This window comes from Exercitatus varius (assembly GCF_029577735.1).
GTDB classification, from domain to species: Bacteria; Pseudomonadota; Gammaproteobacteria; order Enterobacterales; family Pasteurellaceae; genus Exercitatus; species Exercitatus varius.
On the sequence record NZ_JARQTO010000016.1, the window covers coordinates 1 to 57671 of the forward strand.

Here is a 57671-nt window from a genome sequence, read left to right on the forward strand (position 1 = left end):
TGGGTAAAAACTTTGCAAATTTTATGCGTAATCGCCGGTGCGATTACTTATGGCTCCGCCACCGTTGGAAAAGCCAACGTTCAAAAAGCGTTGCTTTTTGTGACCGCACTTTTGTCCGAAATTTCGGTGAAACAGAGCTAAAAAGATTCTTTTTTGATTAACGATAACAAGAATAAACAGGCGGAACAGATCACCACCGACGGGCCGGCGGCGGTATTGTAGAACGCGGACAGCATTAAGCCCATGGAAACCGCGATCATGCTGACGAAAACGGCGATAACCGCCATCATTTCCGGCGTGCGGGCGAAACGTCTTGCGGTGGCGGCGGGAATGATTAACAGCGAAGTAATGATTAATGCGCCGACGAATTTCATGCTGAGCGCAATGGTTAAGGCGGTGAGAATCATGAGAATAAAGCGCATACGGCGAATGTTAATGCCTTCCACTTGCGCCAGTTCGGGGCTGACCGTGGTGGAAATCAGCGGTTTCCACAGATAAATCAGCACGCTTAACACCAAAATGACGCCGATGGAAATCATCCGCAGATCTTCAAAGGTAACGGCGAGCAGATCGCCGAATAAATATCCCATTAAATCCACGCGCACGTTTTGCAGCAGACCGACGGTCACCACGCCGAGGGAAAGACAGCTGTGAGCAATAATGCCGAGAATGGTGTCCACAGAATATTGCGTATTGCTTTCCAGCCAAACCATGACGACGGCGAGTATGACCGTAAGAATTAAAATGCTGAGGTAGGGATCAATATTCAGAAAAATCCCCAACGCTACGCCAAGTAACGCGGAGTGGGCGAGGGTATCGCCGAAGTACGCCATTTTACGCCACACCACAAAAGCGCCGAGGGGCGCGGTGATGAAGGAAAGTAAAATTCCGGTTAACCAGGCGGGAAGTAAAATTTCTAACATAATGATTCTCGGTTATTTTTTGGCGGTCATATGTTGCGTACAAGGTTGATTGCTTAAACAACAAACGTCGCCGTGCATATTGTGGCGGTGATTGTGGCGATGCGTGTAAAACGCCACGTTTTGGGAAAACTGATCGCCGAAATGCTGGATGAACGTGGGATCGTTCGATACCGTTTCGGGCGTGCCCGCGCAGCAAATATGACGGTTGATACAGACAACCTCGTTAGTGTCCGCCATCACAATGTGCAGATCGTGAGAAACCATGAGCACTGCGCAATTTAAGGTTTCTCTGGTTTGGTGGATGAGCTGATAAAGTTCCGCCTGTCCGTTAATATCCACGCCTTGAGTCGGTTCGTCCAATACCAGCAGATTCGGTTTGTTCAGCATGGCGCGCGCCAACAACACCCGCTGCATTTCTCCGCCCGAAAGTTTTTGCATGGCGCTTTGCGCCAAATGCGATATGGATAATCGCTCCAGAGCGGTTTGAATATCCGAGGCGCGGATGTTTTTTTTCAGCGATAAAAATTTCCGCACGGTTATCGGCAGGCTGTGATCGAGGTGAATTTTCTGCGGTACGTAACCGATACGCAGATTTTTGTTGTATTTGACGGTGCCGGTTGTGGGCGGCAGTAGCTTCAGCAACACCTTTAATAAAGTGGATTTGCCCGCACCGTTCGGACCGACGATAGTAATCACCGTATTAGGAAAAATTTGTAAATTGATATTTTGTAAAGCGATCTTTTGTCCAAAAACGACACTGATGTTATCCAGTTCAACCAAAGGAACCCGAATGGTGTTGATTTTCATAGCCTGACCCAATTACAAATGAAAGCGTGTAAGAATAGCGCATTTCTTGAAAGATGAAAAGTTTTGCCGGTTTTGACGAATGCTAATTATTTGTCCGTTTAAATAGAAGGGGATTCATGTATAATGAATCTTTCCGTTTTTTCAGTGTCTCAAGACGCACAAATTCAGTTAGTTTTTTTAGGATAATCAACCCGGTGACTCAGCACGTCAAATTAGCCAGAGACAGACGCAGAAGAAAATCACGTATTAAAGCGTTGATTTTCTTCTGTGCAATTGTGTGTATTGTGGCGGGCGGCATTCTGAGTCTGAAAGATACGGTGGAACACAAGCCGGAACAAATGCCGGAAGAAACCGTCTATCAAACCTTACAAAATGAACCGGAAAATAATAAAGACGGCGAAACCGCAGCGGGTAAAGAAGATATCGACGCCACCTCTTATGACGACGAATTATCCGATAAAGACGATGAAGTGGACGAGATAAAAATCAATCCCAACGATTTTGATTTGAGCGAACCTTTACCGGCGGAAGCTCAAAGTGCTATCGACGGCTTACTGGATGCCGTCGATCAGGCGAAACGTATTACCGATCAATTCAACCACAGTGTGGTGCGCGGCGACACGTTGAAAGACGTGTTGGAATTATCCGGTTTGGAAGACGATACCAGTAAAAAATTAATCGCCAGTTATCCGGAATTAAAAAATCTGAAGCCGGGTCAGCAATTGTATTGGATTCTGGATAACGAAAATGATCTGGAATATATGAACTGGTTGGTTTCCGAGAAAGAAGAACGGGTGTATGAGCGTAAAGAAGACGGCAAATTCGTTCGTCAGATTATTGAAAAGAAAAGTATCTGGAAAAAAGAAGTGCTGCGCGGAAGCGTGTCGACTTCTTTCCGTGCAAGTTTACGAAGCCAGGGTTTGGACGGACGCCAAATCAATCAGTTGATTACCGCATTACAATGGCAGTTCAGCATGAATAAGCTGAAAAAAGGCGATGATTTTGCCATTTTGATTTCCCGCGAATATTTGGAAAATAAACTAACCGGACAAGGTAATGTGGAAGCGATTCACATTAAAAGCCAAGGGAAAAGCTATTATGCGATTCAGGCGGAAAACGGCCGTTATTACAGCCGGCAGGGCGAAACGTTGGGGAAAGGATTCTCCCGTTATCCGATTCAGCGTCAGGCTCGGGTGTCTTCGCCGTTTAACCCGAAACGCCGTCATCCGGTGACAAAACGCATTCGGCCGCATAAAGGCGTGGATTTCGCGTTGCCGACCGGTACGCCGGTAATTGCGCCGGCAGACGCCATCGTCGAAAAAGTGGCTTATCAGGCGGGCGGCGCCGGTCGCTATATCATCTTGCGTCATGGACGCGAATATCAAACTGTCTATATGCATTTAAGCCGACCGCTTGTGCGCGCAGGACAGTCCGTTAAACGGGGCGAACGGATCGCTTTATCCGGCAACACCGGGATTTCTACCGGCGCCCATTTACATTATGAGTTCCACATTAACGGACGTCCGGTGAACCCGTTGACCGTGAAATTACCGGGCGGCAACAGCGGCATGCAGGATTCGGAACGCCGGGTTTTCCTGGCGCGCGCCAAATCCGTGGAACGCCAGCTTAAATTCTAAGTGTGTAGCTTCGGGTTCAGAACAAAGTGCGGGCAAAAAAATGATCGTTTTTTTGCCCGCACTTTTTGCACTTCACATCATGATTCCAACATGCTAACATGAATATAAGAATTATTCGTATTTTGAATTCATGTTAAAGCGTCGCTATCTTTTTTGTCTCCTCGTTTTATTTTCTCTCTTATCTTTATTTATCGGCGTGAGCACGGTAAATCTTGAGGGATTATTGTGCTTAGATACCGAACAATGGTCGATTTTTCTGATTAGCCGTCTGCCGCGTTTGGTGAGTATTTTAATCGCAGGCTCGGCATTAAGCATTTGCGGGCTTGTTATGCAACAACTGAGCCGTAACCGGTTTGTTTCGCCGACGACGGCGGGCACGATGGATTCGGCGCGTTTGGGGATTTTAATCGCGATATTGCTGTTTCCTTCGGCGTCGATGCTGTTGAAAACCGCGATTGCCGTGGCGGTTTCTTTTTTAGGTACGTTGTTATTTATGACGATTTTGGCCCATCTGAAATTCAAAGACGCCATTTTTGTGCCGTTAGTGGGGATTATGTTCGGCAACATTATCAGCTCGATAGCGGCATTTATCGCCTATAAAGAGGATTTGCTGCAAAACCTGTCGGGTTGGCTGCAAGGGGATTTTTCGTTGGTGATGGCGGGGCGTTACGAGCTGTTGTATTTCAGTATTCCCGCTTTACTGGCGGCGTATTTATTTGCCAATCGGTTTTCTATCGTAGGAATGGGACAGGATTTTGCCACGAATCTGGGCCTGAATTACAAACAAGTGATGTATTTAGGCCTGGCGATTGTGGCGACGGTGTCTTCCGTCGTTATTATTTCCGTGGGCGTGATCCCGTTTTTAGGGCTGATTATTCCCAATATGGTGACGCTTTATCTGGGCGATAATCTGAAAAAAGTTTTGTCTCATACCGCGTTACTGGGCGCCGTATTCGTCCTGATATGCGATATTTTCGGACGTTTGATCATTTTCCCTTATGAAATTGCCATTAATACCGTGGTGGGCGTTATGGGCAGCGGGATTTTTTTGCTTCTTTTATTCAAGCGGTATCGGCATGGTTAATTTGATGAGATCAAAGTGCGGTCAAAAATTGATGAGTTTAGGCATTTTAACCTTAATTGCCGTCGGTCTGTATTTGTTTTACCACTTACCGAATCGCTGGGAATACGCGCTGTATCACCGCAGTTTAAGCTTGCTGGCGATTGTTATTACCGGCGTTGCAATCGCTTTAGCGACCATGATTTTCCAAACCGTGGTGAATAATCGGATACTGACGCCGAGCATTCTGGGATTGGACAGTTTGTTTTTGTTGATTCAGACCGTAATTATCTTTTTATTCGGTTCCGCTACCCTAATGTCGGTGAATCCGCTTGTGCTGTTTCTGGTGTCTACCGCGAGCATGGTATTGTTTGCCGTGGCGTTGTATCACTTTCTGTTCAACAAGGAACGGCAGAATATTTTCTTTTTGTTATTGGTGGGAATTATTTTCGGCACGCTGTTCCAAAGCCTGACGACATTTATGGAAGTGTTGATTGATCCGAACGAATTTCAAATTGCGCAGGATATCGGTTTCGCCAGTTTTAACCGCATTAATATTCATATTTTATGGCTGGCGGCGGCAGTGCTGCTGGCCGGCATTTTGATTACGCTGCGCTATTTACGTTATTTCGATGTTTTGTGCTTAGGGCGGGATGCCGCAATTAACCTTGGCGTGCCTTATCAACGTTTAACCAAGCGACTGCTGATTTTGGTCGCCGTATTGGTGTCGGTTTCTACCGCATTGGTCGGGCCGTTGACATTTCTAGGCTTATTAGTGATGAATCTCACCTTCGAATTTATGCCGACCCATAAACACAAAATACTGATTCCGGCGGCAATGCTGATTTCCGTTATTACGTTACTCGTCGGGCAGGTGCTGGTCTCGCAGGTGTTCACTTTTAATACGACCTTAAGCATTATTATTAATTTCGTCGGCGGCGTATATTTTATTTATTTACTGTTAAGAACGAGCAGAACATGACAATAGAGATTCGAGATATTTACAAGCGGTACGGCAATAAAGTGGTGGTGGATAACGTGTCCGTCACCATTCCGCAAGGCAAAATCACCTCGTTTATCGGCCCCAACGGAGCGGGGAAAAGCACCGTATTATCCGTTATGAGCCGCCTGATTTCTCCCGAATCCGGCGATGTGTTGTTGAACGGTCGATCCTTAATGGCGCAAAAGAGCGCTGATATTGCCAAACAATTATCTATTTTGAAGCAATCGAATCACATCAGTTTGCGTTTAACGGTGGAAGATTTGGTGGCGTTCGGCCGTTTTCCTTATTCCAAAGGAAATCTCACAAAAATCGACCGCACTTTTATTGATAACGCTATCGGTTACATGAATTTAGAAGAATTTCGTGATCAGTATATTGACAATTTAAGCGGCGGCCAGCGCCAACGCGCTTATATTGCCATGACGCTGGCGCAGGATACGGATTATATTTTGCTGGACGAACCCTTAAATAATCTGGATATGAAACATTCCGTGCAGATTATGCAAGTGTTGCGCAAGCTGGTATCGGAGCTGGGCAAAACCGTGGTGATTGTGATTCACGACATTAATTTCGCCTCCTGTTATTCGGATTTCATTATCGCCATGAAAAACGGAAAGCTCGTGGAGCAGGGCGCGGTCGAAGATATTATGCAAAGCGACGTATTACAGAAAATTTACGATATGTTCATTCCGATTCAGGAAATAGACGGATATAAAATCGCCACTTATTTTAGACATTCCAATTAACGAAGAAAGGATAGAAAAATGAAAAAAACATTATCAGTTTTAGCAGTCGGTTTGACCGCACTTTGGTCGGTCAATGTTCAGGCGGGTAACATAACGGTGGAAAATTATGCCGGGAAGCAAATCGTGCCGGATAATCCGCAGAAAGTTGTGGTGCTGGATTTGGGCGCGTTAGACAGTTTACGCGAACTGGGAGTGAAAGATCGGGTGGTCGGCGTGTCAAAAGGCAGCATGCCGGATTATCTGAGTGAATTTTCGGATGACAAATACGCCGATATGGGTTCCCTGGTCGAACCTTCTTTCGAAAATATTAATGAAGCGGAACCGGATTTAATTATCGCCTCGCCGCGCCAGCGTAAAGTGGTTGACCGATTGAAAGAAATCGCACCGGTGTTTTATATCGACAATAATTACACCGATTATTACGCGTCGTTCCAACAAAATATTCTGGCGTTAGGTAAAATTTTCAATCAGGAAAGCGCGGCAAAAGAAAAACTGGCGTTATTGGATAAACGTTTTTCGGCGTTGGAAACCTTAACCAAAAATAAAACGGCGTTAGTGACTTTAGTGAACGAAAGCAAAATCAGCGCTTTCGGCGATAAATCCCGTTATGCATTGGTTTATCAAAAATTCGGTTTTACGCCGATTGACACCAATTTGAGCGGCTCAACCCACGGCAACAGCGTCGGATTTGAGTATGTGGCGGAGAAAAATCCCGATTATTTACTCGTGGTGGATCGCACCGCCGCCATCACGGATAAAGTTAACAATGCCCAAACCGTGCTGAATAACGAAATTATTAACAAAACCAAAGCGGCCCGGAATCACCATATTGTGTATTTGAATGCCGCCAACTGGTATCTTGCTTTCGGCGGTTTGCAATCCATGAATACGATGATTGATGAAATTGCTCATGCCGTTAAGTAATGGAAACGAAAAAGTGCGGTCAAATTTGACCGCACTTTTTTTACTTTTCGGTATTATGTAGCGGTTGCACAAAAGTCAATTTTAGGAAAATTTATGTAGGGGCGGGGTTTATCCCCGCCCGTAAGCCCTGATATTTGAATGAGATTCGGGCGGGGATAAACCCCGCCCCTACGAAAACATTAAATGTTTGTGCAACTGCTACATAATACCGTTACTTTTCCCGAATTACGCTAAAATTTTATCCAGTTCGCGGCTGACCGCTTCAACCGGTTGAGTGCCGTCTAAACGGAAGTACCGAGTGTTGCCCGCTTTGGCTTCAGCCTGGTAATAATCCACCAACGGTTGGGTGGTGGTGTGATAGACGTTCAAGCGATCTAACACGGTTTCCGGTTTGTCATCCGCGCGAATGATTAAGTCTTCGCCGGTGACGTCATCTTTTCCTTCCACTTTCGGCGGATTGTAAACCACGTGATACGAACGACCGGAAGCCGGATGCACGCGGCGGCCGCTCATACGTTCGACGATCACGTCATCCGGCACATCGAATTCCAATACGTAGTCAATGCCGATACCGGCGGCTTTTAAAGCGTCGGCTTGCGGAATCGTGCGAGGGAAACCATCTAATAAGAAACCTTTTTCGCAGTCCGGTTGTGCGACGCGATCCTGCACCAGGGCAATGATTAAATCATCGGGAACCAACTGCCCCGCATCCATCAGCGTTTTGGCCTGTTTGCCCAATTCCGTGCCGGCTTTGATTGCCGCCCGCAGCATATCGCCCGTTGAAATTTGGGGAATAGCGAATTTGTTCATGATGAATTGCGCTTGCGTACCTTTGCCCGCTCCTGGCGCACCTAAAAGAATGATTTTCATATTAACCTCATTGTTTCAAATTAACCCGCTTACCTTACCTTTGTTGTAGCCTAAACTCAAGCTTTGAAGGGAAATATTTGGGTTTTATCGACGGTTTTTTGTGTCAGGTCTAAAAAAACGGTGCGTTTGGTTTGTTGTCAAGCGCTGTTTTTTCCGTTCCAGGGCGCCACCCAGTAAAGGCAAAGCATGCCGGGAATGGCAAGGAAAAAGCAAAGCCAGAAATAATCGTAATAACCCAGCGCATTAATCCATGCTCCCGCCTGCGTGTTTAAAGTGGCGCGCGGCAGCGCGGATAAACTGGTAAATAGCGCCAGTTGCGTGGCGGTATAAAGCGGGTTGGTTTCCCGCGCCATAAACGCCACGAAGGCGGAGGTGCCTAACCCGACACCGATATATTCCGCCGCAATCACTAAACTGAGTATAAAAATTTCGTAGGTTCCGATTTGTTCGAACGGTCCTTGTTTGGCCAACCAGGCGAAGCCTAAAATCGTGATAATCTGCACCATGCCGAATAACCATAATGCGCGGTTAATGCCGATTTTCAGCATAATAATGCCGCCTGCGATACTGGCGACGACCATCGGCCATAAAGAGGCGTTTTTAGCGACCAGCCCGATTTGGGTTTTGCTGTACCCCATGTCTAAATAAAAAGGTGAAATCAATGCGGTGGCCATGCTGTCGCCTAATTTGTACAGAAAAATGAAGGCGAGAATAGCGAGTGCCGAACAGACGCCTTTACGGCCAAAGAATTCTTTGAACGGTTCCACCACGTTGTCTTTTAAAGTGCGGTGAGAATCGAGCGAGATTTTGGGTTCTTTGCTAAGAAACAAGGTCATAAAAATGCCCGGCAGCATAAACAGCGCAGTGATGATAAAGACGGTTTGCCACGGAAAGTGATCGGACAAAATCAGCGATAAGGAAGCGGGCACCAGGCCTGAAATGCGATAAGCGTTCACATGAATGGAATTGCCTAAACCGAGTTCGTTATCGGACAGAATTTCGCGCCGGTAGGCATCAAGTACCACATCCTGATTCGCGGAAAAAAAAGAACACAGCGTCGCCAGGGCGGCAATCAGCATTAACCCCTGATTATTATGGGGCGAAATAAAACCGAAAAGCGCCAGAGAAATAATCAGTAAAATCTGGGAAATCAGAATCCAGCCGCGGCGGCGTCCCAGAAAGGGCGGGACGTAACGATCCAGCAACGGCGCCCACAGAAATTTCCAGCTAAAGGGCAGCGTAACGGCAGTAAAATAACCGAGCGTTTCCAAATCCACCTGCTCGGAGCGCAGCCAGACGGGCAGCAGCGAGCTGATAATATAAAACGGTAAACCCGAACTGAATCCCGTAAAAATACAGATAAGCATATTACGGCTGAAAATTTGCGAAGCCAAAGACGGTTTCGGTAAAGCTTGTTGTGACATGTTGATGATTGATGACGAATATTTGATACGCGAAAGCATAACAAATAATGAACGAGAAGTCTTTAAATGAAAAAGTGCGGGCGATTTTTCGAAAGTTTTTTTAGCGCACGGTATAACGGGCGTAATTAATACGCCCGGGTTATATCGCATGTGAGAGGCGGATTAACCTTCATAACCTTGCGGATTATTTTTCTGCCAGTTCCAGGTGTCGCGCATCATATCTTCCAGCGTATGTGTGGCGGTCCAACCCAAAACTTCGGCCGCTTTTTTCGGGCTCGAATAATAGGAATCGATATCTCCCGCACGACGGGCAACCACTTTATAAGGCACTTTGATGTCGTTTACTTTTTCAAACGCTTTCACCATATCCAACACGGAATAACCCACGCCGGTGCCTAAATTATAGGTGTGTAAACCCGGTTGACCTTGGTGTTTATCAAGCGCTTTTAAGTGACCGACCGCCAGATCCACCACGTGAATGTAGTCGCGCACGCCCGTGCCGTCCGGTGTGTCATAATCGTCGCCGAATACGGAAAGTTCCGGCAATTTACCGATGGCCACCTGGCTGATAAACGGCATTAAGTTATTCGGAATTCCGTTCGGATCTTCGCCGATTAAGCCGCTTTCATGGGCGCCGACCGGATTGAAGTAACGCAATACGATGGCACTGAATTGCGGGTTAACTTTAACCGTATCGGCAAGAATGCGTTCCACCATGTATTTAGAGGTTGCATAAGGGCTGGTGGTGGCCCCGACGGCGCTTTCTTCCGTAACGGGCACCACTTCCGGCACGCCGTAAACCGTTGCGGTAGAGCTGAATACGATGGTATTCACGCCGGCTTTCAGCATTTCTTCCGTTAAAATAATGGAACCGCCTACGTTATTTTCGTAGTAATAAAGCGGCTTTTGTACGCTTTCACCGACAGCTTTTAAACCGGCAAAATGAATGACCGATTCGATTTTGTTTTCGGTAAAGATTTTTTGCAGCATGGCGCGATCCAACACATCGCCTTCGTAAAATTTTACCTGTTTACCCGTAATTTGCGCCACACGGTCCAGAGATTTAGGGGACGCGTTGCAAAGATTGTCTAATACCACGACGTCCTTGCCCGCGTTAAGCAGTTCGACCACGGTATGCGAACCGATGTAACCTGCACCGCCCGTCACTAAAATTGCCATATGTTTTTCCTTTTCTATCGTGTAAAACCGGTGACAAGTATAAAACTTTTGAGCCAGAGGGAAAAGTATTATCCTAAAGTGCGGTCAAAAAACACGCGATTTTTTATTCGCAATCCTTAAAAGGATTGCTCTCCCAAGAGGTCGTTGGCAAAGTCAACGTTTAAAAAAACGATGCTTTTTTTGACCGCACTTTGGCCGGATTTAGCGCGAATCGTTTCCCGAGCTTCTAAACCGTTTTTCGGCGTAAACCTGTTACCGCAATAAAAAAGAACCTCATACTAAGTATGAGGTTCCGAATGATGAGTTGCGATTAGATTGACGCAACGCCCCAAATGGCAACGACAGTGTAAAGTGCCGCTAATCCGTAAAAGATTAAACCGCCCGCCGGGACATGTACTTTAATATCGTGCATGCCGTGGTGGATACGGTGTAAACCCGCCCACGCCGGGAAAATGGTTAGCACTAAAATCACTAACTTGCCGAACCAGTGATGGGCGAATGCGATAATGCCGTCCGGTGAAATAATGCCTAAAGGTAATAAAATCCCCAGGATTAAAATTAATACCGGAAAAGCCAGTCCGCTGACCATGCCGCCTGCACTGAACAATAACCATACAGGTGGCTCATTAGAACGTTTTGGATTTGTATTGATCATTCTTTTGCTCCTTATACGGTTAAATGAAAGCAAGAATTAAGCCGATAACGGAAACAACGGCAAACGCAATTTGCAGCGCTTTTTTGATGACTTCCGCTTTTAAGCCGGTGCTGTTAGACATCACTTCACCCGTCATAGTAAACAGCGTGAAAGCGTGTAATAACATCGCAGCCAATGAGATGATATTTAAAATCATCACAATCGGATTTTGCATGAAACCGACAAAATCGGTGGCAAAAGTATTATCAGCCAGTGAGAATACGCCGTAAAGCAATACTAAACAGAACCAAACGGTCGGAATCGCGGTTGCTTCACGTACCATATAGAATCGATAAAAATCCCAGCTTTTCCACCAAGTCGGGGTGATTTCACGGACGTATTTATTACGTTTTGTGGTTAATTCGCTCATTGCTTTCCCCTTATGCTTTTGGTTTTAACATTGAGATTAAGAAGTCTTTCGCACTTTCCAGTTTGCCTTGGTTGATCGCCGCGGCCGGATTAACGTGTTTCGGACAAACTTCGGAACACGCTCCCACGAAAGTACAAGTCCATACACCGTTGTCGCCGTTAATAATCGGCATACGTTCGGCTTTACCGTTATCGCGGTTGTCAAGGTTATAACGATGTGCCATGGTTAACGCGGCAGGACCGATAAACTCAGGGTTTAAGCCGAATTGCGGACAAGCGGCGTAGCATAGACCACAGTTGATACACATTGAGAACTGACGGTATTTTTCCAACTGTTTCGGTGTTTGTTTGGTACGGCTTTTTTGTAATTCCGCCGATTCATGCGGTTGACCGTCCAATTCGGGCATTTTATTGCCGATAATGTACGGTTTAATCGCTTCCAGACTTTCGATGAAATGGCTTAAATCCACCACTAAATCGCGTTCGATAGGGAAGTTTGCCAAAGCTTCGATACGCATATGACCGCTGTAATCGCGCAAGAAAGTTTTACATGCCAGTTTAGGAATGTTATTTACCATCATGCCGCAAGAACCGCAGATCGCCATTCGGCAAGACCAGCGATAAGACAATTCCGGCTCCAGGCGATCTTTAATATAACCCAATGCATCCAACAGAGACGTTTGGTTGTCATAAGGGACTTGATAAGTTTTTAAATACGGTTCTTTGTCTGTTTCAGGGTTGTAACGCAAGATTTCTACGTTCATTACTTGATTCGTCATGTTGCGTTCTCCTTATGCGTTTTGGGCTTTAGCCGCTTTTTCTTGAGCTTCGGCTTCCGCGCCGTACACGCGTTTAGCAGGTTGGAATGTGGTAATTTTCACATCGCTGTAGTCGATACGCGGTGCATCGTTGCCGTTGTAGAAGGCAAGCGTATGTTTCAAATAATTCACGTCGTCACGTTCGGTATAATCTAAACGTTGGTGCGCACCGCGGGATTCTTTACGTTGCAACGCAGAGTTCGCGATAGATTGAGCCACATCTAAGATGTAACCTAATTCTACGGTGTAAAGTACGTTGGTGTTGAACACGCTTGAACGATCCTGAATACGGATGCGTTTATAACGTTCTTTCAATTCGGCAATTTTATTAACCGCAGTTTGCATGCTGGCTTCGTCACGATAAATACCGCAACCTTCTTCCATTGCCGTACCCATTTCTTCGCGGATATCCGCCCAGTTTTCGGTACCTTCCTGATTGTAAAGATCTTCCAGGCGTTTCACTACGTCGCGGGCTTGCGCATCCACCGCCGTCTGATTAACGGATTGCGCTTCGGTCGCACGTTGTGCGGCGTGTTCACCGGCAACGCGACCTAAAACCACTAATTCGGCAAGGGAGTTAGAACCTAAACGGTTGGCGCCGTGTAAGCCTGAAGACGCACATTCGCCCACAGCAAATAAACCTTTAATACGGGTTTCGCTGTTGAAGTCGATTTCAATACCGCCCATGGTGTAGTGAACCACAGGACGAACCGGAATCGGCTCTTTAACCGGATCCACGCCTTCGTAGGCATTAGCTAATTCGCAAATGAACGGAAGACGTTCGTGTAAATAATCCGCACCCAAATGACGTAAATCCAAGTGCACCACATCAACGCCTTTCGCCGTTTTCAATGTGTTGCCTTTTTTCCATTCCTGCCAGAATGCCTGAGAGACTTTATCGCGCGGACCTAATTCCATGTATTTGTTTTGCGGTTTGCCGATCGGAGTTTCCGGGCCTAAACCGTAATCCTGTAAGTAACGGTAACCGTCTTTATTGACTAAAATACCGCCTTCGCCACGGCAACCTTCGGTCATTAAGATACCGGTATTCGGCAAGCCGGTCGGGTGATATTGAACGAATTCCATATCGCGAAGCGGTACGCCGTGACGATACGCCATGGATAAACCGTCACCGGTCACAATACCGCCGTTAGTATTGAATTTGAATGAACGGCAACCGCCACCCGTCGCAATAACAACGGCATTCGCATTAATTTGCACTAACGTGCCTTCCATCATGTTCATGGCAACCATGCCGCGGGCATGACCGTCATCCACTAAAATATCCAACACGAAATGTTCGTCAAAACGTTGAATTTGCGGATATTGGATGGAAGTCTGGAATAACGTATGAAGCATGTGGAAACCGGTTTTATCGGCTGCGAACCAAGTCCGTTCGATCTTCATTCCGCCAAAGCGGCGTACGTTAACGTCACCGTCCGCTTTACGGGACCACGGGCAACCCCAACGTTCAAGTTGAGTCATTTCCACCGGTGAATGTTTAACGAAATATTCTACAACGTCTTGTTCACACAACCAGTCGCCGCCGGCAACAGTGTCTTGGAAGTGTTTGTCATAGCTATCTTCTTCTTTAATAACCGCCGCCGCGCCGCCTTCGGCCGCCACGGTATGGCTACGCATCGGATAAACTTTAGAAACTAATGCAATTTTTAGGTTAGGATTTGCTTCCGCCGCCGCAATCGCCGCGCGTAAACCGCCACCGCCGGCACCCACAATCGCAATATCGACATTAACTGTTTGCACGATATTTTTCTCCAATAATTAAGTAAATAAAACTCAAATTTAAACCGTGTTAATGAGTGATCTCATTTTTCACTATCGAGCATTTTGCCACGATTTTATCCAATTTCTACCTCTTTTTAACTATTTCACGAATTAATCTGATATTTTGTGATCTACCTCAAAAAATGAAAAATCTGAGATGAGAAATGTTTTTATTTAAATGTATTTCAATTGAGTAAACGATTGCGAATGCTGGTTCGTCAGGCATAAAAAAAGCACCCGATATCGTTGGGTGCTTTAAAATTTTGCCTGATGCGAAAATTAGCGACGTAAATTTAAACGCGTAATAATTTCGGAATATTTCGCTAAATCGGTACGTTTCAGGTAGTCTAATAATTTACGACGACGAGAAACCATGCGTAATAAACCGCGACGACCGTGGTGGTCTTTTTTGTGCTCGGCAAAGTGATCTTGAAGATGGTTGATTTGAGCGGTTAATAATGCGATTTGAACTTCTGACGAACCAGTGTCTTTTGCATCACGACCGAATTCTGCAACGATTGCAGCTTTTTGTTCTACGCTTAGAGACATTTTTTTACTCCTAAAAAGTAAGTTAACGATACATCGTTCGCCGATCTCTAATTCAGCGACGATAAGGAAGTGTGTATTGTAGCGGTTTAACGGGATTTTGCAACTTATTCTTTACTTTGATTTTGCTTAAACGCCAGATATTCTTCCAGCACTTCAATGGCGTCCAGGCAACGTTGGCGGCGGCGTCGGGTGATGTCGATTTGCTGCTGAATCCGCATTTTTTCGGTTTCCGATTGAGATTGTTTTTGTAAGTCCTTCTGCCCGTTCAGTTTTTCATTTAACGCCTGCAAGGCTTCATAATATTTTATCAAACGTTCGCGCGGCGGCAGTTGTTCCAGTTGCCGACGCTGCGTTTCCCGTTCGTTAAAAACTTGCTTAAAATTGACCGCACTTTTGGCCTGAGGCTTTTCAATAAACGACAATGCGTCGGTCAGCGCGTTATATTGCGCCGATAATTTCTCACTGAGAAAGGCCGTTTGTTCCACATCTTCGGGAGTGAGGCGTGAAATTTGCTCCGCGCAATGGCGGATTTCGTTCAGATAAAATTCCACCGGTTGAAAATTTTCGGAAAATACCGCCGGATCAAATTTTGTGTATAAAATTTCACGCTTCACGGGTTCGTATTGTTGCTGCAACCGGGTAATCAACTGGTGCAGCCGGCTTAAAAGTGCGGTCAGATTTTGCATAGTTTTTTCTGCATAAACGAATCCCCCGGAGGACGGGGGATAGGATTATAACGTCATGGCGGCGATCCAACCGAATACCATCAACGGAATGTTGTAGTGGATAAAGGTCGGTACCACGCTGTCCCAAATGTGATCGTGCTTACCGTCGATATTTAAACCGGAAGTCGGCCCCAGAGTGGAGTCCGATGCCGGCGAACCCGCGTCTCCCAAGGCGGCCGCCACACCGACGATGGAAACCGTGGCGAGCGGTGAAAAACCGACGGCAAGACATAAAGGCACGTAAATGGAAGTAATAATCGGCACGGTGGAGAACGACGAACCGATGCCCATGGTGATGAGCAAGCCCACCAACAACATTAAAAATGCGGCAATGCCTTTGTTTTCCGGGCCTAAACCCTGACTGAAACCGTTGACCAATTCGGTGACGTCGCCGGTTGCGTTGATTACGTTGGCAAAACCCGATGCGGCAATCATTACAAAACCGATCATCGCCATTAAACGCAGGCCTTGTTGGAAAATATCATTGCTTTCTTTCAGGCGGAAAACGCCGAAAACCCCGAAAATAATTAAGCCCGCCAGCCCGCCGATAATGGTTGAGCTGGTGAACAGCTGAAGTCCGAAAGTCACGATAATCGCCAGCAGACTTACCCATACGTGGATGGGTTTGATGCCGGCGATATGTCGTTCGATTTCGGCCGTGGTCGGTTCTTCGATGTGCACTTGATATTCGCGCGGTTTGCGATAAGTAATGAACACCGCGGTTAATAAGCCTAAAAACATGCCGATAACGGGAATTGTCATCGCCATGGACACTTCGCCGACATTGGTTTGTAAGCCCAGTGAAGCGCCCGCTTCGTTAATGTTTTTCACCAGAATGCTTTCGATAAAGATTTTACCGAAACCCACCGGTAAATACATATAAGTGGCGGTTAAACCGAAAGTTAATACGCAAGCTACGGCGCGGCGATCGATTTTTAATCGATTGAAAATGCTCAACAGCGGCGGCACCACGATCGGAATAAAGGCGATGTGCACCGGTAACAGGTTTTGCGAAGAAATCGAAAAGGCCAGCAGTACCGTCAAAATAAAATATTTAAATCCGGTGACGGATTTTCCCGTCGGCGTTTTGCCCAGACGTTTAATCGCTTTGAACGCCAGTAAATCCGTAATACCGGATTTGGAAATCGCTATCGCGAAGGCGCCGAGAATCGCGTAATTCATGGCCACTTCGGCTCCGCCGCCTAAGCCGCCGGTAAAGGTTTCAATGGTTTTGCTAAGACCTAAACCGCCGGTCAATCCTGCGGTTAACGCTGAGATAATGAGCGCGATAACAACATTAATGCGTAACAGGCTTAAAATAAGCAACACGATAATTGAGATAACAACTGCATTGGTTAACATTGTATGTCCTTAGATTTAAAAAGTGCGGTCAAATTTTTCAACGTTTTGGGCGAGATGCGGAAATCCGCCCAACGCTTTCAAATGATTGACCATATAACAAAATAACTCCGCCGTCCGTTCGGTATCGTACAATGCTGAATGCGCCTGTTTGCCGTCAAAGGAAATATTCGCCGCCTGACAGGCCTTCACCAGCACCGTTTGCCCGAACATTAATCCGCTCAGAGTGGCGGTATCGAAGCTGCCGAAAGGGTGAAACGGATTTCGTTTGATTTTCGTGCGTTCGGCCGCCGCCATCACAAATCCGTGATCGAAGGCGGCGTTATGCGCCACAATAATGGAACGCTGACATTCGGCGTTTTTTTGTCCGCGGCGCACCATTTGGAACAAACCGGTTATCGCTTCCGATTCCGATACGGCAATGGCGTTGCGAATCGGACTTTCTAAATCGATACCGTTGATTTTCATGGATTCGGGATTAATGCCCGCGCCTTCAAAAGGGCGGATATGGCAATGATAGGTTTGATCGGGCGCCAGATCGCCGTTTTCATCCATTTTCAGCGTAATGGCGGCCAGTTCGAGCAAACCGTCGGTTTGACAATTCAAACCGGCGGTTTCCACATCAATCACCACAGGATAATAACCGCGGAAACGGTTTTTAAGCAAACGATAATCGGGTTGACTTTCCGCTTGCGGTTCCGTTAAATGTTGTTCCGTCAAAATGCGTTTCCTAATCCCGATTTAGCGTCTTTATTTTCGATAAATTCGATTTTATAGCCGTCCGGATCTTCCACGAAAGCAATCACTGTGGTGCCGCCTTTAACCGGGCCCGGTTCGCGGGTGACTTTGCCGCCGTGCGATTTTACCGCTTCGCAGGTGGCATAAATATCGTCTACGCCAATGGCGATATGACCGTATGCCGTACCTAATTCATATTCGCTCACGCCCCAGTTATAAGTCAGTTCGATTACGGCGCTTTTGTCTTCGTCGTCATAACCTAAAAACGCTAATGAATATTGATATTCCGGGTTTTCACTGGTGCGCAGCAAACGCATGCCTAAAACTTCCCGATAGAATTTAACCGAACGGTCTAAATCTCCCACGCGAAGCATTGTGTGTAGAATTCGCATGATTTTCTCCTGATATGTGAAATATAAAAACGCTGGAATTATGCCACAGAATTATATAGATAAGAAGAGCGTGAGTTAGATCACAAATTTGAATAATAGTGATTGAATTTTATGCCCGGAAAAAGATATAACCAAGGCAAGCTTATAAGACAAATAAGGAGTTGTATATGTTTGCTTTCTTAAAAGCTTCACCCCCAATTCCGCGTATTGACGCATCTCGGACAGATGCCGAATATCGTAAATTACGTTGGCAGGTATTTGCCGGTGTTTTCATTGGTTATGCCGCCTATTATCTTATCCGTAAAAATTTCTCTCTTGCTATTCCTTATTTAATTGATGAATACGGTTACAGCAAAGCTGATCTTGGTATCGTCGGTGTGGCGCTATCCTTGGCTTATGGTTTCAGTAAGTTCATTATGGGGAATGTGTCGGATCGTTCTAATCCTAAATATTTCATTACGTTGGGGTTATTAGGTTCCGCTTGTGTGAGCTTGTTCTTCGGTTTAGTGCCTGGCGTGTTGGCATCCATTCCGTTTATGGTTGTACTGGGTGCGTTAAACGGATGGTTCCAAGGCATGGGATATCCGCCGGGTGCGAAAACCATGACAAACTGGTTCAGTAAATCAGAACGCGGCGGCTGGTGGAGTTGGTGGAATATATCACATAATTTAGGTGGTGGGTTAATTGGTCCGCTGGCTTTATTGGGGTTAGCGATTTTTGGTGCATGGCAATCCCTTTTCTATTTGCCGGCCTTAATTGCCATTGTTTTGGCATTTATTATATTTTTCCTAATGCGTGATACGCCGGAATCCGAAGGATTGCCGCCGGTAGATGAATGGAAGGGTGAGAAAGTAATTGAAAAAGTTGAGTCCGCTCATACTTTATCTTCCATGGATATTTTTAGAAAATACATTATGTATAATAAATTTCTATGGGCGATTGCTATTGCCAATGTATTCGTGTATTTCATCCGTTATGGCATTATCGACTGGGCACCGACTTATCTCAAAGAAGTGAAACATTTCACTGTAGATAAACAAAGCTGGGCGTATTTCCTTTATGAGTATGCCGGAATTTTTGGCATGTTGGCGAGCGGTTATTTAAGCGATCATGTCTTTAAGGGACATCGCGCTCCACCCATGTTGTTATTCCTTGTAGGCGTACTGATTGCCATTTTGGTTTATTGGAAAAATCCGGCGGGTAATCCGTTGGTGGATAATATTTGTCTTGTGGCAATCGGCTTCTTGATTTATGGACCGGTGATGATGATTGGTTTACAGGCGGCGGATTTAGCTCCGCGCGTGGCAACGGGTACGGCAACGGGATTAACCGGTTTATTCGGCTATTTACTGGGCTCGGCTTCCGCCGGTTGGGTGATGGGGAAACTGGTTGACCTGTACGGCTGGGACGGTGGTTTTTATGCCTTAATTGCGGCATGCGTACTAGGTTTCATTTTCATTGCATACACCTTATTCTATAAACCGAATCAAGCATAAATTATCAATAAAAATGTCCGCACTTTATGTGTCAAGTGCGGGCATTTTTTTTCATGTTTTTTATTTATCCGTCATCCATTTATCATAGATTTATTGATTTTATCGTTATGCTTAAATTAGCGAATTATTTTAACGCGATCATCGATCCGAAGTTAAAACACTGGAACCACAGTTCCACATGAGAAAATCCCACGTTTTTTAACCGCACTTTATGCGTGTTGAGGCTGTCGATTCGCATGACGTTTTCCAATGCCGCGCGTTTTTGGCTGACTTCCAGTTCGCTGTAGCCGTTGGCGCGTTTGAAGGTATGATGTAAATCGATTAGCAGGTTGTTTGTGGTTTCGTCTTCGAAACGGAATTTTTCCGATAAAACCAACAGTCCGCCCGGATTTAATCCGCGATAAATTTTTTCCAGCACGGCTTGCCGATCTTCCGGCGGCAGAAATTGCAGGGTGAAGTTTAAAATCACCATTGAGGCGTTTTCAATGCGGATGTTACGGATGTCGTCGCATAAAATTTCTACCGGAATTTCACTGTGATAAGCGTTGAGATGCTGGCGGGCGCGTTCCGCCATGGGTTGGGAATTATCCACGCCGATAATTTTGACGTTCGCTTGTTTGATATTGCGCCGAGCGGAAAGGGTCGCGGCGCCCCGCGAGCAACCCAAGTCATAAACTTGACTATTAGGCGTGACGAAACGTTCGGCCAGCATGCCGATGGCGGTGATGATATTGGAATAGCCCGGTACGGAACGCTGGATCATATCGGGAAACACTTCCGCCACATTTTCATCAAAAGTAAAATCTCCCAATTTCTCGATAGGGGCGGAAAAAATGGTATCTTTGTTCATAATTCTGGTTATTCGGCTCAAAAGTGCGGTTATTTTAGAAGAAGTTTTGATTTTTTTCAGCTATAATTTGCCGGTTATTTTGTCAGAATAAATTTTAAAGGAAAACAGATATGATGCGTTCTCATTATTGCGGTGCGTTAAACCGCGGCAACATCGGGCAAGAAGTGACGTTAAGCGGTTGGGTTCATCGCCGTCGCGATTTGGGCGGTTTAATTTTTATCGATATGCGTGATCGCGAAGGTATCGTGCAGGTCTGTTTCGATCCGAAATATCAGGAAGCCTTAACCGCCGCCGCTGGTTTGCGCAATGAGTTCTGTATTCAAATTAAAGGCGAAGTGATCGCGCGTCCGGATAATCAAATCAACAAAAACATGGCGACCGGCGAAGTGGAAGTGCTGGCAAAAGCATTGTCCGTTTATAACGCTTCCGATGTGTTACCGCTGGACTTCAACCAAAACAACACCGAAGAACAGCGCTTAAAATACCGTTATTTGGATTTACGCCGTCCGGAAATGGCGCAGCGGTTGAAAAAACGGGCTAAGATCACCAGCTTTGTACGCCGTTTTATGGATGAACAGGGATTCCTGGATATTGAAACGCCGATGCTGACCAAAGCCACTCCGGAAGGCGCTCGTGACTATTTAGTACCGAGCCGCGTGCATAAAGGCAAATTCTACGCGTTGCCGCAGTCTCCGCAGTTGTTCAAACAGCTGCTAATGATGTCCGGGTTTGACCGTTATTACCAAATCGTTAAATGTTTCCGTGACGAAGATTTGCGTGCGGATCGTCAACCCGAATTCACCCAAATCGATGTGGAAACCAGCTTCTTAACCGCACCGGAAGTACGCGAAATTATGGAAAAAATGATTCACGGTTTGTGGTTAAACATCATTAACGTGGATTTAGGCAAATTCCCGGTGATGACATGGGCCGAAGCTATGCAGCGTTTTGGCTCCGACAAACCGGATTTGCGCAATCCGTTGGAAATCACGGATATCGCGGATATCGTGAAAGACGTGGATTTCAAAGTATTCAGCGGCCCGGCAAATGATGCAAACGGCCGGGTGGCGGTGATTCGCGTGCCGAACGGTGCAAATATCACCCGCAAACAAATTGACGAATACACTCAATTTGTGGGCATTTACGGTGCAAAAGGCTTGGCGTGGCTGAAAGTGAACGATGTGAATGCCGGTCTTGAAGGCGTGCAAAGCCCGATTGCAAAATTCTTAACGGAAGAAAAAATCAAGGCGATTTTTGACCGCACTTTTGCCCAAACGGGCGATATTTTATTCTTCGGCGCGGACAAATGGCAAACCGCCACCGACGCAATGGGCGCATTACGCCTGAAATTGGGGCGTGATTTGGGCTTAACCCGTTTGGACGAATGGGCGCCGCTATGGGTGATCGATTTCCCGATGTTTGAACGCGACGAAGAAGGCAATCTTGCCGCCATGCATCATCCGTTCACCTCACCGAAAGATTTTAGTCCGGAACAGCTTGAAGCGGATCCGACAAGTGCGGTGGCGAACGCCTATGATATGGTCATTAACGGCTACGAAGTGGGCGGCGGTTCGGTACGTATATTTGATCCGAAAATGCAGCAAACCGTGTTCCGCATTTTGGGCATTGACGAAGAACAACAACGGGAAAAATTCGGTTTCCTGCTGGACGCTTTAAAATTCGGCACGCCGCCGCATGCGGGTCTGGCCTTCGGTTTAGATCGTTTAACCATGCTGCTCACCGGTACAGACAACATCCGTGACGTTATCGCCTTCCCGAAAACTACCGCGGCGGCCTGTTTAATGACGGAAGCGCCGAGCACGGCAAATCCGCAGGCGTTAACGGAGCTGGCGATTTCGGTGGTGAAAGCCGAGTAATGTTTTAAGGACGCAATGAATTACAAAAATCCCAATAGCGTTCTGGTTGTCATTTATGCAAAAAATTCAGGAAGGGTTCTCATGCTGCAACGCAAAGACGATCCTGAATTCTGGCAATCGGTAACAGGATCGCTGGCGGAAAAAGAAACGCCGTTTTTGACCGCACTTCGTGAAGTAAAAGAAGAAATTGGCGTGGATATTGTGGCGGAAAATCTTGAACTGGTGGATTGCAATGAATCCGTAGAATTTGAAATTTTCCCGCATTTTCGGTATAAATACGCGCCGAATGTCACGCATTGCAAAGAACATTGGTTTTTATTGGGCTTGCCTTTCGAGCGCGAACCTGATTTAACCGAGCATTTAGCCTATCAATGGCTAGCGCCCGCAAAAGCGGCAGAACTGACTAAATCGCCCAACAATGCACAGGCGATTAGAAAGTATTTAATTGACCAAAGTGCGGTCAAAAAATCGTAAGTTTTTAACCGCGCTTTAATGTAACAATGGGTTTCCTTCTTTACCGCCTAAAAATGGTTTAATTTGTAGAAAAATTTGTACTGTTTGAGTGAAGCGAGTTTACAAATTTTTCGTTAAACAAATTAAAGTATTTTTAGGAAACAAGGCAAAGCAGGGTTGCCTTTCTTTTGGTTACTTTTCTTTAGCAACGCAAAGAAAAGTAACGTAATAATTAAAAAGGAAAATATCAAATGGCAGGACATAGTAAGTGGGCTAATATTAAACACCGCAAGGCGGCGCAAGATGCGCAACGCGGTAAAATCTTTACCAAATTAATTCGTGAATTGGTTACGGCCGCCAAAATCGGCGGCGGTGACGTAGGTTCCAATCCGCGTTTGCGTGCGGCGGTGGATAAAGCCCTTGCCAGCAATATGACGCGCGATACCATCAACCGCGCCATTGAGCGCGGTGTGGGCGGCGGTGACGACACTAATATGGAAACTCGCGTGTATGAAGGTTACGGCCCGGGCGGTACGGCGGTGATGGTGGAATGTTTAAGCGATAACGCCAACCGCACCATTTCACAGGTTCGTCCAAGTTTCACCAAATGCGGCGGCAATCTGGGTACGGAAGGTTCGGTAGGCTATTTATTCAACAAAAAAGGCTTAATTATTATTGATGCGGGAGCGGATGAAGACGCCTTAACGGAAGCGGCTATCGAGGCGGGTGCGGAGGATATTCAGCCGCAAGACGACGGTTCTTTTGAAATCTATACCGCTTGGGAAGAATTGGGCGATGTGCGTGACGGCATCGAAAAAGCGGGCTTCAAAATTGCCGAAGCGGAAGTCAGCATGATCCCGACGACAAGCGTGGATTTGGATGCGGAAACCGCACCGAAATTATTGCGCTTAATCGATATGCTGGAAGACTGCGACGATGTCCAAAACGTTTATCATAACGGTGAAATCAGCGATGAAGTGGCGGCCTTGCTGTAATTCAATCGGAAAAACAGGTTGCTTTTTATACGCGATTAAGTAGACTGAAAGCGTTACATATTTGATGTAACGCTTATTTTTATTAAGGAGAGTACATGAAACTTATCAAATTAGTATCCACTCTTTTATCAGTTTCAGTGTTGGCAGCCTGTTCTTTAGCGGAGTCGAACTCTGCAACCGCACCTAACACCGCAGCGAATGTCGAACAGGCAACCCAAAATGCTCAGCAAGAAGCGCAAAATATTGCGCAGAACATTAAAGGTAAAGCGGATGTGCGCGTTGAAAAATTGACCGGTGCCAGTAAATCCGTCGTTTATTCCTGTTTAAACCGGACAACTCTGAGTGCAACTTATTCATTCCAGGGTGATGAAGCCAAAGCCGTTAATTTAGTATTAGGCAAAGGTAAAAATACGCAGCAGATTCCAACTTTGGTACGCGATGAATCTAACCGTGATTTTGTTTCGTTTAAGTCGGACGAGTATCTTTGGAGCGTGGAGAACGGTTTTAATTTAAGCAATGCGACCACTAAAACCGGCGGTAATTTAACCAAAAGAGGGGCGGGAACGGATGAGATCTTAGCCAAACTCTGTAAAGTAAATAGCGCTGCGACTCGCATACTGAATAAATAATTTTACTTTTTATGGACGAGCGGGCCGATAGTCATATATCTGCTCGCTTTTTATTTGATTATGACCATTATTTTAGGCATCGATCCCGGTTCCCGCGTAACGGGATACGGCGTAATCCGTCAGACCGGACGTACATTGGAATATCTTGGCAGCGGGGCAATCCGTACGCAGGTAGAGGATTTACCGACGCGTCTGAAGCGGATTTACGCCGGCGTGACGGAAATTATTACCCAATTTCAGCCGGATATGTTTGCCATTGAGGAAGTGTTTCTGGCGAAAAATCCCAGTTCGGCGTTAAAACTCGGACATGCGCGCGGCACGGCGATTGTCGCGGCGGTAAACCGGAATCTGCCGGTATTCGAATATGCGGCGCGTTTGGTAAAACAGACGGTGGTCGGCATCGGTTCGGCGGATAAAACCCAAGTGCAGGATATGGTCACCCGCATTCTTAAGTTGTCGGATAAGCCTCAGGCGGATGCGGCGGATGCATTGGCCATTGCCATTACTCACGCTCATTCTATCGGGCATAGCCTGCATGTGGCGGCGAGTGTTAACAGTAAAAAAACTCAGGAAAAATCGCCCGCACTTATGCTTACGCGTTACAGTCGGGGGCGTTTCCGCTTGAAAGTTTAGCTGTTGTTTTATTCAGTTTTATCGGTATAATAGCAAAAATTTTTAAGAAGGAACAAAGATGATCGGCCGTTTGCAGGGAAAATTAATTGAAAAACAACCGCCTGAAATTTTACTGGACGTGCAAGGCGTGGGCTACGAATTATTGCTGCCGATGACCAGCTTCTACAATCTGCCCGACATCGAACAGCAATGCACGTTGTTTACTCATTTAGTAGTGCGCGAAGATGCGCATTTGCTGTTCGGATTCTCCACCAAAACCGACCGCACTTTATTCCGCGAATTAATCAAAACCAACGGCGTCGGTCCCAAACTGGCGTTAGCTATTTTGTCCGCCATGTCGGTGCATGAGTTTGCTTATGCCATTGAACGGGAAGAATTATCCAAGCTGGTGAAAATTCCGGGCGTCGGCAAGAAAACCGCCGAACGTTTATTAGTGGAACTGAAGGGAAAATTCAAAGGCATTCAACAGTCGGATTTCTTTGTGGAAAGCAAACATCTTACCGCACCGAATATAATGCCGGCCGAAACGGAAACACCGGATGACGAAGCGGTCGCCGCCTTGGTGGCGTTAGGTTATAAACCGGCGGAAGCGGTTAAGATGGTGAAAAAAGTCGCCAACGGCAATTTGACCAGCGAACAATTGATCCGTGAAGCCTTGAAAGCCGCCTTGTAGGAAAAAGAATGATTGAAGCAGATCGTATAATCAGTGCCAGCGCCAAACCGGATGATGAAGCGGTTGATCGCGCTATTCGCCCGAAATTGCTGCGGGACTACGTGGGACAGCCACAAGTGCGGTCGCAAATGGAGATTTTTATTCAGGCGGCAAAATTACGTCAGGATGCGTTGGATCATTTGTTGATTTTCGGGCCGCCGGGTTTGGGAAAAACCACGTTAGCCAATATTGTCGCCAATGAAATGGGCGTAAATATCCGTACCACTTCCGGTCCGGTGTTGGAAAAAGCCGGCGATCTGGCGGCAATGCTGACTAATCTTGAACCTCATGATGTGCTGTTCATTGATGAAATTCACCGTTTGTCACCGGCCATTGAAGAAGTTTTGTATCCGGCGATGGAAGACTACCAATTGGATATTATGATTGGTGAAGGACCGGCGGCGCGTTCCATCAAGTTGGATTTGCCGCCGTTTACGTTAATTGGCGCGACAACGAGAGCCGGCTCCTTGACTTCGCCGTTGCGGGATCGTTTCGGCATTGTGCAACGGCTGGAATTCTATTCGGTGGAAGATTTAACCTCGATTGTAACGCGAAGCGCGTCCTGTCTGAATTTAGACATTTCGGATGAAGCTTCCCATGAAGTGGCGCGTCGTTCGCGCGGTACGCCGCGAATTGCCAACCGTTTGTTACGGCGCGTGCGTGATTACGCGGATGTGAAGAATAACGGCACTATTACGCAGGATATTACAAAATCCGCCCTTTCTATGCTGGATATTGATCAGGCGGGATTTGATTATCTTGATCGAAAACTGTTAAGTTCTATTATTGAACGTTTTGACGGCGGACCGGTCGGGTTAGATAATTTGGCGGCGGCTATCGGTGAAGAACGCGATACTATCGAAGATGTGCTGGAACCTTATTTGATTCAGCAGGGTTTTTTACAACGAACGCCTCGCGGTCGCATAGCGACTTCGCAAACATATCGTCATTTCGGTTTAGAAAAGTTAGTCGATAACAAATAGTTCGGCTAAGCGGATGAAATAAAGGCTTATTCATTGGGTTGAATAAGCCTTTATTTTTACTAATTATTTGCTTCGGTTTCTTCTACTTTATTCAGACTATTTAATTTAGCCAATCCATGGTCGCAACTTTTTATTTGAGTCGCCACTTCCATTTCAAGAATCTGTTTTTTGCTTTGGTTTAATTTATTTTGGATTTTGTTCAATTGTGTGTGCGTGCCGGGTTGATTTTGAGCATCCGCCAATAATTTATCAGTTGCTTGAAACAGTTTCTGGCATTGTTGCGGAATGGTTTGCGTTTCGGACGCCTGTGCGGAAAACCCGGTAAAAACGAGACCGGCAAAAAGTGCGGTCAAAATGGCATTAATTTTTTGTTTCATGAAAAAATCCTACCTCTTTCTTGTAATAAAGATAAAAATACATAAAGCTGACTGAAAATAACAGATTGTTTAAAAAATGTCTAGTTATTAGACAACGTTTTAAGAATTAGTTGCAATAAATAGTTGCAAATCTCTTTACAAAACCTATAATTTGCGCCAGATCAATTTTTGTTATTTTACTTTCTTTGATATTTTTTGATTTTAATGTCAAAAGTGTGATCTAGGTATCATTTCTGCTATTTTTTATCCCTACAAATAGTAGTAGAATGCCGTACTGATTTCGAACTGTTTTTGTGGCGGTTCGGTATATTTAACGGTATACCGAATAAAGACGGTTCGTGAAGGTTGCTTGATTTTGTGTTGGGCGGTTGGGTGATTACAATGTAATCGTTATGTTAACTTGTAGCATTACAAGGAGTTACGAGATGTTGGATGTTGTTGAACTTTCTCGTTTGCAGTTTGCATTAACTGCGTTATATCACTTTTTGTTCGTGCCGTTGACTTTAGGTTTGTCTTTCCTGCTTGTCATTATGGAAACAACCTATGTCATCACGGGGAAAGAGATTTATAAAGATATGACAAAATTTTGGGGAAAATTATTCGGTATTAATTTTGCCCTTGGTGTCACAACCGGTATTACGATGGAATTCCAGTTCGGTACTAACTGGTCATATTATTCTCACTATGTAGGCGATATTTTCGGGGCGCCTTTGGCTATCGAAGCATTGCTGGCATTCTTCCTGGAATCGACATTCGTCGGTTTGTTCTTTTTCGGTTGGGATCGTCTTTCAAAAGCTAAACATTTGTTGGCGACATATTGTGTCGCATTCGGTTCCAATTTATCCGCCATGTGGATTTTGGTGGCGAACGGCTGGATGCAAAATCCGGTGGCTTCGGAATTTAACTTTGAAACCATGCGAATGGAAATGACGAGTTTTATGGATTTATGGATGAACCCGGCGGCACAAAGTAAATTCTTACATACCTTATCGGGCGGATATGTAGCGGGTGCGATGTTTGTACTTGCTATCAGTTCTTACTATATTTTAAAAGGTCGCGATTTGGCGTTTGCCAAACGTTCTTTTTCAATTGCCGCAATTTTCGGGTTCATTGCCTCGGTTTCCGTCATAATTATGGGAGACGAATCGGGCTATGACGTAGCAAAAACTCAGCCGGTGAAATTGGCGGCAATGGAAGCGGAATGGCATACTCAGCCTGCTCCCGCATCCTGGAACGCGATAGCGATTCCGAATCAGGCCGAACGTAAAAATGATTTTGCTATCGAGATTCCGTATCTCGGCGGAATTATTGCGACGCGTTCGTTAGACGGTCAATATTTGGGATTAACCGACTTAGAAGCCCGTAACGAACAACGCGTTCGCAACGGTATGACGGCTTACGCTTTACTGGAAGAATTACGCGCACAGAAAAAGGCGGGACAAATTAACGAAGAAACCAAATCTCAATTTTTAAACGTACGGGGCGATTTGGGTTATGGTTTGTTGTTAAAACGCTATACCGATAAAGTGGTGGACGCGACTGATGCGCAGATTAAAGCCGCCGCGGCAGACAGTATTCCTAATGTCGCGCCTGTATTCTGGTCCTTCCGTGTGATGGCGGGAATCGCCGGAGCCTTAATTTTACTGATGTTCGGCGCATTATTACAGACTTTGCGCGGCAAGCTGGAGAAAAGCGGTTTGTTGCTTAAGGCGTTATTATGGGGTTTACCGTTACCTTGGGTTGCTATCGAATGCGGTTGGTTCCTGGCGGAATACGGACGTCAACCGTGGGCGATTACCGACGTATTACCGGTCGGCGTTGCCAACTCATCACTGGGCGTGGGAGACCTTTGGTTCTCAATCGGTTTAATTTGCGGTTTATATACGATTTTCTTGGTAGTCGAAATGTATTTAATGTTCAAATACGGACGTCTTGGTCCGAGCGCATTAAAAACGGGTCGTTACTACTTCGAGCAATCATCTAAATAAGTAGGAGTGTAGTATGCTTGATTATGAATTTTTACGCTTTATTTGGTGGGTGCTTGTTTGTGTTTTGCTCATCGGTTTTGCCATTACCGACGGCTTTGATATGGGCGTAGCGAATTTACTGCCGTTTATCGGTAAAAAAGAAGTCGAAAAACGTATTATGATTAACACCATTGCGCCTCACTGGGACGGTAACCAGGTTTGGTTACTGACTGCCGGCGGTGCGATGTTTGCGGCATGGCCGATTGTGTATGCGACTTCGTTTTCAGGTTTTTATATTGCGATGATTTTAGTCTTGGCGGCGTTATTTTTCCGTCCGTTAGCCTTTGATTACCGCAATAAAAAAGACGACAAAACGTGGCGTAAAACCTGGGACATCGGTTTATTCGTCAGCGGTTTCGTTCCGTCACTGGTTTTCGGTGTGGCGTTCGGTAACTTATTACAAGGCGTACCGTTTGAATTCAACGATTTAATGCAAGTGAAATATACAGGTTCGTTTTTTGAACTGCTCAATCCGTTTGCATTGGTTTGCGGTATCATTAGCTTTGCCATGTTAACGACTCACGGTGCGACTTGGTTACAAATGAAAACCACGGCGGAATTGCGTAATCGCGCAAGAACGGTCAGCCAGGTAGGCGCATTTGTGACCTTGATTACTTTCGTGTTAGCGGGAATTTGGTTGTTATTCAAAGACGGTTTTGTGTTAACCAGCGTGGTCGATCATAATGCGCCGTCTTCACCGTTAGGTAAAACCGTGGCGATTGAAACCGGCGCGTGGTTCAATAACTACAAAGAAATGCCGGTGCTGTTTATTTTGCCTGCGTTGGTTGTGGTTGGCGCGGTGTTAAATATTGTCGCTTCCAAAGCGAATCGTTCGGGTTTTGCTTTCTTCTTTTCGTCGTTAACCATGATCGGCGTAATTTTAAGTTGTGCGACATCAATGTTCCCGTTCATTATGCCGTCCATCACGCATCCGGAAATGAGTTTGCTAATGTGGGATTCAACGTCCAGCGAATTAACATTGAAGATTATGCTTGGTTTGGCGCTGGTATTTGTGGTGTTATCATTGGCTTACACAATTTGGTCATACGTCAAAATGTTCGGTCGTCTTGATGCGGATTTTATTGAAGCGAATAAAAACTCATTGTACTGATTCAGGAGATAATTTATGTTCTATGCAATTTGGTTGGTGGGGATTATCGCTGCCGTTCTAGTGAGTGCGAAAGTCACAGCGAAATTAGATAATAACGGTAAATTGGATTAAAAAACTCTTCAAAATTTGACCGCACTTTAAAAGGGCTTGTTAACAAGCCCTTTTGTCATATTTAAACTATAAAAAATTTTTAAAAATTATCCGTTTTTTTGAGCGGTTAACGCGTGATAATACTTGCGAAAGGTATTTTCTCGTTCTAGAATACGCGGGTTTTTTACTCGATAAATGAAGCGACTAAGGATAGGAAAGGGGATAAGAAAATGGCAGGTGCGGTTTTTCCGTTTCCCGTTCGTGTTTATTATGAAGATACGGACGCCGGAGGGGTTGTTTATCATGCTCGTTACTTACATTTTTATGAACGGGCGCGGACGGAATTTTTACGTGCCTTGAATTTCTCTCAGCAAACTTTGCTTGAAGAACGGAAAATCGCATTTGTTGTGAAATCGATGAAAATCGATTATTGTATTCCGGCAAAGCTTGATGATTTTCTTTTAGTGGAAACGGAAGTGGCGGAAGTAAAAGGCGCGACGATTGTTTTCGCACAATCTTTAAAACGGGACGAAAACGTTTTAAGCACGGCGATGGTGAAAGTCGCCTGTGTAGATTTAGGTAAAATGAAGCCGATTCCGCTTCCGAAAGAGGTTAAGGCGGCATTTTTTGATTAAGTATTTTCTCGGAGTTTTTCAATGACAGCTGAATTGAACTTTTTAGATTTATTTCTAAAGGCAAGTATTGTCGTTCAAATTGTTATTTTAATTTTAATTTCATTTTCCATTGTTTCTTGGGCGATTATTATTCAACGCAGTCGAATTTTGACTCAAGCGCTGAAAGATTCGACGGCGTTTGAGGATCGTTTTTGGTCCGGCGAGGATTTAACCAAACTTTACGACGGTTTATCGAACCGCCGCGATAGCGCGATGTCCGGCAGCGAACAAATTTTCTATGTAGGCTTTAAGGAATTTGCCCGTTTGAAGCAGGTTAACCCGGACGCGCCGGAAGCCATTATCAAAGGAAGTACGCGGGCAATGAACTTAGCGATGAACCGTGAAGTCGAAACATTAGAAAGCCGAATTCCGTTTTTAGCGACCGTGGCATCGGTAAGCCCGTATATCGGTTTGTTCGGAACCGTATGGGGAATCATGCACGCGTTTATGGCATTAAGTGGTGCCAAACAGGCGACCTTGCAAATGGTTGCGCCGGGTATCGCAGAAGCCCTGATTGCAACGGCAATCGGTTTGTTTGCCGCCATTCCGGCGGTTATGGCATATAACCGTTTAAGTTTACGTGTCAATAAATTAGAGCAAAACTATGGTAACTTCATTGATGAATTTACCACGATTTTACAACGTCAGGTTTTTGCTAAAAATCAATAATAACGATTTTCCGACCGCACTTTTCTAGGTAAAGTGCGGTCAAATTTAGACAAGTTTTAGAGGTTTATATGGCGTACCGCCGTAGTAAAGACAGAAATATTAAATCCGAGATTAACATCGTGCCGTTTTTGGACGTTTTGTTGGTTCTCGTATTAATCTTTATGGCTACCGCACCGATTATCAGCCAAAGCGTACAGGTTGACCTGCCGGATGCGGTACAAAGCCAGGAAGTATCAAACGAAGATAAAGTGCCTGTGATTATTGAAGTTTCGGGAGTCGGCCAATATGCCATCTCTATTGCGGGAGAACGTTCGGAAGGTTTATCCGAAGAAATGGTGACATCCATGACGAAAGCCGAATTCGAGAAAGATCCGAATACGTTATTCTTAATCGGCGGAGCCAGTGACGTGCCTTATGAAGAAGTGATTAAGGCGTTGAACTTACTTCATTTGGCAGGAATTAAATCTGTTGGTTTAATGACCGATCCAATTTAATCAATAGGACAGATTGTGGAAAATAATCAACGAAAAAAAGAAGCCAATGCCTATCTGATTTCGATCGTTTTGCATGTTATCTTGTTTGGATTGTTGATTCTTGGTTCATTGTTTACCCATACGATTGATGTGATGGGCGGCGGTGAAGGCGATGGTGACGTCATGGGAGCCGTAATGGTGGATACCGGATCGGCGGCTCAGGAATGGGGACGAATCCAACAAAAGAAAAAAGGTCAGGCGGCTCAGAAAAAACAACCTGAAACGCCCGAGGCTGTGGTAGAAGAACAGCCGGAGCCTAAGCCGGAACCACAGGAACAGATTCAGGAAAAGCTTGAACAACAACGCCAGCAAGAACTTGAGCGCCAAAAACAGGCGGCGGAAAAAGCCCGTCAGGAAGCGCAGGAAAAAGCAAAAGAAGAGGCGGAAGCTAAAGCCAAACAAGCGGCTGAGGCAGCGAAACTGAAAAAAGAAGCGGAAGCTAAACGTTTAGCTTCCGCGGCAAAACAAGCGGAAGAAGAAGCAAAAGCCAAGGCGAAGGCAGAACAGGAAGCCAAAGAAAAAGCGGAGGCTAAAGCCGAAAAAGAGGCGAAAGAAAAAGCCGAGAAAGAAGCCAAGGAAAAAGCAGAGAAAGAAGCTAAAGAAAAAGCGGAAAAAGAAGCCAAAGCGAAGGCCGAGAAAGAAGCTAAAGCAAAAGCCGATGCGGAAGCGAAGGCGAAAGCGGCGGCAGAGGCAAAAGCTAAAGCGGACGCAAAAGCTAAACAAGCCGCCTTAGACGATTTTCTAAATGGCGGTGACATTGGCGGCGGTAGCGCATCTAAAGGCGGGAACGCGAATAAAGGCGGCAGCCAAGGTAGCGGTGCCAGTTTAGGTGCCGGTGACGGCGGTAAAACAGGCGATCAGTATGGCGCATTGATTAAGAAAGAGATTAAACGTCGTTTCTTGAAAGATCCGAGTTTTGCCGGTAAAGTCTGTGATGTCCGTATTAATTTGGGACGTGACGGAACCATTACGGGATATCAACGTGTTTCTGGGCCGGATGATATTTGCGCCGCGGCACTAAGTGCAATCGCGAGAACTAAGAAGGTTCCGCCGGCACCGACCGATGATATTTTCAATAAATATAAATCGTCTATTATTAGTTTCGATTTGAAATAAGTATTCACTCATAAACCAACATAGGTGGTAAAAATGAAATTGATCGCTCGTTTAATGAGTATGTGTGCTGTATTGTTTTTTGTTATCAATTCAGCCTATGCCGACGACGAAGTTCGTATTGTTATCGATGAAGGGGTTGAAGGCGCTCGTCCTATCGCTGTCGTTCCGTTTAAATCCAATGGTTCCGTACCAGCCGATGTTGCGGAAATCGTTACTGCAGATTTGCGTAATAGCGGTAAATTCAATCCAATTCCGGTTAATCAAATGCCTCAGCAACCGGGCTCAGCTTCCGAGGTAACGCCGGATGCATGGGCTTCATTAGGAATTGATGCGGTTGTTGTCGGTCAGGTAACGGCATCCGGTAACGGTTATCAAATTGCCTACCAATTAGTAGATACCGTAGGCGCTTCAGGTAATGCAGGTGCGGTATTGGCGCAAAATTCACTTACCGTACAACCGAAATGGATTCGTTGGGGCGCTCATCAGGTCAGTGATGAAGTCTTTGAAAAAATGACAGGTATTAAGGGAGCTTTCCGTACCCGTATCGCTTACGTAGTGCAACGTAATTCCGGTTCCCATGAGCTTCGCATCGCGGATTACGACGGTTTCAATCAATTTGTCGTTGCGCGCAGTTCTCAGCCTATCATGTCGCCGGCATGGTCTCCGGATGGTCAGCGTTTGGCATATGTGTCTTTTGAAAATAAAAAATCTCAGTTAGTGGTGCATAATTTAGGTTCGGGTCAACGCAAAGTGGTTGCGGCATTTCCGGGGCATAACGGTGCGCCTGCATTTTCTCCAGATGGCTCGCGTTTAGCCTTTGCCAATAACCAGGACGGAAAATTAAATATTTATGTAATGAATTCGAATGGCGGACAACCTACGAAATTGACTAGCGGAGCCGGTAACAATACCGAGCCGAGCTGGACGCCTGATGGTCGTATCTTGTTCACGTCCGATAGAAGCGGTTCACCGCAAGTATATTCAATGAGCTCGTCAGGTGGCGGTGTGACATTGATCGGTGGTGGTCGTAGTTATAGCGGCCAGATGAGTTCCGATGGTAAATCGTTAGTAATGATTTCAGGTGACAATGTTGTTAAATACGATACGGCGACAGGTGCATCGGAGGTGTTAAGTTCTACTTTCTTAGACGAAAGTCCGAGTCTCTCACCTAATGGAATTATGATTATCTATAGCTCTACCCAAGGACTAGGAAAGGTGCTACAATTAGTGTCCGCAGACGGACGCTTTAAAGCTCGGTTGCCAGGAAGTGATGGACAAGTCAAATTTCCTGCTTGGTCACCATACTTAACAAAATAAACTCTGAGGAGAAATTTAATGAAATTAGCAAAATTATTGTTAGTTGCGCCAGTATTAGCATTAGCTGCATGTAGTTCATCAGACAACGATGCAAACGCTACAAACGGTGCGAATGCAGGACAACAATTCGGTGGTTACTCTGTTGAAGATTTACAACAACGTTACAACACCGTTTACTTCGCATTCGATAAATATGATATCGAAGGTGAATATCAACAATTGTTAGACGCGCACGCAGCGTACTTAACAGCAACTCCGGCTGCTAAAGTATTAGTTGAAGGTAACGCTGACGAACGTGGTACTCCAGAGTACAACATCGCATTAGGTCAACGTCGTGCGGACGCAGTTAAAAACTACTTAGGTGCTAAAGGCGCTAACAATGTTTCAACTGTTTCTTACGGTGAAGAAAAACCTGCAGTGTTAGGTCACGACGAAGCTGCATACGCGAAAAACCGTCGCGCAGTATTAGCATACTAATTTAAAATTATTTTTGATTAGTATAAAAAACAGGCTCTTATGAGCCTGTTTTTGTTTATGGCGAGTAAAAAGTGCGGTCAAAAAAATCGATGTTTTTTTATGGTGCTATATAAAAGTAAAAAAACAAATATGGTTATTTTACGATGAGAGAGAATAGTTTTACCTTTTGGTTTAATTGTTGAGTATTCGTTCAATCAAACAAAAAAATGTAAATTTTAGTTGATTATTAAATTTAAATCCGTATTATATCCACCCGTTGCACGACGTAATTGGGACGTGTAATGAAGTGGGTCGTTAGCTCAGTCGGTAGAGCAGCGGACTTTTAATCCGTTGGTCGAAGGTTCGAATCCTTCACGACCCACCACTTAAAATCCGGTTTATCCATATCAGTACGGGTCGTTAGCTCAGTCGGTAGAGCAGCGGACTTTTAATCCGTTGGTCGAAGGTTCGAATCCTTCACGACCCACCACTTAGAATCTGGTTTACCCATGTCAGCATGGGTCGTTAGCTCAGTCGGTAGAGCAGCGGACTTTTAATCCGTTGGTCGAAGGTTCGAATCCTTCACGACCCACCATCTTTTCCAAGGCAATCGAAAGTTTATGGTTAATTTCTTTTTATTTGCATTAATTGGATTATCGCTTTTAGTTTTTGCATATTTAATCTTTGTCTATATCAGCAAAAAACAATATTTCCGTTTTTTGCTTGTGGTGACATTTATTATCGTTTACACGGCAACTCTGCTTATTTTCCCGAATTTATTTTTACGTTTTTTCCTTTCAGTCGTAAGCTTATTATTGGCAATTAATCAAATCTATTTAACGCATCGCGAGCGCTAATCTTTTTTCCTTACCTTTATTTTAATTTGTGATTTTCATTCCAGAACCAATTCGAGAGACTTGGTTTTTCCGTTTTATTTTTCTAAAGTTCCGTGCAGTAAAGTGCGGGCAAAAAATGCGATGTTTTTTTAGTCGTTAACATAACGGCGAGCGGACGGTCACAAATTTAGGGAAAAGAATGCAATGCGGGCGGCGTTAAAGGGTTTTACTTTGATTGAAATATTGCTGGTCGTTTCAATCCTGAGCTTGTTGGCGCAACTGGCGTTTCCCGCCTGGCAAAAAAGTAATGCGCAAATGATTTTAGCTAAAGAGCAACAGAAACTTTACTTGTTTTTACGCCGTATTCAGGCGAGAGTTGAGAATTCATCGAATATTTGGCTGATTATTGCGAACCAAAACGCTTCTGGTAATAAGTGGTGTTTTACGGCACAAATTAAAGACGATTATGTTTGTGATTGTTTTTCTCCGGCGTTATGCCCCGAACGGGTTTCCGCACAATTTTATACGCCTTATTTTCCCAAAAAGACGACAATCATCAGCAAACAATATTATCCTTTTGAAATTACAAAATTTAACGGTATCAGGAATACGGCTCTTTCCGGGTGCTTTGTCTTGCAGGCGGATTCCGTCCGAACTCTGTTTTCCTTTTCCAATTTGGGAACGTTAAAGTTGAAGGATTATCAGTCTTTAAGTGCCTGTACGACAGGAAATGAAGAATGAGCGGAATAAAATATCGCGGGCAAACTTTGTTGGCACTGATGCTGAGCCTGGCATTATCGTCGTTTTTATTGTTGGTCGTCCTTTCTTTTTACGGATATATACAACGGCAAAATCATGATATGTTACGTAAATTGCAGTTACAAACCGAATTGCAACGCGTGTTGCAAACGTTGGGACGGGATATTCGTCGTGCCGGTTTTCGCGCATTGTCGGAAGGATTGCTTCAAAATAATCTGAGTCTGTTTGAATTGGATGAAACGGGGACCGCCGTCACTATCGGACAATCGGCCAATTCGCCGTTAAACAGTTGTGTTTTGTTTTTCTATGATGTGAACGGCAACGGCTGTATCGGTGCGAATAACAAAGGGAAAAGCTGTGTGGCGAACGGCAAAAATTCAGCTTCAGAAATCAGTACCGAATTATTTGGCTATCGACTAAACGACAATATGATAGAAAGCCGTCAGACCTATAAAAGTTCGATTAGCCAAACCTGCAAGCAGGAAGAATGCCGAAGTTATATTCAGCCTGAAGCCTGCAATTCAAGCGGATGGACGGATTTATTGGATGATAAAACCTATCGCATAACGGCATTAACGTTTGACCGGATTGAACAAGGGCAGGGGATTCAGGTGTATCTGGCGGGGCAGTTTGTGAATTATCCGCAAATTCAATATGAAACCGGCATTGTGATTCCTCTACTGAATCAGGGAGAATGGCAATGATCAGATTGCGCTATCGAGGTATGATGACGCTCACTTTGCTGGTATTGCTGAGTTCCATGTTGCTGATTTTTATGCTGTTTGACGATGATGTGCTGCGTTCGTATTCCTCTTTGACGTCGCAACGGCAAATTTATGTTGCTCATAATATCGATTTGCAACAGCTCAGCCGGCGGCAAAAAGCGACGGCTTGTGCTGAAATACCTTTGGATTCTGCGGCAACGGTTACTCGGATTGCATTTGAGCGGTCGCAGTTTGCCGACAGTAACCGCCATTATATTTGGTGCCGGCGGCAGGCTTTGTTTAAGCAATCGCCTAAGAAGGGGATTAATGAAGGACAATTCAACCGGATGATTCATGCGGAATCCCTATCTTTATTTCGTGATAAATTCGAGCCGCCGGATAAGCTACCTCAGGATAAATCGGATCATCTTTACTGGTTGAACAAAACAAAAACGGAATGGACGATAGAAGGCGATATTTACGGCATCATTATTGCCGAAGGAGATTTACATCTTTCCGGCAAGGGAATAATCCGGGGCGCCGTTATTTCCGGCGGCGCAATCAGTACGGACGAAACGGTTTCCATTGTTTATCGTAAGGCGACGGTGACGAATCTGGTTCAGTTATATAGTCAATGGCAACGCGCGGAGAAAAGCTGGCATGATTTTACCCCTTAATCATTACCGCGGCATGAGCTTGTTGACGTTACTGATTAGTTTAACCTTATTTAGCGGCATTTTTATCTCCGTTAACCAATGGACGGGCTATCAGCGTAAAACCGCAGTAGAGACCTATCAACGCTATCAAGCGATTCAAATTGCGGAAAATCAGAAACAGCGCCGGTTTTTAGGTTTACCTTGCGAGACTGTCGTTGTGCAGAATCGATTGAGATTTTCCGTCCAATGCACGGATGAGCATGTGATTGTGCGTTATCTGGCGGGAGAATTGCATTTATAGCTTGCAACGAATAAAAATCTTTCAGAAAATGACCGCACTTTTCTTTTTTAAGTTGCTTTAGGTTGCATGGTGTCTGATTTTTTTATTTATCATTCTAACGATCTTGATGTACAGGCGGGAATCTTAATCAGCCTGCTCCGGCAGCGAAGTGCGGATCCTTTTCCGCCGGAAACTATTCTGGTGCAAAGCCCCGGTATGGCGCAATGGCTGCAACTGAAAATTGCGCAAGCGGAAGGCATTGCCGCCAATCTGCGTTTCCCCATGCCGGCCAGTTTTATTTGGCAACAATATGCGGATAATCTACCGGATGTAGCGCCACAAAACCCTTTCGGAAAAGACGCCATGACATGGCATTTAATGGCGCTGTTGGAAACGCTTTCTTTGCCGCAGCTTCGTGGATATTGGCAGCTTCCTAAACCGAAGGATCAGGAAAAACGTTATCAGCTTGCCCGTCGAATTGCCGATTTATTCGACCAATATCTGGTATATCGTCCCGATTGGATTGCGGCCTGGGAAAAGGGAGACGACGATTACGTTGAAAATCAGCTGCGTCATGCGCTGGCGGGAAATTCCGCACTATTTGCCCAAATTAAGCAGGATATTCAATGGCAGGGACAACTCTGGCGCGAATTGGCGACCGCCGTGCGTCGGCATTCGAACGGTAATGTTGCGCAACATCGTGCCAATCTGCATTTGGCATATCTGGAAGTTTTACGAACGGGCAGACCGAAAAATTTGCCGGAACGGATTTTCATTTTTGGCATTTCCGCGTTGCCGAAAGCCTGTTTGGACACGTTGCAGGCGATCAGTCAACACAGTCAGGTACATTTATTTTTCAACAATCCGAGTAAACATTACTGGGGCGATTTGGCGGATCCGCATTTCATCCGGAAATTATCTTTGAAAACTTATCGCGATCGTCACAGTAATAGAGAAGAAAACTGGCTGTCCGATGCGGAAAAAGTGCGGTTAAAAAATGAAGAGTTTGAGCATTCCGTTGACGATGAATTACTTCAGATCGGACATCCTTTGCTGGCGACCTGGGGAAAACTGGGACGGGATTTTTTCTATCTGTTGAGCGAGCTCGACGCCCAGGAATTCACCGTTTACACACCGCTTGAAGGCACGGATTTGCTGATGCAGGTGAAAAATCGTATTTTGAATCTGGTTCCCGATAAACAACAGCCGTTGCAACTTCAGGAAGCCGATCAGTCCATTGTTTTGCACGCTTGCCATAGCCCTATGCGCGAAGTGGAAGTGCTGCATGATTATCTGCTGCGCCAATTCGGGGCGGACAAGAGTTTAACGCCGAAAGATATTGTGGTGATGGTGGCGGATATTGACCGCTATGCGCCCTATATTCAGGCGGTATTCGGGCAATATCAACGGTATACGGAAGACAATGCCGGTAAAAAACAACCGGATGAACGTTACATTCCATTTTCCATCTCCGACGGAAAGCTGTCGGAAAATGACGTCTTGCTTGCCACCTATTTGTCTTTATTGAGCCTGAAGAACAGCCGGTTTGCCGCGGAAGAAGTGCTGGCGCTGCTGGATGTGCCGGCGATTCGTATGAAATTCGAAATTACCTTGTCGGATTTAGCGCAAATCCGTCATTGGGTTTCTCAGGTTGAAATCCGTTTCGGGCTGGATAAACGCCAGGGCGCCGCCATGAACAATTACAACGCCTGGCAGGTGGGTTTGGAGCGTTTGTTGCTGGGTTATGCCATGCGGGAAAGCCAGGGCATTTGGCAGGACAGCCTGGGATTCGATCATTCCGACGGATTAAAAGGGCAGGTCGTCGGTAATCTGGCGGCGTTTGTCGAGCGACTGGCGCAATGGCATCAATTTTTACAGCAACCGCATTCCATTGAAAAATGGCAGCAAAATCTGACCGCACTTTTTACGGATTTCTTCGTTGCCGATGAACAAACGTCGGAGGCGCAGCAATATATTCAGGACGCCGTGCAATCTGTGGCGGAATTGCTGAAAAATATGGATTTCCGGGATGAAATCAGCGCGGAAGTGATGGCGGAAGTGATGACGGAAAAGTTGAACGATAATCCGAACAGCCTGAAATTTTTGGTGGGAAAGGTCAGTTTCTGTACTTTGCTGCCGATGCGCGCCATTCCGTTCCGCGTGGTTTGTTTGCTGGGAATGAATGAAAACGATTATCCACGCCGACACACGCCGAACAGTTTCGACTTAATGCAATATCACCGTCGCAAAGGCGATCGTTCTCGCCGCGATGACGACCGCTATCTGTTTCTGGAAGCTTTGCTGGCGGCGCAGGAGCGGCTTTACATCAGCTATGTAGGGCGTTCGATTACGGATAATCAGCCTCGCCAGCCGTCCGTTGTGGTCAGTCAGCTGCAGGATTACATTAATGATAATTTGACGGATGACGCATTGCGATTAACGGCAAAGGTACATCCGATGACGATTTTCAGCCCGAAAAACTTCCTCAAAAACGACCGTACTTTTGCGAAAGAATGGCTTCCTCTGCCGCCCGTATCTTGCGCGGACGATAAACGAAACATTCCGCCGATAACAGAAGAAATCACGCAAATTGAACTGGATCAGCTGGTGAAATTTGTTCGTCATCCGGTGAAATATTTTTTTGAAAATCAACTGGGCGTGTATTTTCAAAATGATGACGATTTAATTCCCGATACGGAAAATTTCACGTTAGACGGCTTGGATTTATATCAGATTAAAGACGATTTTTTGACCTATTCCGAAGAAGAACTTTCCGATTATTTCGAGCGGCTCAAAGTGAAAGGCATTTTACCGCACGGGAATTTCGGTAAAGTTTATGAGGTGCAAATGCGCTCGGAAATGGGCGCGTTTCGTGAAAAAGTGCGGGATTATCTCGCCCAAATGCCGCAAACGCAGGCGGTTGAACTGAATGTTGACGGCGTAAAAATTACGGGAAATTTGACCGCACTTTACGGCGATTCCGAACATAAACGGCGCGTCACTTGGCGGGTGGGGAATTTTAACGACGCGTTCAGTCTGGAAAACTGGGTTTATCATTTGGCGAAATGTGCCGCGGGCGAAGCCGCGCCAAGCCTGATGATTTGTCGGGATAAAACCGTCACCCTGGCGCCCCTTGCCGCAGAACGGGCGCTGGCGCAGCTTGGCGTTTACGTAGGCGGCTACATTCGCGGCATAAACCGCATTCAATGTATTCCTACCATGAAAATCGCGGAAGCGTTGAAATGTCAGTCTGCGGACGAATTACGCCGACTGGCGGAAAATGCCGCGCAACCGACGGATTATCACCGCGGGGATCGATATTGGCAACGTTTGCTGTTAACTTTGGATAACCAAGATCTTGCCGATGTGTTACCGGCCTTAGCGGACTGGTTTGCGGAACTCATCGCCGCATATGAAAAAGCATAAAAAACACTAGGGATGAAAGCGGTTTTTGGAGTATCATAACCGCTTCATTTTTCAGCAGCTTCAGAGAATTTTATGAGAAAAAAAATTGCATTTAGAGCGTTAACCGTTATCGCCGCTGCGATGTTAGTCGCCTGTTCTTCGGGAAAATCCGCCAAATCGCCTGCTGCGCGGGTTTCGGCGCAGGCTAGTCAGACTGAAATGATGCAGTTCGGTGCGAAATATAAAGGGCGAAATTATAGCGCGATGCCGTTTACCACCGTTTCCCGTATCGACGTGGACGGCAACAGCAGCATTGTGAATCAAGGCGATTTTTTAACTCAAATTTCAAATGTACGTAACTATTCCGATCGAATCGCTTCCGCCTTTGCCGATAATTACAGCAAAATACAGCAATGGGTGGTGTCCGGCGCCAATGTGAACGAACTGACGAATTTCGGTATTCGTCCGCAGATTATGTCGGGAATCGACGGTTTTCAAAACGTATTAATGACGGGTTATTATTCTCCGGTTATTAAAGTGCGGGCTTCCCGTCAGGGTGAATTCCAGCAACCGATTTATGCGTTGCCGGCACAAAAACGCTTTAGTCGGGCGCAGATCTACGCCGGCGCGTTGGAAGGCAAAGGTTTGGAGTTAGCTTACAGTAACTCAATGATTGATAACTTCCTGCTGGGCGTGCAGGGTAGCGGCTTTGTGGATTACGGCAACGGCCGTTTGCAATATCTGGCTTACGCGGGGCAGAACGGTTACCCTTATACGGCGATTGCCCGTTTGTTAGTGGAAGACGGCGAAATTCCGAAAGAAAAAATGTCGGTGCAGGCTATCCGCGAATGGGCGGCGCATAATCCGTCCCGTTTGCAGGGCTTACTGGAACGGAACGAATCTTATGTCTATTTCAAACATGATCCGTCCGGCCAGGTGAAAGGGGCGGCGGGCGTGCCGTTGGTGCCGATGGCGGCGGTAGCTTCGGATAAATATTTGATTCCGATGGGTTCCGTGTTGTTGGTGGAAGTGCCGGAAATCGACAATGCCGGCAATTGGACGGGCGCACATCAGTTAAACTTAATGGTTGCGTTGGATGTGGGCGGAGCCGTGAACAGTCATCACTTTGATTTATATCGCGGCGTAGGAGATGCGGCGGGCCATATTTCCGGTTTATCCAAACATTACGGACGCGTTTGGGTATTGCGTTAAGGTCGAATGATGACAGAACGTATCGATAATTACGAACAGCGATTCGGCGGCATCGGGCGCTTATACGGCCCGGAAGGCTTGGCCCGTTTGCGTCGGACCCATATTTGCGTGATCGGCATCGGCGGCGTCGGTTCCTGGGTGGCGGAAGCGCTTGCCCGTTCCGGCATCGGACAAATCACCCTGATCGATATGGATGACATTTGTGTCACAAATATTAATCGCCAAATTCACGCCTTAACGGGCGATATCGGCAAACTGAAAACCGAAGTGATGAAAGAACGGATTCATCGCATAAATCCCGAATGTCAGGTGAATATTATCGACGATTTTCTCACCACGGAGAATTTAGCCGATTACCTGAACCGCGGTTACGATTATGTGATTGACGCCATTGACAGCGTTCGGGTGAAAGCGGCGTTAATCGCTTATTGTAAACGGCAAAAAATTAACGTAATCACTATCGGAGGCGCCGGCGGACAAACGGATCCGACTCAGATTCGGATCGCGGATTTGAGTAAAACCGTTCAGGATCCGCTTGCTTCAAAAGTGCGGGCGATTTTACGCAAGAATTTTCATTTCAGCCAGAATCCGAAACGCAAGTTCGGCATTGATTGCGTGTTTTCCACCCAACCGCTTATTTTTCCGAAAGCCGGCGAAGGATGTGCGGTTTCGGCATCCATGAATTGCGCCAACGGGTTTGGCGCGGCAACCATGATTACCGCGACCTTCGGATTTTTCGCGGTTTCCCGCGTGATCGATAAAATTTTAGCCAAGCCAGAATAAAATTCACTGGATTTTTGTGCAAAAAGCGCGTAGTTTATTGCAGTTTTTGAGAATCATTCTTACTTATAGGAGAACCCCATGACTGCATATTCTTTCCGTAAAATCTGGTTGGCCGGCGCCGTGCTGGCCTTTTCCGCCGGCACGCAAGCCAATATCGTCACTTCGGTAAAACCGCTCGGGTTTATCGCTTCATCTATCGCCGAAGGCGTAACGGACGTGGAGGTTATCGTACCGCCGGGCGCATCGCCTCACGACTATAATCTTAAACCTTCCGACGTACAGAAAATCAACTCTGCGGATTTATTGCTTTGGGTCGGTAAAGACGTGGACGGTTTCCTGGCAAAAACCGTTCATCGGATTGACGGCAACAAAGTGATTGAAATTGCCGAAATGGACGGCGTGGCCGAGCTGTTAATCGAATCCGAGCATCATCACCATGATGATGAAGAACATGATGCGCACGAACACGGTCATTCCCATAAACACGGACCGCACGACGTTCACGATGACAAACATGAACAGGAGCACCAAGACGAAAACGGCTTAAACGTGAACTGGCACGTTTGGTATTCGCCGAAAATCAGCGCAATGGTGGCGACTCAAGTGGCGGAAAAACTGACGACGCAATATCCGGATAAAAAAGCGCAGATTGAAAAAAATCTGCAAAATTTTGACCGCACTTTACAGCTTCAGAATGAGAAAATCCGGACACAGTTGGCACCGGTGAAAGAGCGGGGATTTTATGTTTTCCACGATGCGTACGGTTATTTTAACCAGGCTTACGGGTTGAAACAAAAAGGTGCATTCACCATTAATCCGTTGGTGGCGCCGGGCGCTAAAACATTGGCGGAGATTAAAGCGGAAATCGCCGAACACCATGTATCCTGTCTGTTTGCCGAACCGCAATTTACCCCGAAAGTGATTGAATCGCTCAGCAAAGGTGCAGCGGTGAAAATCGGGCGTTTGGACCCAATGGGCGACAGCGTGAAGTTGGGCAAAGATTCCTACGTAAACTTCTTGCAAAGCACGGCGGACAGTTATTTTCATTGCCTAAGCAAATAAGCTTGACGAGATAAGAAGGCATGCCGACGCATGCCTTTTCTTTTGCCTTTTGTAGGGGAATTTTTCTTGCTATCATTTGTCAGATAATTTATGAAATTTAACTTCGAATGATTATGTGGAAAAAGGTTTGTTTGCTGTTCGCCCTTTTGCTGGCGGGATTTGCGTTGTCTGTGCCTCATTGGCTGACACCTGTCAGCGTGGCGCAGTGGACAAACCGTTTTCTGGCGCCGAATTTTAAAATTACCCTTTCTTCCTCATGGCATTGGCGGGCGAGTGGCATGGAATTGCCTCATTTATCGGTTTATTCCGAAGTCGCGCAATGTCATCTTGCCGAAGCGGATAATCTGAAACTGCATTGGTGGAATTTGCATCGGCTTTCCGCGGAAAATCTCAGTTTGGATTATGCCTGTCTGGAAAAATTACCGAGCGATGACGAAAGCAAAACTGTCGTAAATTTGACCGCACTTTGGGGCTGGTTGCCCGAAGGCGAACTGGATATTGAATCTTTTCAGCTACGCAATGCCGAGGCTTTATCGGTGCCTGCCGTTCAGCCGTTATTAATCAATCCGCTGCAGCTTACGCTGAAATTTTTGTCGAATAAAGCGACGCTCGCCGCACAGGTAAAACAACAAAGTGCGCTCATTTTTCGCTTAGATTCCGAACTTCAACCGCTGTCCGACGGGACTTATTTATTATCGGGCAACGCCGCCTATCAGCCGGAATCCGGACAATCTTATCTGCTGGAATTCAATACTTCGCTTAATCAGAATTTGCTTACTCCGCCGACGATGGGGGAATTCACCGGGCATTGGAACGTGCCGGATTTTTCCGTGCCGGAAGGCGAACTCAAGGCGCAATGGAAAGCGCAGGAAGGCATTATCAGCGCCACCAATTTAACGGCGAATAAACCCTTATTGGATGTGCCCGTTCATTTTTCTGCGGAACGGCTGGAAATTAAGAAAGGGCTGGCGTATTGGGATTTTGATGGAGATCAACCGCTCAAAGCCTTTGTGGATTTAACTCTGAATATGCCGAAAGAAGGCTGGTTTCCCATGACGTCGGATGTAGATATTCTGCTGCAATCCTTCGGTAAGTTGGGGAAAGGTGAAATGGTGATTTCCGGCGAGAAGGGCGAAATTCGACCTGATCGCATTTATGTGCCGTTGAAAGGTCGCGGAGACTTGCGTTACGGCAATACCGTGGCTTATACCAATCTGACCTTTAATGCCGGTGGTAATTTTGAGGATCCGCTCATTCATTTTCATCCCGGTTCTATTTTTAAAATGGATAATGAATTTGATGAAACCAAACTGCACGTACGTTTGCCGTTGAACGATATTTTGGTCGGGCGCTTTGGTCTGGAAGGTCGTTTACAGGCGTTGCTACAAGGCAGTACGCCGCAGTTTGACAACATTGATTTAAAGTTGGACGGACAGGCGAGAGAATTCATCGCGGGGCTGAAAACCATTTTCTCTATTCGGGATAAACGTCAGAAGTTAAGACGTATCGAAAATATCGTGTTAAACCGCTGGGATTGGAATGTGCAGGGCGGAGCGGTGTGGAAGGCGCTGAAAACTCCGTTGCAGGTAAAAGGCGTGGGCTTTTGGGAAGGCGATCATATCGAATTGAATATGTTGCATGCCAATTCGGGTAAGGTGAATACTGCCGGGGTGAAAATCCCTAAAATTGAATTGGAATTGAAAGATCGTCTGCGTTGGGATTACACGGAAAATCATTTACGCGGGCTGATGCAGGCGCGTGCCGAATGGGTTGAATTCGATTACGGCGGGCGGTTTATACGTCCGGTATTCGGCGTAGGTGTAGACGGAAAAAGCATTTCGGATTTTAATTTAGCCGGCGATTTGAAAGCGGGCGCGCTGGGGCCGCTGGATGTGCGAGCGCATTACGGCGATAAAAAAATGGTGGGCAACATCGCCTGGAACGAGCAATCCGCCCGCGTATTCCAACCGCTGTTCCCGAATGCGTGGGAATGGCGCATTCATCAGGGCACGATTAAAGGGGCGACGGATTTTATTATTGATGAAAACGGCGTGTTGATGAACGGTGATCTGAATGTTCGCAACGGGGAAATTTCCCTGCCGGACGGCGAAATCAACGGAATACAGATTCGCTTTCCGTTTCGTTATCATAATTATCAGCTGAGCGCCAATAACAAACCGATTCAAGTGAGCATGCGTTCCGTTCGGTTAGGGGCGTTATTGATTGATAATGCGAAAATGGCGGTACAGGGTTACTATCCTTATTCGCGGGCTAAACCGTTTAAATTGCGTAACATTTCCCTGCGGGCTTTCGATGGTACGGCGGAAATTCCGAGCTTGAATTTCCCGCAAACGCAGATTTCCGAAGTAAAACTGCACGGCATTGATATGGATAAAGTGCTGGGCATGGCGAATTATCATCATTTAACCCTGAAGGGACGGATTAATGCGACGCTGCCGTTTTGGCTTTATGATCATGCTTGTGTAATTTGTAACGGCACGATTGAGCAGGCGGAAACGCTGCATCTTAAATTGGGTAACGAGTTGGTTGCGGGGTTGAAATCCGGCGGTTGGACGGAAAGTATTTTAGTGGACGTGGTTCGGGAAATGAATTTGGAAAGCGTGAACGCTTCCGTCAATCTGACACCGGACGGCGTGATGAACCTGAAATCGCAGATTACCGGTTATAATCCGCAAAAGAAGAATCGCAATCCGATTACATTGAATTATAATCATCAGGAAAATATGTACGAATTGTGGCAAATGATCGATTACGGTTCACAATTCGAACAGAATTTAGAATATCAGTTAAATCAATAGTTATGAAAAAATTATCGAAATTTCGACCGCACTTTTTCTCACGGCGCATCGCTTTTGGGGTTTCCGCTTTGTTGTTCGGCGTGACGTGGTTAACCGGCTGCACGCCGACGGTGCAGTTAGAAACGCCTAAAGAAGGCATTACCATTAACATGAACGTGGTGGTGGATCACAATATCAGCGTAAAAATGGATGAAAAAACGCAAGATACGATCGCAGAAACGGAAGCAAAACAACAGGATTAAATATGTTTGAACAGGAACAATGGCAGCCGACGGCCGGCGTGGAAACCTTATTTGCGCGGGCGAAAATTATGCGCAGTATTCGCCAGTTTTTTACCGATCGCGGCGTGCTGGAAGTGGAAACGCCCGTATTAAGCGAATTTGGCGTAACGGATGTGCATCTTTCCACTTTCAGTACGGAATTTATTGCGCCGCAGGCGGGACAGTCTAAAACTCTGTGGTTGAATACCAGTCCGGAATATCATATGAAACGTCTGCTTGCCGCCGGAACGGGCGCGATTTTTCAGCTTTGTCACGTTTTTCGTAACGAAGAAGCGGGCAGCCGCCACAATCCCGAATTTACTATGCTGGAATGGTATCGCCCGCATTTCGACATGTATCGTCTGATTAATGAAGTGGATGATTTATTGCAGCAGATTCTGGATTGCGAACCGGCGGAAATCATGAGTTATCAATTCGCCTTTCAGGAATTTGTCGGCGTGGATCCGCTTTCGGTGGAACGCCCTATTCTGGTTGAATTAGCGCGTAAATATAATTTTATGTGCGATTTGGACGAAGATCGTGATACGTTGTTGCAATTTTTGTTCAGCACCGTGGTGGAACCTAAAATCGGCCGGGAACGTCCGGTCGCCGTATATCACTTTCCGGCGACTCAAGCGGCATTAGCGCAAATCAGTTCGGAAGATCACCGCGTGGCGGAACGTTTTGAGTTTTATTACAAAGGGTTGGAACTGGCGAACGGTTTTCACGAATTGACGGATCATCGCGAGCAATTACGCCGTTTTGAACAGGATAACGCGCAGCGGGCGAAATTAGGCTTACCGCAGCGGGAGATAGATCGCCGTTTGCTCGGCGCCTTACAGGCGGGCGTGCCGAATACCTCGGGCGTGGCGCTGGGCGTGGATCGTTTGATGATGATCGCGCTGGACAAAAAACGAATCGAAGAAGTGATGGCATTCGGCATTAATAACGCTTAATTCCGGCGTCAACGAATCAATCGCAAAAGTGCGGTCAAAAAATTAAAGGTTTTTTTTACCGCACTTTTGTTTTCGGAAGAGGTTAAGGAATGGAAATCAATTTGTTCCCCGCACGTCCAAAATAAACACTTCGGACTGAGACGCCAGCCGCATCGGCACGCCCCAGAATCCATAGCCCGACGTGACGAAAAAATTCACGCCGTTAATTTGCTTAAAGCCGTAATTCAGCGAATACATCATGTAGGTTAACAGATTCGCCGGAAAAATCTGCCCTTTGTGAGTGTGGCCCGATACCTGAATGTCAATGGGTAAGCGGCTGTGTTCCCATATATCCGTCGGGCGGTGATCCATCAGAAACACCGGTAAACGGGTGTCGACGCCGCGTAGTAACGTTTTTGCACTCGGACGATTCGGCACCAAATCGTCATTGCGCCCGATAATGGTGAATTTCCCGTCTACCTGCACCGCTTCGTCCATTAACAAATGAATCCCGGTTTTACGGACCTCATTTTCAATGCGTCTTTCGTCACCGAAAAAATCGTGATTGCCCAGCGTGGCGTAAACGCCCAGCGGCGCCTGTAATTTAGCTAAATGAGATTGCATTTTTTCCGCCAGATACGCATCGACATTGTCATCCATAATATCGCCGGGCAGTAAAATCAGATCCACTTTTTCCCGTCGGAAAATGTCCGCCAGTTCGTCCATTTGTTTTCCGCCGAAGTATTTGCCGAGATGAAAATCGCTGGCGACACCGATCCGCAAAGGTTGCATCGGTTTATCCAGCTGAATTTGATAATGATGCACAACCGGCGTGTAGGCGTTATACAGACTTAGCCCGAACAAACCGATTAATGCCGGAAAATAAAGTATGCGCAGCACATGATTGAGTTTGTCCCGCCTGAACCAAATTTTACCGATATGAAACAGCACAAACGCCATGAAGCCGGTGAGCGCGATGAAATATAAAATCACCAGAATTAAAGCGTTGAGGCGGAAATTATGATACAGCCGGAAGAAAATATTGGACAGAATAAACGCATTGGTGGCGATTCCGAGACAGAGCGAAATCCTGAACAGAGTTTTGGGGCTGAATTTATCCTGCAACAGCCAACGTAAAGTGTAATGAAAAAGAACCAGAAAAACCTGTAATGTCAAAATAATGACGGCAAAAATAATGTAATAACGTGTTTCCAAAATAAATCCTAACTCATACTTTAAAGTTAAACCGATCGAAATAACAATACCGTCTTTCCCGGGATAAAGACGGTATGTTTTTACGATTGAACGAATTGTTCATGATTTTCGACAACAGGTAAAAAGTTTACGTTCACAAAACTTTGATTTTTATGACCGCACTTTACCGGCGTTAAGGTTTATTTGTCCTTATATTTCCGACGGTTAGTCAGTTTAGGCAGCATGTCTTTCGGTGCCATTTCCTGTTCCTGATATTCGAAAACCGGAAAACCCCAACTGAAATAAATGGCAAGCAGGCGGAAAATAAAACCGCCGGTTAAGGTGATTAAAATATTCAGATTTAACGGCACATTGAGGTGCTGTAAACCGATATACAGACAGGCGGTGAGAAAGGCGATCACCGCATAAAGTTCTTTCTGGAAAATCAGTGGAATTCGGTTGCAGAGAATGTCGCGCAATACGCCGCCGAATGCGCCGGTTAAAATAGCGGAAATGCTGGCGACGGTTAAACCGTATCCCATATCAAGCGCCACTTGGGTGCCTAAAATGGAGAACAGGATCAATCCCAAGCCGTCCAATACTAAAAAAATGGTGCGGAAGGAACGGTTGAAATGGCTGATTAAAGGCGCGATTAACACCGTGGCAAAGGCGGTGATCACTACGATGAGAACATATTCGGGATTGGCAATGAAGAAAAGCGGGTAGTGGCCCAGCACGATATCGCGCATGGCGCCGCCGCCCAAGGCCGGCATGAAGGCAATCACCACTACGCCGAAAATATCCATTTTCTCACGCCCGGCGGATAAAGCGCCGGTCATGGCTTCGACAATCAAACCGATAAAAAATAGCACGTCTAACATCATTAACGGGGTTTCTCTTTGATCTTGGTTATCCGGCTTTCGATGAAACCGTCGGCAACTTGCGTTTGCAACGGTTCGTCAAGGCGAACTTGGGAAACGGACGTCACGGCGACACCCTGTCGGTTTTGCGCAATAGAGTAACCGCGGGCGAGCACTTTCAGCGGGCTTAATCCGTCCAGTTTTCCGCATAGATTTGCCAGTTTATGCTGTCGCTCGGACAGATTATTTTTAACGGCAAAATTCAGGCGCGCATGCAGCTGTTCCATGTATTGGCGCTGTTTTTGCAATTGATAGGGCAACGGATTTTGATGCAAACGCACGGAAAGTGCGGTCAATTTTTCGCGATTTTTTTCCATCAACCGCGCCATTGCCGTGGTTAAACGCCGCGCTAATTGCGCCGTATGCTGCGACTGCATATGCAATCGGTTTTGCGGATGCCGGTTCTGCAGCCGTAAAATTAAACGTTGTAAGCGCTGATGTTGCAGGCTGATGATCCGATCTAACGCCATATCCAGCCGTTGCCGCTTATAGTTTAATTGTTGCAGCAGTTCGTCCTGATTGCGACTGACTAATTCCGCCGCGGCGGAAGGCGTCGGCGCCCGAACGTCGGCGACAAAATCCGCAATAGTCACATCGGTCTCATGCCCCACCGCGCTGATGACGGGCAACGCGGAATGAAAAATCGCACGCGCCACCGCTTCTTCGTTGAAACACCATAAATCTTCCAACGAACCGCCGCCGCGTCCCACAATCAGCACATCCGTTTCGCGACGGATATTCGCCAGATTGATCATTTCCACAATTTCACCGGCGGCCTCTTTACCTTGGACGGCAGTGGGGTAAATCACCACCTTCAGATTGGGATCGCGACGTTTTAAAATATGCAGAATATCCTGCAAGGCGGCGCCGGTGGGCGAGGTGATCACACCGACGGTTTTGCAAAAGTGCGGTAGATTTTTCTTCAGATTTTGCGCAAATAAGCCTTCCGCCGCCAGTTTCATTTTGAGCTGTTCGAATTGTTGCTGTAACAATCCTTCGCCCGCCGGATGCATGGATTCGATAATCAGCTGGTAATCGCCGCGCGGTTCATACAGACTGACCGCCGCCCGCACCAACACCTGCATGCCGTTTTGCGGACGAAAACCGACGCGCATATTTTTCATGCGGAACATGGCGGCGCGCACCTGCGAATTTTCATCTTTCAGCGTGAGGTACCAATGGCCGGACACCGGCTGACTGAAGTTGGAAATTTCGCCTGTCAGCCAGACCAAACCGAGCTGTCCCTCCAGCAGCATTTTGGCCGCATGGTTGAGCTGGGAAACGGAATAAATATTGGCGTTGTTCATCATATCCGAGAGAAAAAAGCACGGCGAAGTGCCGTATTATTCGACGCTAACGGATGTGATTACCACGTCTTCTTTCGGAACGTCCTGGTGGAAACCGGCGTTACCCGTTTTCACGGCTTTGATTTTGTCCACCACGTCCATGCCTTCAACCACTTCGCCGAATACGGCATAGCCCCATTCCTGCACCACTTCGCGTCCGAACATTTCTTTTGCGCGATAATCCAGGAAAGTATTGTCCGCCACATTAATAAAGAATTGCGCGGTGGCCGAATGAGGATCGGAAGTGCGCGCCATGGCGACGGTTCCGCGTTTATTGCTTAAGCGGTTATTGGCTTCGTTTTGGATCGGCGCATTAGTGGCTTTTTCGCGCATGCCGCTTTCCATTCCGCCGCCCTGAATCATAAATCCGTCAATAACGCGGTGGAAAATTGTGTTATTATAGAAGCCCGATTTGCAGTAATCTTCGAAGTTTTTTGCCGTAATCGGCGCTTTGTCGAAATTTAATTGAATTTTGATATCGCCGAAATTGGTATGTAATGTAATCATTAAAAAATTCCTTATAAATTTACTATGGGAAGGCTGGCATTATTTCATAATTTGCGGATTAGTGCTATAAAGTGCGGTCGGATTTCACTGAATTTTAACGGATATTTTATGCTAAAAATTTTCAACACTCTCACACGCGAAAAAGAAGAATTTAAACCGATTAACCCGAATCGGGTCGGTATGTACGTATGCGGCGTCACCGTTTACGATTTGTGCCATTTCGGGCACGGACGAACCTTTGTATCCTTTGACGTGATTACCCGTTATCTCCGTTTTCTGGGGTATAACCTGCGTTATGTGCGCAACATTACCGATGTGGACGACAAAATCATTAAACGCGCGTTGGAAAACAATGAAACCTGCGATCAGCTGGTTGAACGCATGATTGCGGAAATGCATAAAGATTTTGATGCGCTAAATATTTTGCGACCGGACGTCGAGCCGCGCGCCACCAAACATATTCCCGACATCATCGCCATGGTGGAAGCGTTGCTTCGGCGCGGGCACGCTTATGTGGCGGCGGACGGCGATGTGATGTTCGATGTGCAATCCTTTCGACAATACGGCGCGCTTTCCCGTCAGAATTTAGAACAATTACAAGCCGGCGCGCGGGTGGAAATTAAATCCGTGAAGAAAAATCCGATGGATTTCGTGTTGTGGAAAATGTCGAAGCCGAACGAACCGAGCTGGGATTCGCCTTGGGGGAAAGGCCGTCCGGGCTGGCATATCGAATGTTCGGCGATGAACAGCAAAGAGCTTGGCAACCATTTTGATATTCACGGCGGCGGCTCGGATTTAATGTTTCCGCACCACGAAAACGAAATCGCTCAATCCTGTTGCGCGCATGACGGCGAATACGTGAATTACTGGCTGCATACGGGCATGCTGACGATTAATGAAGAAAAAATGTCCAAATCCCTCAATAATTTCTTCACCATTCGCGATATTTTGACGAAATATGACGCCGAAAGCGTGCGTTATTTCTTTTTAACCGCGCAATACCGCAGTTTGCTGGATTACAGCGAGGAAAATATCGGCCTGGCGCGCAAGGCGCTGGAACGTTTATATACCGCACTGCGCGGTTGTGAAACGGTGGATATTCCGGCGGAAGATCAATATGTAATTGATTTCAAAAATGCCATGGATGACGATTTCAACACCCCGGGTGCGTTAGCCGTATTGTTTGAATTGGCGCGCGAAATCAACAAGTTAAAAACCGAAGATCAAGCTAAAGCGAATCGACTTGCCAGCCGCTTAAAACAGCTTGCAGCCGTGTTAGGCTTATTGGAACAGGATCCGGAAACCTTTTTACAAGGCGATGCGGCGACTGACGAAGTAAGTAAAATCGAAGCGTTAATCAAACGGCGCAACGACGCGCGCGCCGAGAAAAACTGGGCGGCCGCCGATGCCGCGCGGGACGCTTTGAAAGAGATGGGCGTGGTGCTGGAAGATGGTGCAAACGGCACAACCTGGCGTAAGCTGTAAATTTTGTCGGTTTGCACGTGAAGTGCGGTCAAAAAACGTTGCGATTTTTGACCGCACTTTTTTCGTCCCGTTATTTTATGTAACTTTTTGTTCTAAAAACTCGGGTTGTTTAGATTGAAATTCAGCGGTTTATGTTGTTAAATCATCACCGGATAACAGGTTTTATTTTTAAGGGATTTTTATGTGCCAATTACTCGGTATGAACTGTAACGTTCCCACTGATATTGTGTTCTCTTTTGAAGGTTTTCGCCGCCGCGCGGGGCTGACCGACACCCATTCCGACGGTTTCGGCATCGCCTTTTTTGAAGGCAAAGGCGTACGTATTTTTCGTGACGAGAAACCCGCCGCCGTTTCACCCATTGCCGATTGCGTTAAGCAGTACAACATTAAATCGCTGAATGTGATCGCCCATATCCGAAAAGCCACGCAGGGCGAAGTCAGCATTGTTAACACTCATCCGTTTATCCGCGAAATTTGGGGAGAAAACTGGGTATTCGCTCATAACGGCAATCTGATAGCGTTGCCTGATTTATCGGGTTGTTATTGCCGTCCTATCGGCTCCACCGATTCCGAAGCGGCATTCTGTTATATTGCGGATCAATTGAAAAAACGTTATTGCCATAAACCGTCGGAAGATGAAATTTTCGCAATTATTCAGGAAATGACGCAGGAATTGGGAAAATACGGCACCTTCAATTTTATTCTTTCCAATGGCGAATGGATGATCGCGCATTGTTCCACCAATCTCCATTACATCACGCGGCGCGCGCCGTTCTGCGAAGTGCAGCGTATTGATGATGACGGTGTGATTGATTTCCGCAATTACACCACGGAAAAAGATAAGGTCACCATTATTACCACTTTTCCGCTGACTAAAAACGAAAACTGGACCAAAATGGAACACGGCGGTTTTGTGTTTTTCAAAGACGGTGAAAAAATCCGTGAAATTATCGGCGTGAAAAAACAACTTGAGGACGACGGTACGCTGGGCACGGCAACGTGTTGATTTTATCGGGCGAACGGTTCGCCCTTTATTTTGCCGTAAAAAAGGGCGCAATTATACGCCCTGAAAATAATGCGATTATTGGAATTTTGTAATTTTCCCACTCATGACGGAGCGTTCAAAAAGCGTTGCTTTTTGTGACCGCACTTTAATCGATTTTGTTTTCCGCTTTCGGCAGAATTAAATTCAGAATAATCGCTACAATCGCACAAAGGCTAATGCCTTTGATGGACATGCCGCCCACGTCTACAAACATGCCGCCGATACCGAAGGTCATCACCACGGAAATAATGCAGAGATTACGCGCTTCCGTTACGTCGACTTTACCGCGGATCAGCGTGCTCATGCCCACCACGGCGATAGAGCCGAATACCAGCATCATAATGCCGCCCATCACGATGGTCGGAATGGAGGCGAGGAAGGCGCCCACTTTTCCGCAGAAAGAAATGGCGATTGCCCAGATTGCCGCCCAAGTCATGATATTCGGATTAAAATTACGGGTTAGCATGACGGCGCCGGTCACTTCCGCGTAGGTCGTATTGGGCGGACCGCCCAGCATTGATGCTGCCGTCGTTGCCAGCCCGTCACCCAGTAAGGTGCGGTGCAGCCCCGGTTTTTTCAGGAAATCTTTACCGGTGACGGAGCTAATCGCCATAATGCCGCCCACATGTTCCACCGCCGGCGCAATGGCGATGGGCAGTAAATATAAAATGGCTTCAAGCTTGAATTCCGGGGCGGTAATGTTAGGCAAACTGAACCAAGGCGCGTCGATGACTTTCTGGAAATCGATTAAGCCGAGGAATAAGCATAAAACGTAGCCTACCGCGATGCCGAACATAATCGGGATCAGTTTCATCATGCCTTTACCGAACACCGCCACCAACAGGGTGGTCAATAATGTGACGAGAGAGACCAGAACGGCGTCGTTATAAGCGTAGGCGCTGCCTTTGCCCACTGCCATATCCACTGCAACGGGCGCTAAACCCATGCCGATAATGATGATCACCGGGCCGACCACAACCGGCGGGAAAATGCGTTCCAGCGCCGCTACGCCGCGCAGTTTCACCAGCGTACTTAATGCCAGATAAACCAATCCGGTACAGGCTAAACCGCCCATGGTGACGGAAATACCCCAGGTTTGCACGCCGTATTGAATCGGGGCGATAAATGCGAAGGAAGAGGCCAGAAAAATCGGCACTTGTTTGCCGGTGCATAATTGGAACAGCAGCGTGCCGACGCCGGCGGTGAGCAACGCCGTATTGGCGTCCAGCCCCGTAATGAGCGGCACCAGCACCAAGGCGCCGAACGCCACGAAAAGCATTTGTAAGCCGACAAACACTTGCTTGGCGGCGCTTTGTTTCTCTTCAATTTGAGTTGTCATTAGGTTCTCGCATAGACGAACGCGAACGAAGGTTTCTGTTCGTCAAAAATGTTACAAAAATCGACCGCACTTTTACGGTTCACCCGAAGACGATCCGAAAGTGCGGTCACAAAAAGCAACGCTTTTTGAACGTTGGCTTTGCCAACGGTGGCGAAGCCATAAGTAATCGCATTGGCGATTACGCATAAAAAAACGGTTATTTTGTACCGAAAATTTTATCGCCCGCGTCGCCCAAACCCGGCACGATATAGCCATGTTCGTTTAAATGGCTGTCGATTGACGCGGTGTAAAGCTCAATGTCCGGATGCGCCGCTTCCAACGCTTTAATGCCTTCCGGCGCCGCCACTAAGACTAACACTTTGATTTGTTGGCAACCTTTTTGTTTTAACAGATCGATGGTAGCAATCATGGAACCGCCTGTGGCCAGCATCGGGTCAACCACAATGGCTAAACGTTCTTCCAAATCGCTTGCCAGTTTTTGGAAGTAAGGCACCGGTTCAAGGGTTTCTTCGTTACGGTACATTCCCACTACGCTGATTCGCGCGCTCGGAATATGTTCCAGCACGCCGTCCATCATACCCAGACCCGCGCGTAAAATCGGCACCACGGTTACTTTTTTTCCTTTAATACGATCAATTTCCACATCGCCGCACCAGCCGTCGATAATCACTTTTTCCGTTTCCAGATCCGAGGTGGCTTCGTAGGTTAATAAACTGCCCACTTCCGTCGCCAGCTCGCGGAAATTTTTGGTACTGATGTCCGCTGCGCGCATTAAACCTAATTTATGTTTAACCAGAGGATGTTTCACTTCGACTAATTTCATGGGATCTTCCTTCTTTCTGCAAAAATCGGTTGATTGTAAAGGAATTGACGAGTCACTTCAATGAAGTGCGTCACAATTCCCACAAAAAACGCGGCTAAATTTGACCGCACTTTTGTTATTTATTAGAACCTTCGGGATGCAAGCCGATGCCTTGGTGGCGTTCTTTCAATTTGGCGATCACATCTTGCCAGCTCAGTTCTTCATGTTGTAGCAACACGGTTAAGTGATACACCAGATCCGCCGCTTCGGAAACGGTTTCCGCGCGATCTTTCGCCATTGCCGCCAAAACGGTTTCCACCGC

Annotated in this window: 58 protein-coding genes and 3 tRNA genes (1 of these 61 running past the window's edge); 38 read left to right on the plus strand and 23 right to left on the minus strand. The window is 46.3% G+C overall.

Features of this window, described 5'->3' with window-relative positions; all coding sequences use genetic code 11:
* Positions 1 to 137 precede the first annotated feature (137 nt).
* Both znuB and znuC read right to left on the minus strand, forming a co-directional pair.
* A complete protein-coding gene (gene znuB, locus P7M01_RS09635; RefSeq protein ID WP_317483185.1) occupies positions 138 to 923 on the minus strand; it encodes a zinc ABC transporter permease subunit ZnuB in 786 nt (261 codons plus the stop codon).
* A gap of 12 nt (positions 924 to 935) precedes the next feature.
* The gene (gene znuC, locus P7M01_RS09640) at positions 936 to 1730 is read right to left on the minus strand and encodes a zinc ABC transporter ATP-binding protein ZnuC (RefSeq protein WP_317481320.1); all 795 of its coding nucleotides are present in this window, start codon (positions 1728 to 1730) and stop codon (positions 936 to 938) included.
* Between the two features lie 194 nt (positions 1731 to 1924).
* On the opposite strand from znuC, the gene mepM reads away from it, so the two are divergent.
* The 5 genes from mepM to P7M01_RS09665 all read left to right on the plus strand — a co-directional run bounded on the left by mepM (position 1925) and on the right by P7M01_RS09665 (position 7100).
* Positions 1925 to 3367: a murein DD-endopeptidase MepM gene (gene mepM, locus P7M01_RS09645; RefSeq protein ID WP_238398856.1), complete on the plus strand. Its 1443-nt coding sequence runs from the start codon at positions 1925 to 1927 to the stop codon at positions 3365 to 3367.
* Positions 3368 to 3497: 130 nt separating this feature from the next.
* Positions 3498 to 4451 carry an ABC transporter permease gene (locus tag P7M01_RS09650; protein WP_317483184.1) on the plus strand — a complete coding sequence of 318 codons (954 nt, stop codon included), beginning with the start codon at positions 3498 to 3500 and terminating at the stop codon, positions 4449 to 4451.
* 31 nt (positions 4452 to 4482) lie between these two features.
* Complete coding sequence (locus P7M01_RS09655; RefSeq protein ID WP_394853441.1) at positions 4483 to 5409, plus strand: iron chelate uptake ABC transporter family permease subunit; 927 nt, start codon at positions 4483 to 4485, stop codon at positions 5407 to 5409.
* Positions 5406 to 6176 (plus strand): iron ABC transporter ATP-binding protein, encoded by a 771-nt coding sequence (locus P7M01_RS09660; protein ID WP_317483183.1) that lies wholly within the window; start codon positions 5406 to 5408, stop codon positions 6174 to 6176. The genes P7M01_RS09655 and P7M01_RS09660 overlap by 4 nt, the downstream gene beginning before the upstream one ends.
* A gap of 18 nt (positions 6177 to 6194) precedes the next feature.
* Entirely contained in the window at positions 6195 to 7100 is a 906-nt protein-coding gene (locus tag P7M01_RS09665; RefSeq protein ID WP_317483182.1) for a siderophore ABC transporter substrate-binding protein, read from the plus strand.
* A gap of 225 nt (positions 7101 to 7325) precedes the next feature.
* Here the strand turns inward: P7M01_RS09665 and adk are convergent, their stop codons facing one another.
* The 12 genes from adk to gloA form a co-directional block, all read right to left on the minus strand.
* Positions 7326 to 7970 carry an adenylate kinase gene (adk, locus tag P7M01_RS09670; protein ID WP_317476511.1) on the minus strand — a complete coding sequence of 215 codons (645 nt, stop codon included), beginning with the start codon at positions 7968 to 7970 and terminating at the stop codon, positions 7326 to 7328.
* A gap of 137 nt (positions 7971 to 8107) precedes the next feature.
* The gene (locus P7M01_RS09675; protein WP_317483181.1) at positions 8108 to 9394 is read right to left on the minus strand and encodes an AmpG family muropeptide MFS transporter; all 1287 of its coding nucleotides are present in this window, start codon (positions 9392 to 9394) and stop codon (positions 8108 to 8110) included.
* Between the two features lie 162 nt (positions 9395 to 9556).
* A complete protein-coding gene (galE, locus tag P7M01_RS09680; RefSeq protein ID WP_202937069.1) occupies positions 9557 to 10573 on the minus strand; it encodes a UDP-glucose 4-epimerase GalE in 1017 nt (338 codons plus the stop codon).
* Positions 10574 to 10883: 310 nt separating this feature from the next.
* Complete coding sequence (gene frdD, locus P7M01_RS09685; RefSeq protein ID WP_202937070.1) at positions 10884 to 11228, minus strand: fumarate reductase subunit FrdD; 345 nt, start codon at positions 11226 to 11228, stop codon at positions 10884 to 10886.
* A gap of 19 nt (positions 11229 to 11247) precedes the next feature.
* The gene (frdC, locus tag P7M01_RS09690) at positions 11248 to 11637 is read right to left on the minus strand and encodes a fumarate reductase subunit FrdC (protein WP_317475776.1); all 390 of its coding nucleotides are present in this window, start codon (positions 11635 to 11637) and stop codon (positions 11248 to 11250) included.
* 10 nt (positions 11638 to 11647) lie between these two features.
* Positions 11648 to 12415 carry a succinate dehydrogenase/fumarate reductase iron-sulfur subunit gene (locus P7M01_RS09695; protein WP_202937072.1) on the minus strand — a complete coding sequence of 256 codons (768 nt, stop codon included), beginning with the start codon at positions 12413 to 12415 and terminating at the stop codon, positions 11648 to 11650.
* A gap of 12 nt (positions 12416 to 12427) precedes the next feature.
* Positions 12428 to 14218, minus strand: coding sequence for a fumarate reductase (quinol) flavoprotein subunit (gene frdA, locus P7M01_RS09700; protein WP_317475775.1), 1791 nt, complete (start codon positions 14216 to 14218; stop codon positions 12428 to 12430).
* A gap of 300 nt (positions 14219 to 14518) precedes the next feature.
* Positions 14519 to 14788 (minus strand): 30S ribosomal protein S15, encoded by a 270-nt coding sequence (gene rpsO, locus P7M01_RS09705; RefSeq protein WP_202937074.1) that lies wholly within the window; start codon positions 14786 to 14788, stop codon positions 14519 to 14521.
* Positions 14789 to 14892: 104 nt separating this feature from the next.
* A complete protein-coding gene (locus P7M01_RS09710) occupies positions 14893 to 15474 on the minus strand; it encodes a primosomal replication protein (RefSeq protein WP_317483180.1) in 582 nt (193 codons plus the stop codon).
* A 45-nt stretch (positions 15475 to 15519) separates the two neighbouring features.
* A complete protein-coding gene (locus tag P7M01_RS09715; RefSeq protein WP_317480372.1) occupies positions 15520 to 16875 on the minus strand; it encodes a Na+/H+ antiporter family protein in 1356 nt (451 codons plus the stop codon).
* Between the two features lie 15 nt (positions 16876 to 16890).
* Entirely contained in the window at positions 16891 to 17592 is a 702-nt protein-coding gene (gene rnt / locus P7M01_RS09720; protein WP_317475772.1) for a ribonuclease T, read from the minus strand.
* Positions 17589 to 18002: a lactoylglutathione lyase gene (gene gloA / locus P7M01_RS09725; protein WP_202937078.1), complete on the minus strand. Its 414-nt coding sequence runs from the start codon at positions 18000 to 18002 to the stop codon at positions 17589 to 17591. The genes rnt and gloA overlap by 4 nt, the downstream gene beginning before the upstream one ends.
* A gap of 167 nt (positions 18003 to 18169) precedes the next feature.
* On the opposite strand from gloA, the gene pgtP reads away from it, so the two are divergent.
* Entirely contained in the window at positions 18170 to 19498 is a 1329-nt protein-coding gene (gene pgtP, locus P7M01_RS09730; protein WP_317475771.1) for a phosphoglycerate transporter protein PgtP, read from the plus strand.
* Positions 19499 to 19622: 124 nt separating this feature from the next.
* Here pgtP and cmoA read toward each other — a convergent pair whose 3' ends face one another.
* On the minus strand, positions 19623 to 20348 hold the full coding sequence (cmoA, locus tag P7M01_RS09735; protein WP_317483179.1) for a carboxy-S-adenosyl-L-methionine synthase CmoA: 726 nt from the start codon (positions 20346 to 20348) through the stop codon (positions 19623 to 19625).
* Between the two features lie 110 nt (positions 20349 to 20458).
* On the opposite strand from cmoA, the gene aspS reads away from it, so the two are divergent.
* From aspS to ruvB, 7 genes are all read left to right on the plus strand, one after another.
* Positions 20459 to 22225 (plus strand): aspartate--tRNA ligase, encoded by a 1767-nt coding sequence (gene aspS / locus P7M01_RS09740; RefSeq protein WP_317483178.1) that lies wholly within the window; start codon positions 20459 to 20461, stop codon positions 22223 to 22225.
* A gap of 15 nt (positions 22226 to 22240) precedes the next feature.
* The gene (gene nudB, locus P7M01_RS09745) at positions 22241 to 22699 is read left to right on the plus strand and encodes a dihydroneopterin triphosphate diphosphatase (protein ID WP_317483177.1); all 459 of its coding nucleotides are present in this window, start codon (positions 22241 to 22243) and stop codon (positions 22697 to 22699) included.
* Between the two features lie 230 nt (positions 22700 to 22929).
* On the plus strand, positions 22930 to 23673 hold the full coding sequence (locus P7M01_RS09750) for a YebC/PmpR family DNA-binding transcriptional regulator (protein WP_202937086.1): 744 nt from the start codon (positions 22930 to 22932) through the stop codon (positions 23671 to 23673).
* A 95-nt stretch (positions 23674 to 23768) separates the two neighbouring features.
* On the plus strand, positions 23769 to 24302 hold the full coding sequence (locus P7M01_RS09755) for a hypothetical protein (RefSeq protein WP_202937087.1): 534 nt from the start codon (positions 23769 to 23771) through the stop codon (positions 24300 to 24302).
* 60 nt (positions 24303 to 24362) lie between these two features.
* A complete protein-coding gene (gene ruvC / locus P7M01_RS09760; protein WP_317483176.1) occupies positions 24363 to 24935 on the plus strand; it encodes a crossover junction endodeoxyribonuclease RuvC in 573 nt (190 codons plus the stop codon).
* Between the two features lie 58 nt (positions 24936 to 24993).
* Positions 24994 to 25608, plus strand: a complete 615-nt coding sequence (gene ruvA, locus P7M01_RS09765) for a Holliday junction branch migration protein RuvA (RefSeq protein WP_317475762.1) — start codon at positions 24994 to 24996, stop codon at positions 25606 to 25608.
* Positions 25609 to 25616: 8 nt separating this feature from the next.
* Complete coding sequence (ruvB, locus tag P7M01_RS09770) at positions 25617 to 26630, plus strand: Holliday junction branch migration DNA helicase RuvB (RefSeq protein ID WP_317475761.1); 1014 nt, start codon at positions 25617 to 25619, stop codon at positions 26628 to 26630.
* 59 nt (positions 26631 to 26689) lie between these two features.
* On the opposite strand, the gene P7M01_RS09775 is transcribed toward ruvB, so the two are convergent.
* Positions 26690 to 27007 (minus strand): DUF5339 domain-containing protein, encoded by a 318-nt coding sequence (locus P7M01_RS09775; protein WP_202937090.1) that lies wholly within the window; start codon positions 27005 to 27007, stop codon positions 26690 to 26692.
* A 425-nt stretch (positions 27008 to 27432) separates the two neighbouring features.
* Here P7M01_RS09775 and P7M01_RS09780 point away from each other — a divergent pair, with 425 nt between their 5' ends.
* The 23 genes from P7M01_RS09780 to epmA all read left to right on the plus strand — a co-directional run bounded on the left by P7M01_RS09780 (position 27433) and on the right by epmA (position 48732).
* Positions 27433 to 28995 carry a cytochrome ubiquinol oxidase subunit I gene (locus tag P7M01_RS09780; protein WP_317475759.1) on the plus strand — a complete coding sequence of 521 codons (1563 nt, stop codon included), beginning with the start codon at positions 27433 to 27435 and terminating at the stop codon, positions 28993 to 28995.
* Positions 28996 to 29008: 13 nt separating this feature from the next.
* Positions 29009 to 30145 carry a cytochrome d ubiquinol oxidase subunit II gene (gene cydB, locus P7M01_RS09785; protein WP_317475758.1) on the plus strand — a complete coding sequence of 379 codons (1137 nt, stop codon included), beginning with the start codon at positions 29009 to 29011 and terminating at the stop codon, positions 30143 to 30145.
* A 15-nt stretch (positions 30146 to 30160) separates the two neighbouring features.
* Positions 30161 to 30256, plus strand: a complete 96-nt coding sequence (locus P7M01_RS10385; protein ID WP_394853201.1) for a cytochrome bd oxidase small subunit, CydX/CbdX family — start codon at positions 30161 to 30163, stop codon at positions 30254 to 30256.
* A 209-nt stretch (positions 30257 to 30465) separates the two neighbouring features.
* Positions 30466 to 30870 carry a tol-pal system-associated acyl-CoA thioesterase gene (gene ybgC, locus P7M01_RS09790; protein ID WP_317475757.1) on the plus strand — a complete coding sequence of 135 codons (405 nt, stop codon included), beginning with the start codon at positions 30466 to 30468 and terminating at the stop codon, positions 30868 to 30870.
* Between the two features lie 21 nt (positions 30871 to 30891).
* Positions 30892 to 31578, plus strand: a complete 687-nt coding sequence (tolQ, locus tag P7M01_RS09795; protein ID WP_202937094.1) for a protein TolQ — start codon at positions 30892 to 30894, stop codon at positions 31576 to 31578.
* 68 nt (positions 31579 to 31646) lie between these two features.
* Positions 31647 to 32072 (plus strand): colicin uptake protein TolR, encoded by a 426-nt coding sequence (gene tolR, locus P7M01_RS09800; protein WP_202937095.1) that lies wholly within the window; start codon positions 31647 to 31649, stop codon positions 32070 to 32072.
* Positions 32073 to 32087: 15 nt separating this feature from the next.
* The gene (gene tolA, locus P7M01_RS09805; protein ID WP_317483175.1) at positions 32088 to 33227 is read left to right on the plus strand and encodes a cell envelope integrity protein TolA; all 1140 of its coding nucleotides are present in this window, start codon (positions 32088 to 32090) and stop codon (positions 33225 to 33227) included.
* A gap of 33 nt (positions 33228 to 33260) precedes the next feature.
* Positions 33261 to 34544 (plus strand): Tol-Pal system beta propeller repeat protein TolB, encoded by a 1284-nt coding sequence (gene tolB / locus P7M01_RS09810; protein ID WP_317483174.1) that lies wholly within the window; start codon positions 33261 to 33263, stop codon positions 34542 to 34544.
* 18 nt (positions 34545 to 34562) lie between these two features.
* Positions 34563 to 35021 (plus strand): peptidoglycan-associated lipoprotein Pal, encoded by a 459-nt coding sequence (gene pal, locus P7M01_RS09815; RefSeq protein ID WP_202937098.1) that lies wholly within the window; start codon positions 34563 to 34565, stop codon positions 35019 to 35021.
* Positions 35022 to 35309: 288 nt separating this feature from the next.
* Positions 35310 to 35385, plus strand: a tRNA-Lys gene (locus P7M01_RS09820).
* 29 nt (positions 35386 to 35414) lie between these two features.
* Positions 35415 to 35490 (plus strand) — tRNA-Lys (locus P7M01_RS09825).
* 29 nt (positions 35491 to 35519) lie between these two features.
* A tRNA-Lys gene (locus tag P7M01_RS09830) sits at positions 35520 to 35595 on the plus strand.
* A gap of 445 nt (positions 35596 to 36040) precedes the next feature.
* Positions 36041 to 36577, plus strand: coding sequence for a prepilin-type N-terminal cleavage/methylation domain-containing protein (locus P7M01_RS09835; protein ID WP_317475756.1), 537 nt, complete (start codon positions 36041 to 36043; stop codon positions 36575 to 36577).
* Complete coding sequence (locus P7M01_RS09840; protein WP_317483173.1) at positions 36574 to 37299, plus strand: hypothetical protein; 726 nt, start codon at positions 36574 to 36576, stop codon at positions 37297 to 37299. The genes P7M01_RS09835 and P7M01_RS09840 overlap by 4 nt, the downstream gene beginning before the upstream one ends.
* Positions 37290 to 37976, plus strand: a complete 687-nt coding sequence (locus P7M01_RS09845; RefSeq protein WP_317483172.1) for a DUF2572 family protein — start codon at positions 37290 to 37292, stop codon at positions 37974 to 37976. The genes P7M01_RS09840 and P7M01_RS09845 overlap by 10 nt, the downstream gene beginning before the upstream one ends.
* Entirely contained in the window at positions 37960 to 38256 is a 297-nt protein-coding gene (locus tag P7M01_RS09850; RefSeq protein WP_317483171.1) for a DUF5374 domain-containing protein, read from the plus strand. Before P7M01_RS09845 ends, P7M01_RS09850 begins: the two co-directional genes overlap by 17 nt.
* A gap of 66 nt (positions 38257 to 38322) precedes the next feature.
* On the plus strand, positions 38323 to 41661 hold the full coding sequence (gene recC / locus P7M01_RS09855) for an exodeoxyribonuclease V subunit gamma (protein WP_317483170.1): 3339 nt from the start codon (positions 38323 to 38325) through the stop codon (positions 41659 to 41661).
* Between the two features lie 72 nt (positions 41662 to 41733).
* A complete protein-coding gene (gene mltA / locus P7M01_RS09860) occupies positions 41734 to 42852 on the plus strand; it encodes a murein transglycosylase A (RefSeq protein WP_202937104.1) in 1119 nt (372 codons plus the stop codon).
* A 9-nt stretch (positions 42853 to 42861) separates the two neighbouring features.
* Positions 42862 to 43635, plus strand: coding sequence for a tRNA cyclic N6-threonylcarbamoyladenosine(37) synthase TcdA (gene tcdA / locus P7M01_RS09865; RefSeq protein ID WP_317483191.1), 774 nt, complete (start codon positions 42862 to 42864; stop codon positions 43633 to 43635).
* A gap of 78 nt (positions 43636 to 43713) precedes the next feature.
* On the plus strand, positions 43714 to 44697 hold the full coding sequence (gene znuA / locus P7M01_RS09870; RefSeq protein ID WP_317483169.1) for a zinc ABC transporter substrate-binding protein ZnuA: 984 nt from the start codon (positions 43714 to 43716) through the stop codon (positions 44695 to 44697).
* 107 nt (positions 44698 to 44804) lie between these two features.
* Positions 44805 to 47516 carry a YdbH family protein gene (locus tag P7M01_RS09875; protein ID WP_317483168.1) on the plus strand — a complete coding sequence of 904 codons (2712 nt, stop codon included), beginning with the start codon at positions 44805 to 44807 and terminating at the stop codon, positions 47514 to 47516.
* 2 nt (positions 47517 to 47518) lie between these two features.
* Positions 47519 to 47758 (plus strand): YnbE family lipoprotein, encoded by a 240-nt coding sequence (locus tag P7M01_RS09880; protein WP_317483167.1) that lies wholly within the window; start codon positions 47519 to 47521, stop codon positions 47756 to 47758.
* A gap of 2 nt (positions 47759 to 47760) precedes the next feature.
* Positions 47761 to 48732, plus strand: a complete 972-nt coding sequence (gene epmA, locus P7M01_RS09885; protein ID WP_202937109.1) for an elongation factor P--(R)-beta-lysine ligase — start codon at positions 47761 to 47763, stop codon at positions 48730 to 48732.
* Positions 48733 to 48828: 96 nt separating this feature from the next.
* Here epmA and P7M01_RS09890 read toward each other — a convergent pair whose 3' ends face one another.
* The 4 genes from P7M01_RS09890 to P7M01_RS09905 all read right to left on the minus strand — a co-directional run bounded on the left by P7M01_RS09890 (position 48829) and on the right by P7M01_RS09905 (position 52678).
* A complete protein-coding gene (locus tag P7M01_RS09890; RefSeq protein ID WP_317483166.1) occupies positions 48829 to 49926 on the minus strand; it encodes a metallophosphoesterase in 1098 nt (365 codons plus the stop codon).
* Positions 49927 to 50105: 179 nt separating this feature from the next.
* Entirely contained in the window at positions 50106 to 50789 is a 684-nt protein-coding gene (locus tag P7M01_RS09895; RefSeq protein WP_317476536.1) for a trimeric intracellular cation channel family protein, read from the minus strand.
* Complete coding sequence (xseA, locus tag P7M01_RS09900) at positions 50789 to 52132, minus strand: exodeoxyribonuclease VII large subunit (RefSeq protein ID WP_317483190.1); 1344 nt, start codon at positions 52130 to 52132, stop codon at positions 50789 to 50791. Before xseA ends, P7M01_RS09895 begins: the two co-directional genes overlap by 1 nt.
* Before the next feature lie 36 nt (positions 52133 to 52168).
* Complete coding sequence (locus P7M01_RS09905; protein ID WP_202937113.1) at positions 52169 to 52678, minus strand: peptidylprolyl isomerase; 510 nt, start codon at positions 52676 to 52678, stop codon at positions 52169 to 52171.
* 108 nt (positions 52679 to 52786) lie between these two features.
* Here P7M01_RS09905 and cysS point away from each other — a divergent pair, with 108 nt between their 5' ends.
* Together cysS and P7M01_RS09915 are read left to right on the plus strand one after the other, a co-directional pair.
* Complete coding sequence (cysS, locus tag P7M01_RS09910; RefSeq protein ID WP_317475745.1) at positions 52787 to 54163, plus strand: cysteine--tRNA ligase; 1377 nt, start codon at positions 52787 to 52789, stop codon at positions 54161 to 54163.
* A gap of 181 nt (positions 54164 to 54344) precedes the next feature.
* Entirely contained in the window at positions 54345 to 55169 is an 825-nt protein-coding gene (locus P7M01_RS09915; RefSeq protein ID WP_317479103.1) for a class II glutamine amidotransferase, read from the plus strand.
* 145 nt (positions 55170 to 55314) lie between these two features.
* Here P7M01_RS09915 and P7M01_RS09920 read toward each other — a convergent pair whose 3' ends face one another.
* From P7M01_RS09920 to hisIE, 3 genes are all read right to left on the minus strand, one after another.
* Entirely contained in the window at positions 55315 to 56547 is a 1233-nt protein-coding gene (locus P7M01_RS09920) for a nucleobase:cation symporter-2 family protein (RefSeq protein ID WP_317481338.1), read from the minus strand.
* Positions 56548 to 56743: 196 nt separating this feature from the next.
* On the minus strand, positions 56744 to 57370 hold the full coding sequence (upp, locus tag P7M01_RS09925) for a uracil phosphoribosyltransferase (RefSeq protein WP_202937118.1): 627 nt from the start codon (positions 57368 to 57370) through the stop codon (positions 56744 to 56746).
* Positions 57371 to 57485: 115 nt separating this feature from the next.
* Positions 57486 to 57671: the final stretch of a bifunctional phosphoribosyl-AMP cyclohydrolase/phosphoribosyl-ATP diphosphatase HisIE gene (hisIE, locus tag P7M01_RS09930; protein WP_317483165.1), read on the minus strand. Its footprint extends 456 nt past the window's final position; the window shows 186 of its 642 coding nt (coding positions 457–642); its start codon lies beyond the right edge, outside the window; it ends in the stop codon at positions 57486 to 57488.

Coding starts and splice junctions, on each gene's coding strand:
- znuB (WP_317483185.1), bottom strand. CDS start 923: ATGTTAGAAATTTTACTTCCCGCCTGGTTAACCGGAATTTTACTTTCC.
- znuC (WP_317481320.1), bottom strand. CDS start 1,730: ATGAAAATCAACACCATTCGGGTTCCTTTGGTTGAACTGGATAACATC.
- P7M01_RS09650 (WP_317483184.1), top strand. CDS start 3,498: ATGTTAAAGCGTCGCTATCTTTTTTGTCTCCTCGTTTTATTTTCTCTC.
- P7M01_RS09655 (WP_394853441.1), top strand. CDS start 4,483: ATGAGTTTAGGCATTTTAACCTTAATTGCCGTCGGTCTGTATTTGTTT.
- P7M01_RS09660 (WP_317483183.1), top strand. CDS start 5,406: ATGACAATAGAGATTCGAGATATTTACAAGCGGTACGGCAATAAAGTG.
- P7M01_RS09665 (WP_317483182.1), top strand. CDS start 6,195: ATGAAAAAAACATTATCAGTTTTAGCAGTCGGTTTGACCGCACTTTGG.
- adk (WP_317476511.1), bottom strand. CDS start 7,970: ATGAAAATCATTCTTTTAGGTGCGCCAGGAGCGGGCAAAGGTACGCAA.
- P7M01_RS09675 (WP_317483181.1), bottom strand. CDS start 9,394: ATGTCACAACAAGCTTTACCGAAACCGTCTTTGGCTTCGCAAATTTTC.
- galE (WP_202937069.1), bottom strand. CDS start 10,573: ATGGCAATTTTAGTGACGGGCGGTGCAGGTTACATCGGTTCGCATACC.
- frdD (WP_202937070.1), bottom strand. CDS start 11,228: ATGATCAATACAAATCCAAAACGTTCTAATGAGCCACCTGTATGGTTA.
- frdC (WP_317475776.1), bottom strand. CDS start 11,637: ATGAGCGAATTAACCACAAAACGTAATAAATACGTCCGTGAAATCACC.
- P7M01_RS09695 (WP_202937072.1), bottom strand. CDS start 12,415: ATGACGAATCAAGTAATGAACGTAGAAATCTTGCGTTACAACCCTGAA.
- rpsO (WP_202937074.1), bottom strand. CDS start 14,788: ATGTCTCTAAGCGTAGAACAAAAAGCTGCAATCGTTGCAGAATTCGGT.
- P7M01_RS09710 (WP_317483180.1), bottom strand. CDS start 15,474: ATGCAAAATCTGACCGCACTTTTAAGCCGGCTGCACCAGTTGATTACC.
- P7M01_RS09715 (WP_317480372.1), bottom strand. CDS start 16,875: ATGTTAACCAATGCAGTTGTTATCTCAATTATCGTGTTGCTTATTTTA.
- gloA (WP_202937078.1), bottom strand. CDS start 18,002: ATGCGAATTCTACACACAATGCTTCGCGTGGGAGATTTAGACCGTTCG.
- pgtP (WP_317475771.1), top strand. CDS start 18,170: ATGTTTGCTTTCTTAAAAGCTTCACCCCCAATTCCGCGTATTGACGCA.
- cmoA (WP_317483179.1), bottom strand. CDS start 20,348: ATGAACAAAGATACCATTTTTTCCGCCCCTATCGAGAAATTGGGAGAT.
- aspS (WP_317483178.1), top strand. CDS start 20,459: ATGATGCGTTCTCATTATTGCGGTGCGTTAAACCGCGGCAACATCGGG.
- nudB (WP_317483177.1), top strand. CDS start 22,241: ATGAATTACAAAAATCCCAATAGCGTTCTGGTTGTCATTTATGCAAAA.
- P7M01_RS09750 (WP_202937086.1), top strand. CDS start 22,930: ATGGCAGGACATAGTAAGTGGGCTAATATTAAACACCGCAAGGCGGCG.
- P7M01_RS09755 (WP_202937087.1), top strand. CDS start 23,769: ATGAAACTTATCAAATTAGTATCCACTCTTTTATCAGTTTCAGTGTTG.
- ruvC (WP_317483176.1), top strand. CDS start 24,363: ATGACCATTATTTTAGGCATCGATCCCGGTTCCCGCGTAACGGGATAC.
- ruvA (WP_317475762.1), top strand. CDS start 24,994: ATGATCGGCCGTTTGCAGGGAAAATTAATTGAAAAACAACCGCCTGAA.
- ruvB (WP_317475761.1), top strand. CDS start 25,617: ATGATTGAAGCAGATCGTATAATCAGTGCCAGCGCCAAACCGGATGAT.
- P7M01_RS09775 (WP_202937090.1), bottom strand. CDS start 27,007: ATGAAACAAAAAATTAATGCCATTTTGACCGCACTTTTTGCCGGTCTC.
- P7M01_RS09780 (WP_317475759.1), top strand. CDS start 27,433: ATGTTGGATGTTGTTGAACTTTCTCGTTTGCAGTTTGCATTAACTGCG.
- cydB (WP_317475758.1), top strand. CDS start 29,009: ATGCTTGATTATGAATTTTTACGCTTTATTTGGTGGGTGCTTGTTTGT.
- P7M01_RS10385 (WP_394853201.1), top strand. CDS start 30,161: ATGTTCTATGCAATTTGGTTGGTGGGGATTATCGCTGCCGTTCTAGTG.
- ybgC (WP_317475757.1), top strand. CDS start 30,466: ATGGCAGGTGCGGTTTTTCCGTTTCCCGTTCGTGTTTATTATGAAGAT.
- tolQ (WP_202937094.1), top strand. CDS start 30,892: ATGACAGCTGAATTGAACTTTTTAGATTTATTTCTAAAGGCAAGTATT.
- tolR (WP_202937095.1), top strand. CDS start 31,647: ATGGCGTACCGCCGTAGTAAAGACAGAAATATTAAATCCGAGATTAAC.
- tolB (WP_317483174.1), top strand. CDS start 33,261: ATGAAATTGATCGCTCGTTTAATGAGTATGTGTGCTGTATTGTTTTTT.
- pal (WP_202937098.1), top strand. CDS start 34,563: ATGAAATTAGCAAAATTATTGTTAGTTGCGCCAGTATTAGCATTAGCT.
- P7M01_RS09835 (WP_317475756.1), top strand. CDS start 36,041: ATGCGGGCGGCGTTAAAGGGTTTTACTTTGATTGAAATATTGCTGGTC.
- P7M01_RS09840 (WP_317483173.1), top strand. CDS start 36,574: ATGAGCGGAATAAAATATCGCGGGCAAACTTTGTTGGCACTGATGCTG.
- P7M01_RS09845 (WP_317483172.1), top strand. CDS start 37,290: ATGGCAATGATCAGATTGCGCTATCGAGGTATGATGACGCTCACTTTG.
- P7M01_RS09850 (WP_317483171.1), top strand. CDS start 37,960: ATGATTTTACCCCTTAATCATTACCGCGGCATGAGCTTGTTGACGTTA.
- recC (WP_317483170.1), top strand. CDS start 38,323: ATGGTGTCTGATTTTTTTATTTATCATTCTAACGATCTTGATGTACAG.
- mltA (WP_202937104.1), top strand. CDS start 41,734: ATGAGAAAAAAAATTGCATTTAGAGCGTTAACCGTTATCGCCGCTGCG.
- tcdA (WP_317483191.1), top strand. CDS start 42,862: ATGACAGAACGTATCGATAATTACGAACAGCGATTCGGCGGCATCGGG.
- znuA (WP_317483169.1), top strand. CDS start 43,714: ATGACTGCATATTCTTTCCGTAAAATCTGGTTGGCCGGCGCCGTGCTG.
- P7M01_RS09875 (WP_317483168.1), top strand. CDS start 44,805: ATGATTATGTGGAAAAAGGTTTGTTTGCTGTTCGCCCTTTTGCTGGCG.
- P7M01_RS09880 (WP_317483167.1), top strand. CDS start 47,519: ATGAAAAAATTATCGAAATTTCGACCGCACTTTTTCTCACGGCGCATC.
- epmA (WP_202937109.1), top strand. CDS start 47,761: ATGTTTGAACAGGAACAATGGCAGCCGACGGCCGGCGTGGAAACCTTA.
- P7M01_RS09895 (WP_317476536.1), bottom strand. CDS start 50,789: ATGATGTTAGACGTGCTATTTTTTATCGGTTTGATTGTCGAAGCCATG.
- xseA (WP_317483190.1), bottom strand. CDS start 52,132: ATGAACAACGCCAATATTTATTCCGTTTCCCAGCTCAACCATGCGGCC.
- P7M01_RS09905 (WP_202937113.1), bottom strand. CDS start 52,678: ATGATTACATTACATACCAATTTCGGCGATATCAAAATTCAATTAAAT.
- cysS (WP_317475745.1), top strand. CDS start 52,787: ATGCTAAAAATTTTCAACACTCTCACACGCGAAAAAGAAGAATTTAAA.
- P7M01_RS09915 (WP_317479103.1), top strand. CDS start 54,345: ATGTGCCAATTACTCGGTATGAACTGTAACGTTCCCACTGATATTGTG.
- P7M01_RS09920 (WP_317481338.1), bottom strand. CDS start 56,547: ATGACAACTCAAATTGAAGAGAAACAAAGCGCCGCCAAGCAAGTGTTT.
- upp (WP_202937118.1), bottom strand. CDS start 57,370: ATGAAATTAGTCGAAGTGAAACATCCTCTGGTTAAACATAAATTAGGT.